The sequence below is a fragment of the Polaromonas sp. P1_F6 genome (assembly GCF_056405695.1).
The window spans coordinates 1,023,267-1,076,969 of record NZ_JBFUBQ010000001.1 but is presented as its reverse complement, the minus strand read 5'-3'; the positions used below and the strand labels follow the sequence as shown (position 1 = coordinate 1,076,969).

General features: G+C 62.4%; 56 protein-coding genes (2 of these 56 running past the window's edge). 29 read left to right on the top strand and 27 right to left on the bottom strand.

The window, feature by feature from the left end:
- Positions 1-907: the 3' portion of a CoA transferase gene (locus tag AC1DY9_RS04960; protein ID WP_477665936.1), read on the top strand. 47 nt of this gene lie to the left of the window's left edge; the window shows 907 of its 954 coding nt (coding positions 48-954); its start codon lies off the left edge, out of view; it ends in the stop codon at positions 905-907.
- Between the two features lie 25 nt (positions 908-932).
- Positions 933-1,613: a DUF1294 domain-containing protein gene (locus AC1DY9_RS04955; RefSeq protein ID WP_477665935.1), complete on the top strand. Its 681-nt coding sequence runs from the start codon at positions 933-935 to the stop codon at positions 1,611-1,613.
- A gap of 112 nt (positions 1,614-1,725) precedes the next feature.
- On the opposite strand, the gene AC1DY9_RS04950 is transcribed toward AC1DY9_RS04955, so the two are convergent.
- The 4 genes from AC1DY9_RS04950 to AC1DY9_RS04935 all read right to left on the bottom strand — a co-directional run bounded on the left by AC1DY9_RS04950 (position 1,726) and on the right by AC1DY9_RS04935 (position 6,158).
- Entirely contained in the window at positions 1,726-2,568 is an 843-nt protein-coding gene (locus tag AC1DY9_RS04950) for a hypothetical protein (protein WP_457306986.1), read from the bottom strand.
- A 152-nt stretch (positions 2,569-2,720) separates the two neighbouring features.
- Complete coding sequence (locus AC1DY9_RS04945) at positions 2,721-3,266, bottom strand: RNA polymerase sigma factor (RefSeq protein WP_477665934.1); 546 nt, start codon at positions 3,264-3,266, stop codon at positions 2,721-2,723.
- Entirely contained in the window at positions 3,266-3,481 is a 216-nt protein-coding gene (locus tag AC1DY9_RS04940; protein WP_477665933.1) for a YgaP family membrane protein, read from the bottom strand. Before AC1DY9_RS04940 ends, AC1DY9_RS04945 begins: the two co-directional genes overlap by 1 nt.
- A gap of 277 nt (positions 3,482-3,758) precedes the next feature.
- A complete protein-coding gene (locus AC1DY9_RS04935) occupies positions 3,759-6,158 on the bottom strand; it encodes a YgiQ family radical SAM protein (RefSeq protein WP_477665932.1) in 2,400 nt (799 codons plus the stop codon).
- Between the two features lie 168 nt (positions 6,159-6,326).
- Here AC1DY9_RS04935 and AC1DY9_RS04930 point away from each other — a divergent pair, with 168 nt between their 5' ends.
- Positions 6,327-6,743, top strand: coding sequence for a DUF2784 domain-containing protein (locus AC1DY9_RS04930; RefSeq protein ID WP_457280722.1), 417 nt, complete (start codon positions 6,327-6,329; stop codon positions 6,741-6,743).
- Here AC1DY9_RS04930 and AC1DY9_RS04925 read toward each other — a convergent pair.
- The 6 genes from AC1DY9_RS04925 to AC1DY9_RS04900 form a co-directional block, all read right to left on the bottom strand.
- On the bottom strand, positions 6,740-7,084 hold the full coding sequence (locus AC1DY9_RS04925) for an antibiotic biosynthesis monooxygenase family protein (RefSeq protein WP_477665931.1): 345 nt from the start codon (positions 7,082-7,084) through the stop codon (positions 6,740-6,742). The genes AC1DY9_RS04930 and AC1DY9_RS04925 overlap by 4 nt on opposite strands.
- The gene (locus tag AC1DY9_RS04920) at positions 7,081-8,268 is read right to left on the bottom strand and encodes a cytochrome P450 (RefSeq protein ID WP_477665930.1); all 1,188 of its coding nucleotides are present in this window, start codon (positions 8,266-8,268) and stop codon (positions 7,081-7,083) included. The genes AC1DY9_RS04925 and AC1DY9_RS04920 overlap by 4 nt, the downstream gene beginning before the upstream one ends.
- 270 nt (positions 8,269-8,538) lie before the next feature.
- Positions 8,539-9,819 (bottom strand): fumarylacetoacetase, encoded by a 1,281-nt coding sequence (fahA, locus tag AC1DY9_RS04915; RefSeq protein WP_477665929.1) that lies wholly within the window; start codon positions 9,817-9,819, stop codon positions 8,539-8,541.
- A 5-nt stretch (positions 9,820-9,824) separates the two neighbouring features.
- Positions 9,825-11,129 carry a homogentisate 1,2-dioxygenase gene (gene hmgA, locus AC1DY9_RS04910; RefSeq protein WP_477665928.1) on the bottom strand — a complete coding sequence of 435 codons (1,305 nt, stop codon included), beginning with the start codon at positions 11,127-11,129 and terminating at the stop codon, positions 9,825-9,827.
- A 50-nt stretch (positions 11,130-11,179) separates the two neighbouring features.
- Positions 11,180-11,638 (bottom strand): MarR family winged helix-turn-helix transcriptional regulator, encoded by a 459-nt coding sequence (locus AC1DY9_RS04905; protein ID WP_457280717.1) that lies wholly within the window; start codon positions 11,636-11,638, stop codon positions 11,180-11,182.
- 104 nt (positions 11,639-11,742) lie between these two features.
- Positions 11,743-12,204, bottom strand: coding sequence for a CHRD domain-containing protein (locus tag AC1DY9_RS04900; protein WP_477665927.1), 462 nt, complete (start codon positions 12,202-12,204; stop codon positions 11,743-11,745).
- A 216-nt stretch (positions 12,205-12,420) separates the two neighbouring features.
- On the opposite strand from AC1DY9_RS04900, the gene ku reads away from it, so the two are divergent.
- The 5 genes from ku to AC1DY9_RS04875 all read left to right on the top strand — a co-directional run bounded on the left by ku (position 12,421) and on the right by AC1DY9_RS04875 (position 17,010).
- A complete protein-coding gene (gene ku / locus AC1DY9_RS04895) occupies positions 12,421-13,344 on the top strand; it encodes a non-homologous end joining protein Ku (RefSeq protein WP_477665926.1) in 924 nt (307 codons plus the stop codon).
- Between the two features lie 24 nt (positions 13,345-13,368).
- Positions 13,369-16,011, top strand: a complete 2,643-nt coding sequence (gene ligD / locus AC1DY9_RS04890; RefSeq protein WP_477665925.1) for a DNA ligase D — start codon at positions 13,369-13,371, stop codon at positions 16,009-16,011.
- A gap of 154 nt (positions 16,012-16,165) precedes the next feature.
- On the top strand, positions 16,166-16,426 hold the full coding sequence (locus AC1DY9_RS04885) for a hypothetical protein (RefSeq protein WP_457280713.1): 261 nt from the start codon (positions 16,166-16,168) through the stop codon (positions 16,424-16,426).
- 93 nt (positions 16,427-16,519) lie between these two features.
- Entirely contained in the window at positions 16,520-16,693 is a 174-nt protein-coding gene (locus AC1DY9_RS04880; protein WP_477665924.1) for a hypothetical protein, read from the top strand.
- Positions 16,690-17,010 (top strand): hypothetical protein, encoded by a 321-nt coding sequence (locus AC1DY9_RS04875; protein ID WP_457280711.1) that lies wholly within the window; start codon positions 16,690-16,692, stop codon positions 17,008-17,010. The genes AC1DY9_RS04880 and AC1DY9_RS04875 overlap by 4 nt, the downstream gene beginning before the upstream one ends.
- A gap of 121 nt (positions 17,011-17,131) precedes the next feature.
- On the opposite strand, the gene AC1DY9_RS04870 is transcribed toward AC1DY9_RS04875, so the two are convergent.
- Positions 17,132-17,692: a ferritin-like domain-containing protein gene (locus tag AC1DY9_RS04870; RefSeq protein WP_457280710.1), complete on the bottom strand. Its 561-nt coding sequence runs from the start codon at positions 17,690-17,692 to the stop codon at positions 17,132-17,134.
- 491 nt (positions 17,693-18,183) lie between these two features.
- Here AC1DY9_RS04870 and AC1DY9_RS04865 point away from each other — a divergent pair, with 491 nt between their 5' ends.
- Positions 18,184-18,525, top strand: coding sequence for a MoaF N-terminal domain-containing protein (locus tag AC1DY9_RS04865; protein WP_457280709.1), 342 nt, complete (start codon positions 18,184-18,186; stop codon positions 18,523-18,525).
- On the opposite strand, the gene AC1DY9_RS04860 is transcribed toward AC1DY9_RS04865, so the two are convergent.
- Positions 18,522-19,190 (bottom strand): DsbA family oxidoreductase, encoded by a 669-nt coding sequence (locus AC1DY9_RS04860; protein WP_457280708.1) that lies wholly within the window; start codon positions 19,188-19,190, stop codon positions 18,522-18,524. The two genes, AC1DY9_RS04865 and AC1DY9_RS04860, sit on opposite strands and share 4 nt — an antisense overlap.
- A gap of 268 nt (positions 19,191-19,458) precedes the next feature.
- Here AC1DY9_RS04860 and AC1DY9_RS04855 point away from each other — a divergent pair, with 268 nt between their 5' ends.
- The 7 genes from AC1DY9_RS04855 (at position 19,459) to AC1DY9_RS04825 (ending at position 27,921) form a co-directional block, all read left to right on the top strand.
- Positions 19,459-21,414, top strand: coding sequence for a PhoX family protein (locus tag AC1DY9_RS04855; RefSeq protein WP_457280707.1), 1,956 nt, complete (start codon positions 19,459-19,461; stop codon positions 21,412-21,414).
- A gap of 305 nt (positions 21,415-21,719) precedes the next feature.
- Positions 21,720-22,769 carry an Ldh family oxidoreductase gene (locus tag AC1DY9_RS04850; protein WP_477665923.1) on the top strand — a complete coding sequence of 350 codons (1,050 nt, stop codon included), beginning with the start codon at positions 21,720-21,722 and terminating at the stop codon, positions 22,767-22,769.
- Between the two features lie 289 nt (positions 22,770-23,058).
- Positions 23,059-24,075 (top strand): D-xylose ABC transporter substrate-binding protein, encoded by a 1,017-nt coding sequence (xylF, locus tag AC1DY9_RS04845; protein ID WP_457280705.1) that lies wholly within the window; start codon positions 23,059-23,061, stop codon positions 24,073-24,075.
- Between the two features lie 162 nt (positions 24,076-24,237).
- Positions 24,238-25,368: a sugar ABC transporter permease gene (locus AC1DY9_RS04840; protein ID WP_457280987.1), complete on the top strand. Its 1,131-nt coding sequence runs from the start codon at positions 24,238-24,240 to the stop codon at positions 25,366-25,368.
- Between the two features lie 305 nt (positions 25,369-25,673).
- Positions 25,674-26,453 carry an ATP-binding cassette domain-containing protein gene (locus AC1DY9_RS04835; RefSeq protein ID WP_457280704.1) on the top strand — a complete coding sequence of 260 codons (780 nt, stop codon included), beginning with the start codon at positions 25,674-25,676 and terminating at the stop codon, positions 26,451-26,453.
- Between the two features lie 15 nt (positions 26,454-26,468).
- Positions 26,469-27,647 carry an ROK family protein gene (locus tag AC1DY9_RS04830; RefSeq protein ID WP_477665922.1) on the top strand — a complete coding sequence of 393 codons (1,179 nt, stop codon included), beginning with the start codon at positions 26,469-26,471 and terminating at the stop codon, positions 27,645-27,647.
- A 103-nt stretch (positions 27,648-27,750) separates the two neighbouring features.
- On the top strand, positions 27,751-27,921 hold the full coding sequence (locus AC1DY9_RS04825) for a hypothetical protein (RefSeq protein WP_457280702.1): 171 nt from the start codon (positions 27,751-27,753) through the stop codon (positions 27,919-27,921).
- Between the two features lie 35 nt (positions 27,922-27,956).
- Here the strand turns inward: AC1DY9_RS04825 and AC1DY9_RS04820 are convergent, their stop codons facing one another.
- Positions 27,957-28,472, bottom strand: a complete 516-nt coding sequence (locus AC1DY9_RS04820; RefSeq protein ID WP_477665921.1) for a MarR family winged helix-turn-helix transcriptional regulator — start codon at positions 28,470-28,472, stop codon at positions 27,957-27,959.
- 62 nt (positions 28,473-28,534) lie between these two features.
- On the opposite strand from AC1DY9_RS04820, the gene AC1DY9_RS04815 reads away from it, so the two are divergent.
- The 4 genes from AC1DY9_RS04815 to fabG all read left to right on the top strand — a co-directional run bounded on the left by AC1DY9_RS04815 (position 28,535) and on the right by fabG (position 33,306).
- Positions 28,535-28,939: a GFA family protein gene (locus tag AC1DY9_RS04815; protein ID WP_457280700.1), complete on the top strand. Its 405-nt coding sequence runs from the start codon at positions 28,535-28,537 to the stop codon at positions 28,937-28,939.
- A gap of 196 nt (positions 28,940-29,135) precedes the next feature.
- The gene (locus AC1DY9_RS04810) at positions 29,136-30,344 is read left to right on the top strand and encodes an acetyl-CoA C-acetyltransferase (protein ID WP_477665920.1); all 1,209 of its coding nucleotides are present in this window, start codon (positions 29,136-29,138) and stop codon (positions 30,342-30,344) included.
- A 5-nt stretch (positions 30,345-30,349) separates the two neighbouring features.
- A complete protein-coding gene (locus AC1DY9_RS04805) occupies positions 30,350-32,497 on the top strand; it encodes a 3-hydroxyacyl-CoA dehydrogenase NAD-binding domain-containing protein (RefSeq protein WP_477665919.1) in 2,148 nt (715 codons plus the stop codon).
- Between the two features lie 65 nt (positions 32,498-32,562).
- The gene (fabG, locus tag AC1DY9_RS04800) at positions 32,563-33,306 is read left to right on the top strand and encodes a 3-oxoacyl-ACP reductase FabG (protein ID WP_457280697.1); all 744 of its coding nucleotides are present in this window, start codon (positions 32,563-32,565) and stop codon (positions 33,304-33,306) included.
- A 64-nt stretch (positions 33,307-33,370) separates the two neighbouring features.
- On the opposite strand, the gene AC1DY9_RS04795 is transcribed toward fabG, so the two are convergent.
- Positions 33,371-33,976 carry a hypothetical protein gene (locus tag AC1DY9_RS04795; RefSeq protein WP_477665918.1) on the bottom strand — a complete coding sequence of 202 codons (606 nt, stop codon included), beginning with the start codon at positions 33,974-33,976 and terminating at the stop codon, positions 33,371-33,373.
- A 273-nt stretch (positions 33,977-34,249) separates the two neighbouring features.
- On the opposite strand from AC1DY9_RS04795, the gene AC1DY9_RS04790 reads away from it, so the two are divergent.
- Positions 34,250-34,600, top strand: coding sequence for a hypothetical protein (locus AC1DY9_RS04790; protein WP_477658772.1), 351 nt, complete (start codon positions 34,250-34,252; stop codon positions 34,598-34,600).
- A 2-nt stretch (positions 34,601-34,602) separates the two neighbouring features.
- Here the strand turns inward: AC1DY9_RS04790 and AC1DY9_RS04785 are convergent, their stop codons facing one another.
- Positions 34,603-35,460 carry an AraC family transcriptional regulator gene (locus tag AC1DY9_RS04785; RefSeq protein WP_477665917.1) on the bottom strand — a complete coding sequence of 286 codons (858 nt, stop codon included), beginning with the start codon at positions 35,458-35,460 and terminating at the stop codon, positions 34,603-34,605.
- A gap of 98 nt (positions 35,461-35,558) precedes the next feature.
- Between AC1DY9_RS04785 and AC1DY9_RS04780 the strand changes: the two genes are divergently transcribed.
- The 4 genes from AC1DY9_RS04780 (at position 35,559) to AC1DY9_RS04765 (ending at position 38,293) form a co-directional block, all read left to right on the top strand.
- Positions 35,559-35,915 (top strand): cupin domain-containing protein, encoded by a 357-nt coding sequence (locus AC1DY9_RS04780; protein WP_457280693.1) that lies wholly within the window; start codon positions 35,559-35,561, stop codon positions 35,913-35,915.
- 67 nt (positions 35,916-35,982) lie between these two features.
- The gene (locus tag AC1DY9_RS04775) at positions 35,983-36,972 is read left to right on the top strand and encodes a bifunctional helix-turn-helix transcriptional regulator/GNAT family N-acetyltransferase (RefSeq protein WP_477665916.1); all 990 of its coding nucleotides are present in this window, start codon (positions 35,983-35,985) and stop codon (positions 36,970-36,972) included.
- Between the two features lie 164 nt (positions 36,973-37,136).
- Positions 37,137-37,712, top strand: a complete 576-nt coding sequence (locus tag AC1DY9_RS04770; protein ID WP_457280691.1) for a chromate transporter — start codon at positions 37,137-37,139, stop codon at positions 37,710-37,712.
- Entirely contained in the window at positions 37,709-38,293 is a 585-nt protein-coding gene (locus tag AC1DY9_RS04765) for a chromate transporter (RefSeq protein ID WP_477649214.1), read from the top strand. Before AC1DY9_RS04770 ends, AC1DY9_RS04765 begins: the two co-directional genes overlap by 4 nt.
- An 18-nt stretch (positions 38,294-38,311) precedes the next feature.
- On the opposite strand, the gene AC1DY9_RS04760 is transcribed toward AC1DY9_RS04765, so the two are convergent.
- Together AC1DY9_RS04760 and rlmB are read right to left on the bottom strand one after the other, a co-directional pair.
- Positions 38,312-39,463 carry an NAD(P)/FAD-dependent oxidoreductase gene (locus AC1DY9_RS04760; RefSeq protein WP_457280689.1) on the bottom strand — a complete coding sequence of 384 codons (1,152 nt, stop codon included), beginning with the start codon at positions 39,461-39,463 and terminating at the stop codon, positions 38,312-38,314.
- Positions 39,460-40,212 (bottom strand): 23S rRNA (guanosine(2251)-2'-O)-methyltransferase RlmB, encoded by a 753-nt coding sequence (gene rlmB, locus AC1DY9_RS04755; RefSeq protein ID WP_477649216.1) that lies wholly within the window; start codon positions 40,210-40,212, stop codon positions 39,460-39,462. Before rlmB ends, AC1DY9_RS04760 begins: the two co-directional genes overlap by 4 nt.
- 159 nt (positions 40,213-40,371) lie before the next feature.
- Between rlmB and AC1DY9_RS04750 the strand changes: the two genes are divergently transcribed.
- Both AC1DY9_RS04750 and AC1DY9_RS04745 read left to right on the top strand, forming a co-directional pair.
- The gene (locus AC1DY9_RS04750) at positions 40,372-41,250 is read left to right on the top strand and encodes a c-type heme family protein (RefSeq protein WP_457280687.1); all 879 of its coding nucleotides are present in this window, start codon (positions 40,372-40,374) and stop codon (positions 41,248-41,250) included.
- A gap of 59 nt (positions 41,251-41,309) precedes the next feature.
- Entirely contained in the window at positions 41,310-43,589 is a 2,280-nt protein-coding gene (locus AC1DY9_RS04745) for a protein kinase domain-containing protein (protein WP_457280686.1), read from the top strand.
- A 112-nt stretch (positions 43,590-43,701) separates the two neighbouring features.
- Here AC1DY9_RS04745 and AC1DY9_RS04740 read toward each other — a convergent pair whose 3' ends face one another.
- Positions 43,702-44,448 (bottom strand): ABC transporter ATP-binding protein, encoded by a 747-nt coding sequence (locus AC1DY9_RS04740; RefSeq protein WP_477665915.1) that lies wholly within the window; start codon positions 44,446-44,448, stop codon positions 43,702-43,704.
- 103 nt (positions 44,449-44,551) lie between these two features.
- Here AC1DY9_RS04740 and AC1DY9_RS04735 point away from each other — a divergent pair, with 103 nt between their 5' ends.
- Together AC1DY9_RS04735 and mnmH are read left to right on the top strand one after the other, a co-directional pair.
- A complete protein-coding gene (locus tag AC1DY9_RS04735) occupies positions 44,552-45,157 on the top strand; it encodes an arylesterase (RefSeq protein ID WP_477666038.1) in 606 nt (201 codons plus the stop codon).
- On the top strand, positions 45,154-46,221 hold the full coding sequence (gene mnmH, locus AC1DY9_RS04730; RefSeq protein ID WP_457280684.1) for a tRNA 2-selenouridine(34) synthase MnmH: 1,068 nt from the start codon (positions 45,154-45,156) through the stop codon (positions 46,219-46,221). Before AC1DY9_RS04735 ends, mnmH begins: the two co-directional genes overlap by 4 nt.
- A 154-nt stretch (positions 46,222-46,375) precedes the next feature.
- On the opposite strand, the gene AC1DY9_RS04725 is transcribed toward mnmH, so the two are convergent.
- From AC1DY9_RS04725 to hflK, 9 genes are all read right to left on the bottom strand, one after another.
- Positions 46,376-46,561, bottom strand: coding sequence for a hypothetical protein (locus tag AC1DY9_RS04725; protein WP_457280683.1), 186 nt, complete (start codon positions 46,559-46,561; stop codon positions 46,376-46,378).
- Between the two features lie 67 nt (positions 46,562-46,628).
- Complete coding sequence (locus AC1DY9_RS04720; protein WP_477665914.1) at positions 46,629-47,822, bottom strand: PLP-dependent transferase; 1,194 nt, start codon at positions 47,820-47,822, stop codon at positions 46,629-46,631.
- 120 nt (positions 47,823-47,942) lie between these two features.
- The gene (locus tag AC1DY9_RS04715) at positions 47,943-48,560 is read right to left on the bottom strand and encodes a hypothetical protein (protein ID WP_477665913.1); all 618 of its coding nucleotides are present in this window, start codon (positions 48,558-48,560) and stop codon (positions 47,943-47,945) included.
- 39 nt (positions 48,561-48,599) lie between these two features.
- Complete coding sequence (locus tag AC1DY9_RS04710) at positions 48,600-49,124, bottom strand: phosphoribosyltransferase (protein ID WP_411877599.1); 525 nt, start codon at positions 49,122-49,124, stop codon at positions 48,600-48,602.
- A gap of 75 nt (positions 49,125-49,199) precedes the next feature.
- Entirely contained in the window at positions 49,200-50,540 is a 1,341-nt protein-coding gene (locus AC1DY9_RS04705) for an adenylosuccinate synthase (RefSeq protein WP_457280680.1), read from the bottom strand.
- 45 nt (positions 50,541-50,585) lie between these two features.
- The gene (locus AC1DY9_RS04700) at positions 50,586-51,776 is read right to left on the bottom strand and encodes an ATP phosphoribosyltransferase regulatory subunit (RefSeq protein ID WP_477665912.1); all 1,191 of its coding nucleotides are present in this window, start codon (positions 51,774-51,776) and stop codon (positions 50,586-50,588) included.
- A 129-nt stretch (positions 51,777-51,905) separates the two neighbouring features.
- Entirely contained in the window at positions 51,906-52,094 is a 189-nt protein-coding gene (locus tag AC1DY9_RS04695) for a DUF2065 domain-containing protein (RefSeq protein ID WP_457280678.1), read from the bottom strand.
- Between the two features lie 6 nt (positions 52,095-52,100).
- Positions 52,101-53,003 carry a protease modulator HflC gene (hflC, locus tag AC1DY9_RS04690; RefSeq protein ID WP_457280677.1) on the bottom strand — a complete coding sequence of 301 codons (903 nt, stop codon included), beginning with the start codon at positions 53,001-53,003 and terminating at the stop codon, positions 52,101-52,103.
- An 11-nt stretch (positions 53,004-53,014) separates the two neighbouring features.
- A protein-coding gene (gene hflK, locus AC1DY9_RS04685) for an FtsH protease activity modulator HflK (protein ID WP_477649226.1) crosses the window boundary here: on the bottom strand, positions 53,015-53,703 show its 3' end. It continues 736 nt past the right edge of the window; the window shows 689 of its 1,425 coding nt (coding positions 737-1,425); the start codon falls outside the window, past its right edge; its stop codon occupies positions 53,015-53,017.

Here is a 53,703-nt window from a genome sequence, read left to right as displayed (position 1 = left end):
CACTGCCAAGGCGGTCCAGCCAATGCAGTCACTCAAGGGCGTGCGCGTGCTGAGCCTGGCGCTCAACCTGCCGGGCCCGGCCGCCCTGATGCGCTGCCGCGAAATGGGCGCCCGCTGCGTGAAGCTGGAACCGCCACCGCCCGAGGGGGCTCCGGCCGGCGCATCGGGTGACCCGATGAAGCTCTATAACCCCACCGCCTATGCAACCCTGCATGCGGGTGTGCGCATCGCCACAGCCGACCTGAAAACCGAGCGCGGCCAGACGCTGCTGCACCGCGAACTCGCCAAAACCGATGTGCTGCTCACCTCCTTCAGGCCAGCCGCGCTGGCCAAGCTGGGACTGACATGGAAAGCACTGCACAAACAGCACCCGCACCTGAGCCAGGTCGCCATCGTCGGCAGCCCGGGGGAACGGGCTGACGAGCCGGGCCACGACCTCACCTATCTGGCGCAGAACGACCTGATCACCGGTGTGGACCTGCCTGCCACGCTGTACGCCGACATGGGCGGCTCATTGATGGCCAGCGCAGCCGTACTGCAGGCGGTGATGCACCAGCGGGCAAAAGGCAAAGGTGTCTTTCTTGAAGTGGCCCTTTCCGGCGCGGCGGCTTACCTGGCCCTGCCCCGCGCCTGGGGGCTGACCCAGCCCGGTGCTGCGGTGGGCGGCGGGCATGCGGGCTACCGCGTGTACCGCTGCAAGGACGGACGCGTAGCACTCGCCGCGCTGGAGCCGCACTTTGCCGCGAGCCTGTGCGCAGCGGCCGGCGTGACGGCCTCCAGCATGAAGGCCATGTTTGCGCCTGCCACGCACGCGGCTATTGAGGCCTGGCTTCTGGGCAAGACGCGCAAGGAGCTGGACAAGCTGGCCGTGGAAAAAGATATTCCGCTACACACGCTGGAACGGTAATGCACTTGCACCGAACCATATATTCATGAGGAAGCAAGGAACGATTGCACGCTGGGACGCGGCACGCGGATTCGGATTCATCCGCGGCGAAACCTCAGGTGCAGACGTCTTTTTCCATCTGCGAGATGTACGTGGCGGCATGCAGCCGCGCCAAGGGACGGTTGTCACCTTTGAAGAAATTCACGTCGGCGGTAAAGGCCCACGTGCGATGGCGATCGAAGCAATGAGTGCCGAACGGGGTCTCACCTCCAGCCCGGCTCGCTCTCACACTGAAAAGAGGGACACCCCTCAGCGGCGCCCACAAAAGCAAGCCGCCGCCTCGGCTGCAGGACCCGGTTTCGGGCTCATGCTGCTCATCAGCATGGCCTATGGCGGGTTGATGCTTTGGGCTGTCTGGCGCTCGCTGCTGCCCTGGTGGACATTGCCGGCGTCGTTTGTGCTCAACCTGCTGACGTTCTGGGTGTACTGGGCGGACAAACGCGCGGCGCAGACCGGTCAGTGGCGCACACCGGAAAACACGTTGCAACTCCTGGCGCTGGCGGGCGGCTGGCCCGGCGCATGGCTGGCACAGCAGGTCTTGCGGCACAAGTCGAGCAAGCAATCGTTTCGGGATATCTACTGGCTGATGGTCTTCTTGCACGCGCTGCTTGTTTGGGCCTGGCTGTTTTGGCCGCCGCTGAGAAAGTCGCTGACTGTCTGGCTGTAGTTTCAGGCTATCAGACTGCATTCGCTATCAAATCAGGAGCTGCTTGCGCTCGTCTTTATTGGGCAAACGGCCGATTTTATGCACGAACCAGATGCGCCGGCGCCTTTACGCATCAATACAGGATGGAGGCTGCCGGCAGCCTTTGCCAGCGCTGCCCCAGCAACACCTGCCTGACGAAGCCGTACAGGGCCCACAACAGCAGCAGCGGGATCACCAGCGTCTGCAGCACAAAGATCACGATGAGCCGGACGATGTGTTCGGTGGCCTGCTCGGCCGCCCGCTTGAGGCTCTCGAAGTGTTTTGTCACGTCACCGTTCTTTGCCAGCCAGTCTTTCAGGCTGTCCACCAGGCCGCGGTTGTCGGGGGCTGCGGCGGCCGGCGAATTGAGCTGGCCGGCCTTGCCGGTGGCGCTGTCGATCAATTGCTGGCTGGCGGCATAGTCGGCCGCGAGGAATTTTTGCCACAGCATGTCGGTGCCCAGCGTGACCACCGGAACCGCAAAGCGCAGCATCAGCAGGATCACCAGCAACCTTGACAGCCACAAAGGCACCTGCGGCCTGCGCAGGTAACACCACCACCAGCCCAGCACCGTGGCACTCAGCGCCAGCGATACCGGCCAGTAGCTGCCGATGCTGATCAAGGCTTTCTGAACGCCGAAAGCAACACTGGCCGCCAGCATCAAATGCGAAAACTGCTCCACCAGGTCGTTGACGGGATCCAGGATTTGCCCGGGCGCAAACGTGACGCCCACGCCAAAAGGCTGCACCGACGCTTCGGTCCCCTGCGCCACCGAAATCACGCCGTTGAGCAGCCTGGCCGTGGCAAAACTCAGCAGCGCCCTTTTCAGGCCGGCATCCACCTGCCGCATGGCGGGCGCATCCAGCGGCGCCAGCCATGCACAGGCCAGCACAGCGGCCATGGTGAAAGCAGCAAGTGCTTTGCGGGCAATGTCCATGGTGTCTCCAGAAGGTGTGAATGAAGCCAGGGTCAGTAGAAGGTCTGAGGCCTGGCGGCTTGCCTCTACTTATCTTGCCAGAGAACCCCATCACATGCGGCCGTAACTACCCTCTCCTGCTGATCGCAAGGAACCATGACGGTCAAGCGGCCTCATGCGTCGGCCTTCCCTCGGGCAGCTCCATCCGGCCGCAGGTATTCACGCACCATCGCACGCGCCCGGTGAATACGGCTTTTGGTGGCTTCGCGGGTGAGCTGCAGGCGCTGCGCGATTTCGGTGATGGTGAGCTGCTCCATGTCGCGCAACAGCACCACCTCACGGTACATCGGCGGCAAGGATTCCAGTGCCCGGACCAGGTCGATACGCAATTCGTCCTGCGGCATCTGCGCGAAGTACTGGTCCTTGTCGTAGTCGGTAAGCGCCTGGGTGCCGCGCATCAGCGCAAGCGCCGGCATCATGCACAGCCGCGCGATGATCTTGAACATCCAGCCGCCCAGGGCTGCGGCGTCACGCACGGTGCCGACGCGGCGGTAGATGATGATGAGCGCCTCCTGCACCACGTCTTCGATGGCGGAGCCGCGGTGGCACTGGTAGCGGGCGTAACGGCGGGCATCGGGCTGCAGCTGCCGCAGCAGCGAGGCCAGCGCGGCCGGGTCACCGGCCTGCGCTGCGGCAAAAAGGGCTATTTCAATGGCCATCACCAAGGGCCCGGCTTTTCCAGCTTGCGGCCCACCATGGCGCAAGCCGGGCAAAAACCCAACAGCCCTGTCAGCACCGTGACCACACCGGCGCAGGCCGCGAGCAAACCAGGCGGCGTTACACCCAGCACCAGCAGGCCGCAAACGGCCATCAAGGCGCCGGACACACCACGCGCCCAACGCTCTTTGGGCCCCACATTTTTGCGATAGAACATGAAATCTCCTTTGGCTGCCGTCAAAAATGCGGCATCGCTGCAAGGAGGGGTCATGCGGGCAAAAGGATTCACGTTGGGGGAAATATTGTTGGGATATTTTTGAGATGGAGCACCCGTCAAGCTTAGCCGGGCACACCGAAGCTGCCGGTACGTGCACGTAGTTGCTATCAATTCAATAGCTGCTTGCGCACGTTCCCATTGGGCTCAAAGCCAATTTCATTCATAAAAAAGGCTCCATCGGAGCCTTTTTACATCGAAATACCTGCGCTGGCAGCGCCTAGCGGCCCTTGCGGCCACCGGGCTTGCCACCGGCGCCCTGCGCCAGCGGCGGCAGGCCGGTGTGACGGGTCAGCAATCGGCCCTTTACCACCGGCGAAGCCTTGACTGTGGTGGCCGTGCCGGTCGAGTTCTTGCGCCGCGCGCTGGTGTAGCTGCCGTCGGTCATCGGCTGGAAGGTCGGGATCAGGTGGTGCTTGCCGTTGCCGATCAAATCAGCGCGGCCCATGGCCTTGAGCGCCTCGCGCAGCACCGGCCAGTTGTTGGGGTCGTGGTAACGCAAGAAGGCCTTGTGCAGCCGGCGGCGGCGCTCGCCGCGCACGATGTCCACCGTCTCGCTGTCGCGCGTGATCTTGCGCAGCGGGTTCTTGTTGGTGTGGTACATCGTCGTGGCCGTGGCCATCGGACTCGGGTAAAACGTCTGCACCTGGTCGGCCCTGAAGCCGTTTTTCTTGAGCCAGATCGCCAGGTTCATCATGTCTTCGTCGCTGGTGCCCGGGTGGGCGGCGATGAAGTACGGAATCAGGAACTGCTTCTTGCCGGCTTCCAGCGAATACTTGTCGAACATCTGCTTGAACTTGTCATAGCTGCCGATGCCGGGCTTCATCATCTTGGTGAGCGGGCCCTGCTCGGTGTGCTCGGGCGCGATCTTGAGGTAGCCACCCACGTGATGGCTGACAAGCTCTTTCACGTACTCGGGGCTTTGCACGGCCAGGTCGTAGCGCAGGCCGGAGCTGATGAGAATCTTCTTCACGCCCTTCAAGGCCCGCGCGCGGCGGTACATTTTGATCAGCGGGTTGTGGTCGGTATTGAGGTTGGAGCAGATGCCCGGGTACACGCAGCTCGGCTTGCGGCAGGCGGCCTCGATCTCGGGCGACTTGCAGCCGATACGGTACATGTTGGCGGTTGGCCCACCCAGGTCGGAGATCGCGCCGGTAAAACCCTTGACGGTGTCGCGGATCGCCTCGATCTCGCGGATGACAGAGTCTTCGGAGCGGCTCTGGATGATGCGGCCTTCATGCTCGGTGATGGAGCAGAAAGTGCAGCCGCCAAAGCAGCCGCGCATGATGTTGACGCTAAAGCGGATCATCTCCCACGCCGGGATCTTGGTGGCGCCGTCATGGCTGCCGTTTTCGTCGGCATAGCGCGGGTGCGGTGAGCGCGCGTAAGGCAGGTCGAAGACGTAGTCCATCTCGGCCGTGGTCAGCGGGATGGGCGGTGGCGTGATCCACACGTCGCGCGCGGTGGCACCCTCGCCGTGGGCCTGAACCAGGGCGCGTGCGTTGCCGGGGTTCGTCTCAAGGTGCAGCACGCGGTTGGCGTGGGCATACAGCACCGCATCGCTCTTGACCTGCTCGTAAGACGGCAGGCGGATCACGGATCGGTCGCGCGGGGGAACCTTGATCTTGCCCTGCGCAGTGTGCACTGTGGACGGCAGATTCGGGTTGGCGACGAAAGTCAGCGGCTTGATGGCCGGGTTGGCCGCGGCGGCGGGCTTGACGGCCTTGGCGAGCACAGGCGAGCCTTTTGCTTCCGCCTCAACCGCCACTTCAGCGGCTTCATCTTCCCGCGCGCAAGTCGCGCCCTGTTCCCGCGCCTGGTCGGAAATCATCAGATATGGGTTGACATGCGCTTCGACCCGGCCCGGTGCATCCACGCTGGTGGAATCGATTTCAAACCAGCCGTTGGCGGTTTCGTCGCCAGTGCGGCGGATAAAGGCGGTGCCGCGAACGTCGGTGATGCTGCCCACCGGCTCTTTAGCCGCCAGGCGATGGGCGATCTCGACTATCGCGCGTTCGGCATTGCCGTACAGCAACAGGTCGCATTTCGCATCGACCACCACGCTGCGGCGAACTTTGTCGGACCAGTAGTCGTAATGCGCGATGCGGCGCAGCGAACCTTCAATGCCGCCCAGGATGATAGGCACGTCTTTGTAGGCTTCGCGGCAGCGCTGTGAATACACCAGCGCCGCGCGGTCGGGGCGTTTGCCGCCGATGTCGCCGGGGGTGTAGGCGTCATCACTGCGGATCTTGTGGTCCGCCGTGTAACGATTGATCATCGAGTCCATGTTGCCGGCGGTCACGCCGAAGAACAGGTTGGGCTTGCCCAGCACGCGGAAGGGTTCGGCGCTTTGCCAGTCGGGCTGGGCGATGATGCCGACGCGAAAGCCTTGCGCCTCCAGCATGCGGCCAATGACGGCCATACCGAAGCTCGGGTGGTCTACATAGGCGTCGCCCGTGACGATGATGATGTCGCAGCTGTCCCAGCCGAGCGCGTCCATTTCGGCCCGGCTGGTGGGCAAAAATTTGGCCGTGCCAAAGCGGGCCGCCCAGTACTTGCGGTAACTGGTGAGCGGCTTGGCGGCGCGCGCAAAGAAGGAGACGTCGACGGGGGCGTTCATGGAGGGTTTGGGGTAACCCTCCATTGTAAGGTTTACCCTGAGTTTTGCCTCTTTATTCGGCATTTAAGCCCTACAAACACCTCTCAATGCACGATTGGCACGTTTAAAGTGGCCGCGTGGCCACGAACGGCCGCGAATAAACACGCTTTACTGACTCCTCACACACCCATGAGCCCTTTCACCGCTGCCCTGCTAGCAGACTCGATCCTGGTGTTGCACGTCGCTATCGTCGCCTTTGCCGTGCTCGGCCAACTACTGTTCATGGCCGGCGGCTGGTGCGGTTGGGTCTGGGTTCGCGCGCCGTGGGTCAGGCTCACGCATCTGGCGCTGATCGGCTTTGTGGTGGCGCAAAGCTGGCTGGGCGAGATCTGCCCGCTCACCATTTGGGAACAGGCCCTGAGGCAGCTGGCCGGGCAAGCCAGTTATGGCGGCTCCTTCATTGAGCACTGGCTGTCGCGGCTGATCTTCTTCAACGCGCCGGCGTGGGTGTTCATGGTGGCTTATACCGGATTCGGCCTGCTGGTGTTGCTGAGCTGGTGGTGGTGGCCGCCCCGCTGGAAGCGCGCCAGGCCCCGCAGCGCCTAGCCGTGCTGCTCGCGGCTGTCCGCCGGCGCCTCGTCCCGTTCGTTCAGCCCGTAGTCACGCAGCACATGGGCCACACGCAGGCGGTAGTTTTCAAACACGCCACCGCGCCCGCGGCTTTGCGCCTTGCGGTGGGATTCCAGACGGCGCCATTCCATCACGGCGGCTTCGTCCCTGAAGAATGAGAGCGATAGCAGCTTGCCCGGGTTGCTCAGGCTTTGAAAACGTTCGACGGAAATAAAGCCGTCTATTTGCTCGAGCTGCGGCTTGAGCGCAGCAGCAATATTGAGATAGGTCTGCATGTTGCCTTCAGCGGGCTGCACTTCAAAAATGATGGCGATCATGTGGAGCTTTCAGTCGCGGTATCCATCAGAAAAAACGGGATGCGGGCGTTCATGGAAGGCCGGTAGTGCCAGCTGCCCAGTGTCGATAGCTGCAGCTTGCCTGAATCCAGCAAGGACTGGATGGCTGCGGCTGCGACGGTGCAGGCCAGCGACTGACCGGGGCACTGGTGCGCGCCCCTGCCGAAGCCGGGCACCTCACGGCTCGCGCGGTCCAGCAAAAACCGGTCGGGCTCCGGGTTGCACAAAGGGTCACGGCCGGCGGCCGCCAGAACCACCAGGATGGCATCGCCCGCCTTCAGGGAAACCCCCGCCACCTCCGTTGCCTCTGCCACAAAACGGCGCGTGTTGTGGATGGACGGGTCGTGGCGGCTGACCTCGTTCACCATCTGAAGCAGCTTGCCCGGATCCTGCCCCACGGTTTCGGCCAGGCCCGGCTGCGTGGCCAGGGCCACCAGGCTGTTCCCGACAAGTCCGGCAGTCGCCTCGCAGGTCTGCGACAGCAGGCCGACCAGGTTGGCGAGCAACGCTGCGGCGTCATTCCAACCCGCCTTCTGCGCTTCCAGCCGGACACGGGCGACGGCGCTCTCCGGGCTTGCGTCCGCCTGCACCAGCGCCGAGAACCTTGCCAGCAAGGCCGCTGCAGCATCACCCGCCGCAGCTAACTGCTCCGGCGTGCTGAGCGGAGACAGGCACGCCACAAAGTCGCGCGTCCAGCCTGCAACAAGCGGCAGTTCGGCCTCCGCAAAACCCAGGGCATCAGCGACTGCCATCACCGGCACATCAAAAACCCACTGCGACAACGCCGCTCCGCGCAGGGGTTCGCCACCCATGGCCTTCGCCGCAATCAACCCGGTGTGCTCGCCAACACGGTCCAGATCCAGCGCGGCCAGGAAACGCTGCAAGGCCAGTTTGGGTGCGTCGTGCCGGAGGCCGTCGTTCATGCGAACCAGGTGGCCGAACACCTCACCCGCCGCCGACCCGACGATGGCCTGCGGCACGGGCTCAGCCGCCGGCCTCACACGGCATGCCGGGTTGCCCAGCACGGCATTGACCGCGGCCGCACTGGTCGCGACCCAGAGCTTGCGTGGTGCGTCAAACACCAGCGGTGGGCCGGCCACCAGCGCGGCGTAATAAGGATAGGGGTTAGGGTGGCTGGGCGCCGCAAGGACGTGTTCGGGATGCATGGGCGTCATTTTTGCCCAGATGGCTGGCGTGATGCTTCGTTGCCGGTCGAAGTATCAGCAGCAGCAGCAGCCCATTGGAAAGTCTTGCCAAGGGGCGAGGCAGAAGCCGGGCTGAAACGGGAGCTAAAAGTGATTCAAGGCCGCCTTTGCGCATTGAAACCCGCCTCACGGCCCCAAAACCGTGTTTTTACCTATGAAAAGAGCCTGTAGCCCTTATACATCGGGCGCAAGTTGCTATTAAATTAATAGCGAATCACTCTCCTTCAGGCTTCACTGCGGCCGCCTGGCCGGCAGCACCTGCCCACGGCATTCGCCAAAACCAATGCGGCGGAAGCCTTCGCGCACGCAGCTTGCACGCAGGATGACGGCGTCGCCGTCCTGCAGGAAGATGCGCTTTTCGCCATTGGCCAGGGTCAACGCATTCTTGCCGCCCATGCTCAGCTCCAGCAACGAGCCGGCCTGTTCCGGCGCCGGGCCTGACAGCGTGCCCGAGCCCAGCAAATCACCGGGCTGCAGGTTGCAGCCGTTGACGGTATGGTGCGTGAGCAGCTGTGCCACCGTCCAGTAGGCGTCGCGAAAGTTCGACTGCGACAGGCGCTCGGGGCCCCGGCCGGCTTCCCGCATGGCCTCGGTCTCTATCCACACTTCCAGCGCCACATCCATACCGCCCAGGCGGCGGTTGCCTTCCGAGTCCAGGTACGGCAAGGGCTGCGGGTCGCCTTCGGGCCGTACGAACGGTGCGCGAAACGGCGCCAGTGCCTCCATCGTGACGACCCACGGCGAGAGGGTGCTGGCGAAGTTTTTGGACAGGAACGGGCCGAGCGGCTGGTATTCCCAGGCCTGCACGTCACGCGCCGACCAGTCGTTAAGCAGCACCATGCCAAAGGCATGTGCTTCAGCCTGAGCCATGGCGATGGGCTCGCCCAGCGCGTTGCCCTGCCCCACCAGTACGCCGAGTTCCAGTTCGTAGTCGAGTCGCTGGGTGGGACGCAACGCGGGCGCCGCGTCGTCCGGGCCTTTGGTCTGGCCCAGCGGGCGGGGAAAGGCCTGGCCGCTCACGCCGATGGACGACGCGCGGCCGTGGTAGCCGATGGGAACCCACTTGTAATTGGGCAGCAGCGGCGCATCGGGCCGAAACAGCTTGCCGACGGTGGTGGCGTGGTGGATGCCGGTGTAAAAGTCGGTGTAGTCGCCGATGCGGCAAGGCAGGTGCAGGGTCACCGAATCCTGGGGGGACAAAAAGTTCTTCCACTCAGCCTGCTTTGAGCTGCCCTCTGCGAGGCCTCGCGAGATCGCCGCTCTCAGCGCGCTCGTTGTCGCCAGGCTTTGTGCCATCAACCCGTTCATATCACCGGTATCGAGCAGCCCGGCCGCCCGAACATCCAGCACCTGGTCGCCAATGGCCACGCCGATCTTGCGCGCGCCCTGCGGCCCCTGGCTGTAGGTGCCAAACGGCAGATTCTGGATGGGAAAGTCTGTTCCCGCGTCATTCGCAGATGCGACCCAGCTGCGCAGCCCAAGGTCGTGGGTGGCGTTGAGTGACTGGTTCATGCGCGTCAGCCCTTGAACTGGTCTTTGAGCCCGGCCCAGCAACTGCTGTAGCCGGCATCCAGCGCCCCACCCTCCAGCGCATAGGCCGTCGGGATGAAGCGGTAGCGGCTTTCAAACATGAAGGCCAGCGTGTTGTCCAGCTTGTGCGGCGCCAGTGCGGCCGTGCTGGCTTTCTCGAAGGCTTCGGTGTCCGGGCCGTGCGGCACCATGCAGTTGTGCAGCGACGCGCCGCCGGGCTTGAAGCCTTCGGGCTTGGCGTCGTACTGGCCATAGACCAGGCCCATGAATTCGCTCATGAGGTTGCGGTGGTACCAGGGCGGGCGGAAGGTGTTCTCGGCCACCAGCCAGCGTGGCGGAAAGATCACGAAGTCGCAGTTGGCCGTGCCCGCTGTGTCCGAGGGCGAGGTCAGCACGGTGAAGATGGATGGGTCCGGATGGTCATAGCTGATGGAGCCGATGGTCATGAAATGGGCCGTGTCGTACTTGTAAGGCACCAGGTTGCCGTGCCAGGCCACCACATTGAAGGGGCTGGCCGCTCGCCTGGCCGACCACAGGCGGCCGCCGAATTTCTTGACGATCTCAAAGCCGCCCTTGGGCGCAGGCGCGCTGTCGAACGCCGCCGTAGGCGCCAGGAAGTCACGCGCATTGGCCAGGCCGTTGGAGCCGATCGGACCGAGTTCCGGCAGGCGAAAGTGCGCGCCGTAGTTTTCGCAGACGTAGCCGCGCGATGCGCCGTCGGGCAGGCCCACGCTGAAGGCCATGCCACGCGGCACCACGGCGATTTCCCCGGGAGTGACATCCAGGATGCCGAGCTCGGTCGTGACCACCAGCCGGCCCTGCTGCGGCACCAGCAGCATCTCGCCGTCGGCATTGACCAGCGCGCGTTGCAACATGGAACGATTGGCGACATACACCTGCGCGGCCATGCCCGTCTGCGCTTCGGCGTCGCCGTTGGCGGCCACAGTGCGAATGCCGTCCACAAAATCCAGCGGCTCGGGGGGAATGGCGAATGGATTCCAGCGCAAGGGATCGGGCGGCACGGCGCAGCCACCCGCCGCGCCGGTCGTCCACTGCGGCTGTTCATACGGCTTGTAGCCACCTGTCATCACAGAAGGCTGGCGGCGGTACATCCAGGTGCGGCGGTTCTCGGCGCGGGGCGCGGTGAAAGCGGTGCCGGAAATCAGCTCGGTGTACAAATCGTGCGGCGCGCGCTGCGGGCTGTTGCGCCCTTGCGGCAGCGCGCCGGCAACGGCCTCGCTGGCAAATTCATTGCCGAAGCCGGACTGGTAATGCAAGGTGTTGGTGCTCATGGATGTTTCCCCCGGGAATCTGCAATGTTCAGTTCAACGAATCGACGCCATCATTCTTCAGCATCGCCGGGCTCACCACCGCCGGCCTTGGCCTTCTCGATCAGCCTGTCGAAAAAATCACTGAGCTGCGTGCGCTCGGCCGCGCTCAGCACGCCAAAAATATCCTGGTTGCGCTGCCCCACCACTTCCATGGTGCGCTGCCATGCCTTTTTGCCTTTGGGGGTGAGTGTCAGCACCACGCCGCGCCCATCCGTCGGGCTTGCGGCCTTGACGACCAGGCCCTGATCGACCAGCGACTGGGCCGCACGGCTGGCCTGGCCTTTGTTCAGATTGGCTTTTTGCGCGAGGTCGTTCACCGACAGCGGCGCGAAGGTGCCCACGGCCGTGAGGCAACGGGCATCACTCATCGACAGGCGCGCGTCCGCCACATAAGCACGCTGGCTTTCAATGTCCGTCAGCTTGTGCAGAAGGTGCAGGCGGTAGGTCAGGGTTCTGTCGAGCTTGATCATGTAGCGACCGGGTAAGTTTATGGTTGCGTCCGCAACTATAAACCGATCCGGTTGCGCCCGCAACCATTTATCAAGACGGGCCCGAGGGGCCTCTTCGGGAGGCCCTAGTTACGCACCATCGTCATCTGGCCGCGCACTTCCCCTGCGGGATAAGCAGCTGTGTGGATGTTGGCATACCAGCGGCCCGCCATCAGGTCGGCGGCCTGGGCGGCCGTCAGTGTGGCGCTGCCGTCCATGGGGGTGCGGAGGGGGCTGGCCCACCCCAAAGCAACACCGGCGTTGGCGCCGATGGCGGCCGGACCATGGAAGTGTCCCGCAGTCGCCGGGCCGGTCAGACGGGTGTAGTTGACCTTCCAGCGCAGCAGGTTGGTACTGGTATCGAAAACGGCATCGACCGAGCCGCTACCGGTGCTGGCATTGGCGGGCACCTCATTGGCGCCGCGAAGCTGCGTGGTGAATGCGACCAGGCTGGATTGCTTGTTCATCACGCCGCAGCCCGTGATGGCGGCAGCGGCTACGGTCATCGCGGCAAGGGAAACTCGGGTGGCGGCGCGGCGTGAAAGCATGGGTCGGCTCCTTGAAAAGTTGCAGCCGATTGTGCGTGCTGCACGCAGATCAAACCCGTAGGACAAACCCCATGCGAACAGTCGGTTCCGGACGACGCCCGTACCCCAACGCACACCGACACGCGCGCGTGCACGCGGGCCGGAGACTGGACTGATCGTTGTGGCCTGCATCCTCCCTCAGGCCAGCCCGCAATCATCAGCAGAAAGACTCACACCATGGCATCGCGCGTTTTATGGAAAGGGGCCATCAGTTTCGGCCTGGTTCACATCCCCGTAGCGCTGCATTCGGCCACCTCGGAAAGCGGCATTGACTTCGACTGGCTGGACAAGCGCAGCATGGACCCTGTGGGTTACAAGCGCGTCAACAAGCGCACGGGCAAAGAGATCACCCGGGAAAACATCGTCAAGGGCGTCGAATACGAAGACGGCCAGTACATCGTGCTGTCGGAAGAAGAGATCAAGTCCGCCTACCCCAAGACCACCCAGACCATTGAAATCGAAAGCTTTGTGCCCAACACGGAGATTCCTTTCGTTTACCTGGAGCGGCCCTACTACATCGCCCCCATCAACAAAGGGCAAAAAGTCTACGCACTGCTGCGCGACACCCTGCTGAAGACGCAGCGCGTGGGCATCGCCCGCGTCATCATCCAGACCAAGCAGCACCTGGCCGTGCTGGTGCCCTCGGGGCCTGCCTTGATATTGAACCTGTTGCGCTGGGGTGCAGACATACGGTCGCTGGAAGAGCTCAATCTGCCGCCCATAGGCGCCAAGGCCGCCGGCCTGACCGACAAGGAACTCGCCATGGCCAAACAGCTGGTGGACGACATGACCGGCAAGTGGAAGCCCGATCAGTTCACCGACTCCTTCAAGGACGACATCATGGCGCTGGTCAAGCGCAAGGCCAAAGCAGGCAAGTTGGAGAATGTGGTGCAGCCGGAGGAAGAAGAGACCGAAGGCCGCTCCAGCGCCAAGATCATCGATCTGACGGAATTGCTGCAGCGCAGCCTGCGTAAAGGCGGCGGCGACGGACCCAAAGCCAAGGCGGCAGCCACGACCAAGGCGTCCACCAAAACCCCGGCGCGCAAGAAAACCGCAGCCAAATCGCCCTCGCATGCGCCCGCAAGGCGGCGCGCCGCCTGAGTTCCGGCCGCATGAGCCGACGACATGGGCGCCCGCGACCTGCTGAAAAACTACCGCGCCAAGCGTGACTTCGCGCGTACGCCGGAGCCCGCTCACGGCGGCGCCCGCTCGGATAAAGCCCTCAGCTTCGTCATCCAGAAGCACGACGCGAGCCGGCTGCACTACGACTTCCGTCTGGAGTTGCAAGGCACCCTCAAAAGCTGGGCCGTCCCCAAGGGCCCCAGCCTGGACCCGGCCGTCAAGCGCATGGGCGTGCATGTAGAAGACCACCCGCTTTCCTACGCCGGTTTTGAGGGCAGCATCCCGGCCAGACAATACGGAGCGGGCGACGTGATCGTGTGGGACCGCGGCTTGTGGACGCCGATCGGCGACCCGGTGAAGGGGTTCAAAAGCGGCAAGCTCAAGTTTGAACTGCATGGCGAAAAGCTCAAGGGCGGCTGGACCTTGGTGCGCATGCACGGGCGAGGCGACGAATCCCATGAACCCTGGCTGCTGATCAAAGAGCACGACGAGCATGCCCGCGCCGAAAAAGAGTTTGACGTACTCAAGGCGCTGCCCAACAGCGTGCTCTCGGGCAAGCCTCTGCCGCGCGATGCCACAGCCAGCACCGCCGTAAAGAAAGCGCTGACGGCGCCTGTCAAAAAAACCCGGGCCAAGGCACGCCCAAAACAAGCTGATGCAAGCATTCCCGAAGGCGCCATCAAGGCGAAGCTGCCCGAAACGCTCGCGCCGCAACTGGCCACGCTGGTCACGCGCCCGCCTGCCAGCCCCGAAGGCTGGGTTTATGAAATCAAATACGACGGTTACCGGTTGCTGGCGCGTATCGACGGCTCATCAGTTCGCCTTTTCACACGCAAGGGCAACGACTGGACCGACAAGCTTTCCAGGCTTGCCAAGGCTGTGGCTGCGCTGGAACTGCCTTCAGGCTGGATCGATGGCGAGATCGTGGTGATGAACGAACGCGGCGTCCCCGACTTCGGCGCGCTGCAAAACGCTTTCGACCATGCGAGTACGGCGGACATTCTTTACTACGTGTTCGATCTCCCATTTTTTGACGGGCTGGACCTGCGGCAACTGCCACTGGCGCAGCGCCGTGAAATCCTCTGCGCGCTGGTCACCCGCAATCCGCAGGACACCATCCGTTTCAGCGATGCGTTTGATGAAGCACCGCAGGATCTGCTTGAGTCGGCCCGGCGTGTCGGGCTGGAAGGTGTGATCGGCAAACGCGTGGACTCGGCTTACGTGTCACGCCGCTCGCCGGACTGGATCAAGCTCAAAACCCAGTTGCGCCAGGAGTTCGTGATTGGGGGTTACACCGCACCCAAAGGCTCGCGCATCGGATTGGGCGCATTGATGCTGGGCGTCCACGATGAAGAAGGTGCGCTTCAATACGCCGGCAATGTCGGCACCGGCTTCAACGACGAGATGCTGGACACACTGAAAGCCCGGCTGGAAAAACTTCACACCGATCGCAGCCCGTTCGCAAAGCTGCCCGCCGGCGTCAAAGGCCAATGGGTCAAGCCGCGTTTGCTGGCCGAAGTGGCCTTTGGTGAATGGACCCATGGCGGCCATATCCGCCACTCCGTATTCCAGGGCCTGCGCACCGACAAACCCGCAACAAACATCCTCCGTGAAAAACCCGCCGTCCTGGAGCGCGGCAAGAAAGGCACTACCGTGAACCCCGCCCAAAAAACCTCCACCGAAAAACCTACCGCGAAGGGTGGCCTGAACGTCCCTGAAAAAAAGACCGCGAAGTCCGCCCCTGCAGCGCTGAAGTCCCTGCGTGTCACGCATGCTGACCGGGTGATCGACAGCAGCACCGGCTTCACCAAGCAAAACGTGGTCGAGCACTACGCACAGGTCGCGGCGCTGATGCTGCCGCACCTCAAGGCCCGGCCCACCGCGCTGGTGCGCGCGCCTTCGGGCATAGGTGGTGAGCTGTTCTTCCAGAAGCATGCCGAAGCTACGTCAATTCCCGGCATCAAATTGCTGGACCCCGCGCTGGACCCCGGCCATGGTCCGCTGCTGGAGATTCCCTCCACAGCCGCCCTGCTGGCGGCCGCGCAGATCAACGTGATCGAGTTCCATACCTGGAACGCCACCACGCGCGCCATCCACAAGCCCGACCGCATGACGTTCGACCTGGACCCGGGTGAAGGCGTTGCCTGGCCGCAGGTTCAGGAGGCCGCGCAGCTGGTGCGCGCTTTCCTTGACGAACTGAAGCTCGTGAATTTCCTGAAAACCAGCGGCGGCAAAGGCCTGCACGTGGTGGTGCCGCTCAAGCGGCAATACGATTTCGACACCGTGAAGGATTTCTCGCATGCCATCGTGATGCACCTGGCCACCGTGATCCCCCAGCGCTTTGCCGCCAAGAGCGGCCCTAAAAACCGCATCGGCAAGATTTTTCCGGACTACCTGCGCAATGGATTTGGCGCCACCACCGTCGCGGCGTGGTCCATGCGTGCCCGGCCGGGCCTCGGCGTGTCCGTCCCTGTCGATTGGGATGAACTGGCCTCGCTGACCGGCGGCGCACACTGGACGGCGCAAACCCTGGGCGGGCGCCTGGCCATCGGCAACCAGCCCTGGGAGACTTACGAGGCGTCACGCAACGGGCTCACCGCCGCCATGAAACAAGTGGGCTTCAAGGCGCCACCGGCCGCGAAATAGCCCTCACGGCGGCCCTGCCTGGGTTGTCGTTGCACTCCTACAGACCCAAGGCCGATGGCCTGACACGCGGGTGAAGGGCTTGAGCCTAGATTCGCCTGGATAAGGAGTTCTGTTTGCCCGGCCTTATTCAAGGGATGAACCAGAAATGCTCACCATGAAGCAGCTCGATGAAATGGATTTGACGCTTTACCTGCAGACTGAAGGTCGGCGAATGGCCGCAGAGCTCCGAGGCAAGACACTGCCGGACGCAGAAAACCAGTCGCCCACACCGCCTGACTCCTGTCCGCCCGCGGCTCGGCACCCCAGTGCCCACGGGCCCGCTCAACAGCAATGCGCGACCCCGGCCCCGGCACGCAGCCTGAGCGAGGCCTTGCAGCGCATGGGTGTGACGGGCTCACCTTCGCGCCGGGTGTAGGCATTCGCCGCGACTTGCGGCCCAAGGGCTGGCCCTGTTGCCGGCTGCGTCCTATTATTCAGACAGCGCCATAGAACGCACCTGGAGACACCCATGAAACCCTACCTGCCCTTTGTACTGGCGACCTTGTTTTTCCTGTCCGGCTGCCCCGACAACAAGGTTCCCAAAGCGCCACCCAAGGCGCCCGAGCCCAAAGCCGAAACTGTCGCCACGCCGATACCTTCCATGGTTGCAATCAAAAGCAGCCTGTCCGGCCCCCTTTCATGAAAAACCGTGGATGGCCATCCGGCATGTTTGCGGCCATCTGCCTGGCCGGATGTGCCGGCACAACAGCAGAGCCGCCCCCGCACCCCGTTAGCGTCGACGGGCAGACCTATCTCATCAGCCAGCTGACAGCCGGCACCTGGACAGCCATTGCTCCAGGGTCAAAAGGCGGCAGCGTCATATCGACCCCTGCGGGCCGCGCAGCGTTGCTGCAGGCGATTGAACTGCGCTCCGGCTGCAAGGTCACCGATGCTGACTATTCACGCAACGGCGTACAGCTCGACGCCCAGGTGGATTGCGCAAGCAGCTTGAAGAACTAACGGGGGCACTCCCGACATGGAGGAATAAAAAAAGGGGCGACAAATGCCGCCCCTTGGTTTGCCGAGCCTCGAGTGCCGACAAAAATCTTACCGATTCCTTGCGTGCGAAGGCCGACCCTTATCAGGCCTTCAGTGCATCGCGCAGGGCTTTCACCTGGTCATGGTTGCGCTGCGCGCCCTGGGCCTGGCGTTCCACCACGGCTCTGATACCGGCGGGGAAATTGCGCTTCAGGGCTTTGCGGTAGCGTGCCACTGCAGCGTCTTCCCCGCGCTCGCACTCATTGAGCATCGCCTGGTCACTCAACGCGCTCAGCGTGGCCCGCACGGAAACCCATCCGCGATGCAATGCACCGCTGACCGAGCCGCCTTCATCGGGCTTCCCGCCGAGCTGGCGAATCAGGGTTTGCAGCTCCAGGCCTGCAGCCCGGCATTCATCGGCATGGCGAAGCAGCAGTGTCTTGATGTCCTGCGCCTTGGTGTGCCCGGCGCATTCGCGGAAACCATACTCACCGTCACGGCAAGACTCGAGCAGGTCATTCAGGCTTTCGATGATGGCGTCATCGTCGTCCACTGCGTCATCGCCCGTTGCGACGGCGGTCTTCAATGCACCTGGGTACCGGTTCTCCCCCCTGGCCCAGGCCGCGCGGGGATCAGGATTCTGGTCGTGTTGTTCCTTTGCCATGGTGTGCTCCTTTGTCTCTTGTCGCTTTGTGAAAAGCTGCCCAGACGCCGCCTATAGGGCAACGTGGTGATTTCCAGACATCTGAATCGATGGTGCAACCCAGGGGAGTACCGCACGGTCAGGCAAGCACAGCCACTTTTGTAGGAGAACGCCGCGCACGCCCAGGCAAACTGCCGCGTCAAAAATTTACGCGATTTCGGCCACCAGGCCTTTCAGGGCCAGCGCAAGCAGCTATCAAAACAGGAGCAACGACAAGAAAGAGAATTTGGGCTTTGGAGTACCCAGACGATGGCAGCAGCACTGCCATTGAAAACCCGGCCCTGAATCCACGGCTGAATCCACAGCAAATGCCAGCGCGTCCGCTTGTCCTACATCCGACTAACACGCCTCCCACAAACATGTTCCTGTGCGGGAGCTAAGTTGAAACTGTCGGCAAGCGCATCCGCCTTCATTCAGTCGCGCTGACGTTACTTTTTACTTTTGGAGCTCCCATGACAGCCGCCCTCAACGAATCCCTGCACGGCAAGACCCTGCGCTGGAGCTTCAAGGACGGCCCGACGAAGGGCCTTAGCTTTGAGCATATTTTTTCGGCCGACGGAGGGGTGACCTGGCGCAGCACCGGTCCGGGTTCAAAAGACCACCACGAAAGCGCCAGCGCCGCCGTGAAAATTTCGGACGACGTGCATGTGGTGTCTTATCTTTCAGCCGAAAGCGGCTACACGATCACGGTAGCGCTCAATCTCAAGACCGGCACAGCCACAGGGTTTGCATCCAACGGCAAGGACTGGGTCCAGCAGTCGGGCACTTTTGAAGTGCTGGGCGCGAGCCGTTAGCCTGCGGCGGCAATCTGCCGCAAGGCCTGCTCAAACACTTCAGCGGGTTGCCCACCGGAGATCAGATGGCGGTCGTTAATGATGACGGCCGGCACCGAGTGGATGCCCTGGGTCAGGTAGAACTGTTCGCGTTCGCGCACCTCTGCCGCGTATTCGCCTGACGCCAGCACCTCCCGCGCCCGGGCTTCATCCAGCCCCACTTCGGCAGCCGCTTTCGCCAGCACCTCGTGTGAAGCCGGGCTCTGCCCGTCGGTGAAGTAGCGCTTGAAGAGCAGTTCCTTCAGCGCCTTCTGCTTGTCCACACCTTCCAGTTCGGCCCAGTGCAGCAGGCGGTGCGCATCAAAGGTGTTGTAGATGCGGCTGCGCCCGCCGCCGGGCTCGTCGGCCATGCTGAACTTGAAGCCGACCTGCGCGCCGCGCGCGCGGATGTTCTCACGGTTGGCCTGGGCCTGCGCGGGCGTGATGCCGTATTTCTCGGTGATGTGCTCGGTGATTTCCTGGCCTTCGGGCGACATCTTCGGGTTGAGCTCAAAGGGCTGAAAGTGCAGCTCGGCCTGGATGTCGCCGTGCACGCGCTCCAGCGCCTGGTCCAGCGACTTCAGGCCAATCACGCACCAGGGGCAGGAAACGTCGGACACGAAATCGATTTTGAGTTGGGTGGTCATGGGGGGCCTTGAGGGTTGCTGTTCTGGCAGACCGATTTTGGCCCGCAGCAAACCAGCTTGCGGTTCCCCCGGGGATATTCAAGTACCCGGCGCGAGGTTAATCAGCGGGAGCCACCCCTGCCTGGGGCCGTCTGTGGCAGCCCTTTTCAAGAAACTGTCACACAAGCTTCCTAAGATTCCCGCAGCGCAGCCCGACTTGCCCCGCCGGAGTGCGCGGCCAGGGCTGCGGCTTCGCGATCACCCACCTGAAACACTGGAAACCATAACAATGTCCGACCTGGCCACCCCTTCCCTTCCCTCCCGCCGCACGGCCCTGAAATTCCTGGCGACTGCGCCCATGCTGCCGCTGGGGGCCCTGGCCTCCAGCACCCTGCTGTCGGGCTGCGCCACCGGCAGCGGCCCCGCCGCTGCGGGCAATTACTTGTCTTCCAGCTTCACCTCCATGGCCGCCCCAACGCTTGCCAACGCGGCCGCCATGGCCACCACCACCGTGGGCTCCAGCCTCCAGGTGCGCCTCAAAGACAACAGCACGCAGAGCTACAAGCTCGCCTACCAGCCCTTCTTCGTGACCGGCGACATGGTGCCGGACGGCAAGGGCGGCACCATCCTCGCCGGCGGCTATGTGGACATCAGCAACCGGCCCATCATTGACCGCTCGGTGCCCGGCAAGGAACGCCAGATATTCTCGGACGGACCTGACGGCACCTCGCTGCTCGGCCTGCCCAATGCCAACGTACCCGGAGTCAAAGGCAAAGCAGTTTTTGCCGTAGTTCAGTTTGAATACACCACGCGAGACCTGGCTGGCGCCGACGCTTACGGCAACCTGCCCTCACCCATCGCCGTGCTGACGCTGGACCAGGACCAGGCCACCGGCAAGCTCAGCCTCGTGAAATACCACAACGTGGACATGTCCAAAGCGCATGGCCTGTGGATCACCTGTGGCGCCAGCCTCTCGCCCTGGAACACCCACTTGTCCAGCGAAGAGTACGAGCCCGATGCCCCCTTCGCCGCGGAAAGCGCGCAATTCAAGAAGTTCAGCAAGAACGTCTATGGCGACGAAACCAAAGCGAACCCTTATCACTACGGCCACCTGCCGGAAGTCACCGTGCATCCCGACGGCACCGGCACGGTCAAGAAACACTACAACATGGGCCGCATCTCGCATGAGCTGGTGCAGGTCATGCCGGACAACCGCACCGTGCTGATGGGCGACGACGCCACCAACAGCGGCCTCTTCGTCTTTGTGGCGGACCGTGAAAAAGACCTGTCTTCCGGCACGCTGTATGTGGGCAAGCTGGGCACCGGCTTCTCGGTCAACCCTGCCGACCAGGGCGCGAAGATCTCCTGGATCAAGCTGGGCCACGCCACCAGCGCCGAGATCGAAAAGATGGCCGACACGCTCAAGCCCGCCGACATCATGGCGGTATCGAAAACAGACCCCGGTGATGCGAGCTTCACCAAGGTGTTTTATGGCGGCAACGCCAACTGGATCAAGATCAAGCCCGGCATGGAAAAAGCCGCAGCCTTCCTGGAAACCCACCGCTATGCCTACCTTATGGGCGGGAGCATGGGATTTTCCAAAATGGAAGGCACCACCGTCAACATCAAGGACAAGGTCGCCTACTCGGCGCTGCAGAATATCCAGGACTCCATGGTCAAGACCGGCAAGGGCTGGAACGCGGCCAGCGGCATCGCGCTCGACAAGGCCCTGATCGCCGGCGGCGTGATGGCGCACAAGCTGGACGGCGGCCAGAAAGACCTGGGTGGCAACGCCATCGACAGCGAATGGATGCCGGTGCACACCAGGGCCCTGCTGGTCGGCGAAGACATTGCCGCCGACGCGCTGGGCAACAAGGCCGACCCCAACCAGATCGCCAACCCCGACAACCTGAAGTTCTCGGAAAAAATGCGCACCCTCTTCATTGGTGAGGACAGCGGCTCGCACATCAACAACTTCATCTGGGCCTACAACGTCGACACCCGACAGCTGTCGCGCCTGATGTCCATGCCCGCGGGCGCCGAAGCCACCGGCCTGCATGTGGTGGACGACCTCAACGGCTGGACCTACATCATGAGCAACTTCCAGCATGCGGGAGACTGGAACTCGCTGCATGGCAAGGTGCAAGCCACGCTGGATCCGCTGGTGCGCGCGAACTACAAGGACCGCTTCGGCGCGGCTGTCGGCTACCTCACCGCGGACCCCAGCAGCATCAAGCTGGGCTGATTGGCGACGTAACCATAAACATGTTCGCCTGCACCGCCTTCGGTGCCTCAGGCGGAAAGCGGGCTCATGGCCTGCTTTCCGCTTTTTTTATGGCACCGGATTAAATGCCGCGATGGATTGTGCGGTGTGCGCCCCTACCCGCTCGTCCCTAGAATGTTCAAAATAACGATGGCCGGCCTGACGTGACCTGCTGCGCTGGAAGATACGCATCAAAACGCCCTCTAACCCATACAGGACGAGCGCAAGCAGCTATCAAAAACAGAGCATCTACAGCGACAACATTGAGACAACCCCGAGACAAATCCATGCGATACGCCCAGACCGATCTGATCAACTACGCCCAAACCCTGCTGACCACCGCCGGGCTGGAGCACGACAAAGCCGCTGCCGTGGCCGACATCCTGGTCCAGGGCGACCTGATGGGCCACAACACCCACGGGCTCGCCCTGCTGCCGGGCTACCTGGCTGAGCTGGAATCTGGCGCGATGGAAAAACTCGGCACCCCAACGGTGCTGGCCGACCATCCGGCCGCCGTGACCTGGGACGGCCGCCGCTTGCCCGGCCCCTGGCTGGTTCTGCAAGCGATGGCATTGGCCACTGAGCGTGCCGCAGCCCAGGGCACCTGCACCGTGGTGATTCGCCGCAGCCACCACATCGCCTGCCTGGCCGCCTATCTCAAGCGCGCCACCGATCAGGGCCTGATGATGTTGCTGACCTGCTCGGACCCGAACACGGCCAGCGTTGCCCCCTTTGGCGGGCTGGACCCGGTGTTCACACCCAACCCGGTTTCTGCCGGCATTCCCACCAACGGCGTTCCGGTGCTGATGGATGTGTCCACCTCGGCCACGACGAACGGCATGACCAACCGGCTGCACAAGGAAGGCCAGCGGCTGCCTGCTGCCTGGGTGATGGACGGCCACGGCGTGGCCAGCGACAACCCTTCGGTGCTGTTCGACGAACCCAAGGGCACCATCCTGCCGCTGGGTGGCATGGACTCGGGCCACAAGGGTTATGGCCTCACCTTGCTGGTAGAGGCATTAACCGGAGGCCTCGCAGGCCACGGCCGCGCCGATCCGAAAGAGGGATGGGGCGCGACGGTGTTCCTGCAGGTGATTGACCCGCGCACTTTTGCCGGCCTGGATGCCTTCATACGCCAGACTGGCCATGTCGCCGATGCCTGCCGCGCATCACGACCCGCGCGAGCAGGGTCTGCCGTGCGCACCCCGGGGGAAAAAGGCATTGCGCTGGCAGCCAGGCAAATGGAATCGGGCGTGGAGCTCTACCCCTCCATCCTGCCCGCACTGTCAAGCTGGGCCATCAAGCTTGGGGTGACAGAGCCGTCTGCCGCCCACTGAAGCGCAGCCTTTCCAGGGGAAAACCGATCCAGCCAGCCGTTGCCGCTGACGGGTTTTCTGCTTGCAGCGCCTGCTGCTCAGCCTTTGGTATTACAGAAACCATCAAAAATTTAAAGCGACCCCCGCACACCCGGGGTTTGTCCCTAGGCGGGGAATTTTTCAGGTCCACATAATTAGTGCGTCGTTCAAACTAATTCTGAAGTGCTGCGTTTGCAGCGGAACGATTACCGGGATTCAGCTGGGTTTTCAAAACTACACGCCCGACTGGGCAGAACTATCGGAGACATTCATGAAACTAAAAAATTCCCTCACCGCAATGGCACTCAGCCTGGCCGCTGCCGGCGCATTTGCGCAGGTCACTGTCGGCGTCAGCTGGTCCAACTTCCAGGAGGAACGCTGGAAAACCGATGAGGCCGCCATCAAGACGCAGCTTGAAAAGCTGGGCGCCAAGTACATCAGCGCAGACGCCGCGGGCTCCCCCGAAAAACAACTGGCGGACATTGACGGCCTGATGGCCAAGGGCGCCAAGGTCCTGATCGTGCTGGCCATGGACAAGGACGCCATCCTGCCCGCCGTGAACAAGGCCACCAAACAAAAAGTGCCGGTTATTGCCTACGACCGCCTGATCGAGGCACCCGGCGTGTTCTACATCACCTTCGACAACAAGGAAGTCGGCCGCATGCAGGCCCGTGCGGTGTTCCAGGCCAAGCCCAAGGGCAACTACGTGATGATCAAGGGCTCCCCCACCGATCCGAATGCCAACTTCCTGCGCGAAGGCCAGCAGGAAATCATTGACGCCGCCGTCAAGAAAGGCGACATCAAGATCGTGGGCGAGGAATACACCGAGGGCTGGAAGCCTGAAGTCGCGCAGAAAAACATGGAACAGATCCTGACCAAGAACGGCGGCAAGGTCGATGCTGTGGTGGCCTCCAATGACGGCACCGCTGGCGGTGTCGTGGCGGCGCTGAGTTCCAAAGGCCTCAAGGGCGTACCGGTGTCCGGCCAGGACGGTGACTTTGCCGCCCTGAACCGCGTGGCCATGGGCACCCAGACCGTGTCGGTGTGGAAAGATGCGCGCGACCTCGGTAAACAGGCGGCCAGCGCAGCTGTCAATCTGGGTGCCGGCAAAAAAGTCGACGGCGCGACCTCCTGGAATGGTGGCGAGAAAAAGATCGCCCTGCAGGCCCAGTTCCTCAAGCCCGTGCCTATTACCCGCGACAACCTCGATGTGGTGGTGAAAGCCGGCTGGATCAAGAAAGACGAACTCTGCAAGGGTGTCACGGGCAACGTCGCGGCCTGCAAGTAATACAGGCTTTAATACAGGCGTTCAACCACCTGCTCCCCGTTCTGCGCAAGCAGGCAAGGCAACCGGCCTGTAGGTTGCCTTGGGGAGTGCTGCATCCTCAAAACCATGCAATTTCCCGTTCGGTTCCTGCGCAACGCTGCTGTCGACTGGCGGCTGGTGTTCATGGGGGGCGTGCTCGCCGTCCTGGCGGGCGTATTCCAGGTCCTGTCGGGCGGCATTTTCCTGTCGCCTGAGAACCTCTACAACATCGCCCAGCAAACCGCGGTGGTGGGCATCGTGTCCACTGTCATGGTGCTGATCATTGTGGCCCGGCATATTGACCTGTCGGTCGGTTCGGTGATCGGTTTTGTCGGCGTGCTCATCGCCTATCTTCAATACACCCTGGGATGGTCCTGGCCGGCGGCCTCACTCGCCGGGCTGGCTGCGGCGCTGGTGGTGTCGGTATACCAGGGATGGCTGACCGCCATGCTCGGCGTCCCGTCTTTTGTGGTCACGCTGGGAGGGCTGATGTCCTTGCGCGGCGCGGCTTTTCTGGTGGCCGACGGCAAGACCCAGCCCGTCAGCGACGAGACTTTTCTGCAACTCGGTGGCGGCTATGACGGTGGCATCGGCGTGACCGCCACCTGGGTCCTGACCGTCTGTGTGAGCCTGGTTCTGGTGATTCGCATGCTGTTGCGCCGCCGTGCCTCTACGCGCCATGAGATGCCCAACCAGCCCGTGTGGGTGGATGTACTGCTGGTGGCGGCACCGGTGGCCCTGCTGGCCGCGTTCGCTGCCACCATGAACAGCTATCTGGTCACCAACAAGGACGCTCCCCAGGGCATCCCGATCCCGGTGCTCATCTGGGCGGCCGTGGCGGTGGTGATGTCCTTCATCTCCCAGCGCACCCGTTTTGGCCGCTATGTTTACGCCATGGGCGGCAACCCCGACGCTGCTGTACTGGTCGGCATACCGGTCAAGCGGGTGACGCTCATGTTGTTTGCCCTGCTCGCCGTGCTCATCACCATCGCGGCGATCGTGTCGGTGGCCCGCCTGAACGCAGGCACCAACTCGCTAGGCACCGGCATGGAGTTGTTCGTGATTGCCGCCGCGGTGATCGGCGGTACTGCACTGGCCGGAGGCAGTGGCACCATCATCGGCTCGGTGTTAGGCGCCCTCATCATGCAGTCGCTGGACAGCGGCATGCTGCTGCTGGACGTCTCCATCGGAAAACGCATGATCATCATCGGGCAGGTGCTGATTGTGGCGGTGGTATTTGACGTGCTCTACCGCAAGTGGGCGCAGGAAAACTAGGATGAAACACCCCCGAAGCGCCTTCGGCGCCCGGCACCTCCGCCAGAGGCGGAGGCCCTTCGAAGCCGTCCAAGCCTGCGCAGGCAGGCTTGGAGCCGCGGCTCTCAGCCCCTCAAGGGGGGCGAGACCCGCGGCTCCAGACCGACCTGCGTCGGTCTGGACGGGTCGAGCGGTGGCTGCCTCCGGCAGCCACGCGGCCTGCAAGGCACACCAGCGGCCCGGCGAAGCCGGTTCCGCGGTGTCCCTGGCCTTTGCCGTGCGGTTTCATGTGTCGCGGGTGGCGCGCAGCGCAATGGATCACTGAAATGCAAATCACTACCGAACCCCTGGTCGAATTCAAGGACATCCGCAAGGCCTTTGGCGGCGTTCATGCCGTGGACGGCGTGAACCTGAACCTGTACCCAGGCGAAGTTGTCGCCGTCTTGGGCCACAACGGCGCGGGCAAATCAACCCTCATGAAAATGCTGGCCGGCGCTTTCCCTATCGATTCGGGCGAGATCCATGTGATGGGGCAGAAAGTGAATCTCCGGACCCCGGCCGATGCACAGCACCAGGGCATCGAGACCATCTACCAGACGCTGGCGCTCGCCGACAACCTGGACGCCGTGGCCAACCTTTTTCTGGGCCGTGAAAAAATGACGGCCTGGAATACGCTGGACGACTACTTCATGGAGGCGCAGGCACGCAAGGTATTTGGGCGCCTGAATAAAAACTTCACCAACATCCACACCCCGGTGCGGCGCCTCTCGGGCGGGCAGCGCCAGGTGGTGGCCATCTCGCGCGCCATCTACTTCAATGCCCGCATCCTGATCATGGACGAACCCTGCGCCGCCTTGGGCCCGGAGGAGTCCGCCATGGTGGCCAACCTGGTTCTGCAGCTCAAGGCCGAAGGCGTGGGCATTTTCCTGATCACGCATGACATGCAGGATGTTTTTTCGCTCAGCGACCGTCTCTCGGTGATGAAAAACGGCCGCCTGATCGGCACCTACCGCACGGCCGACCTGAACGAAGACCAGATTCTCGGCATGATCATCGCCGGCAAGCAGCCGGAAGGGAAAACACAGGCGCCGCACCGCATTGCCTGAACCATGCCATCGGCCATGAAAACCACAGGTGACCAGCAACTCGTCAAACGCATCAACCGCAGTGTGCTGATGCGCTTGCTGCGCAACCAGCCTGGGCGCTCGCGCGCGCAGCTGGCCAACCATAGCGGGTTGACCAAGTCGACAGTCAGCCTGCTGGTGCGAGAACTCATTGATGAAGGCTGGCTCAGTGAAATCAGCATGGCCGCCGCCAACGGTGTGGGGCGGCCCTCCACGCCCCTGCAAATCGACTGCCGGTCGCGCGGCCTGATTGGTGTGGAAGTGGCAGTCGACACCTTGCGTGTGGTGAGCGTGTCCCTGTTGGGGCAAGTGCTGTGGTCAACGCAAGAACCTTTGCGTGGTACCCGGCCGCAAGACGTCTGCAGCCAGATTGCCGACCTGACAGTAGTGGCCCAGGCGCAGCTGGTATTGCGCGGCGCGCAACTTTCAGGTGTGGGCATCGGCCTGCCCGGCGCATTTGACGAAACCACCGGTGTGGTCCGATTTGCCCCCAACCTTGGTTGGCGCAACGTGGACTTCTTGCCGCAGATCACCCAGGCACTGATTCATGCAGGCCTGCCCCCGGTACCGGTACACGTGCAAAACGAAGCCGACACGGCCGCGCTGAGCGAATACGAATTCTCTGAGAACGACGGCAAGGACTCGCTGATTTTTGTGACCTGCGATGTTGGCGTGGGCGCGGGCATCGTGCTCAACGACCGGCTGTTCACCGGCATGCGGGGCATGGCCGGCGAGATCGGCCACAGCATTCTGGAGCTCGACGGACCCGCGTGCTCCTGCGGACGGCGTGGGTGCGCGGAGGCCTTCATCGGTTCGGGTGCTCTGGGCCAGCTGGCGGACACTCGCCGGTCAGGACACTACCTGGGTGTGCTGCTGCAGAACCTGTGGACCACCTTCGATCCCAGCGTGCTGGTGGTGGGCGGCGCATCCTGTCAGCATTTTCCGGAATTGGTGGAGGTTGCCAGGCAGACGCTGCAAAACTACGCCACCCATGCCGGCGTAACAGCTCCCATGGTGCGCGTGGCGCGTTACGGCCTGCTGGCTTCAGCGGTAGGTGCTGCCGCCCTGGTGCTGCACCAATATCTGCGTCCCATGCATCCCCGCGGCCGCCTCGTGAGCAATGGCCTCCCGGAGGGCTTCAAGCCCCGGGTGACGGAATTGGCCACAGCCTCCTGAAACCATTCGTAGGCCCTCGCTGACACCCATCAGCGCATCTACCCGATAAAGCGCCGGCACCAAGGCATGCAAAGTGGAGCCACAACATTTCGTGGAGAAGAAAATGTCTTTTGCGCTTTACATGATCGGTTTCGTGATTTTCCTGGCCGGTGTCATCTGGGGCGCCGTGGTGGCCGGTGTGCCGCATCTGTACATCGGCATAGGTGCGCTGATCTTCCTGGGGATAGGAATCTTCAGCGCCGTGAGCCGCACGCGCAGCAAAGACCCGTCTTAAGCGGCACGCGCCGGCAATCTCACACCAATCTCCCACTATTCCTGCGGCGCTTCCTGCGCCATCAAGGCCTGCTGCAACTGCGCCAGCACGGTGCTCGCGGCGCGTAGCTGGGCCTCATTCATCCCATCAGCCAACGCATTGGCCCATACTTTTTGCCCTGCCTGTATGGTTTGCAAGGCCTTGCGACCTTTGGCAGTGAGCCGCAGCAGCTTGGCGCGTGCATGAGCCGGATTGCTTTCATAAACGCTGAGCCCCTCTTCCACCAGTAAATCCGCCACCCGCTGCACGCTTTGCCGCGTCAGGTTCATGGCGCGTGCGATCTGTGCCACCGACAGCGGCGCATCCTCCACCGTGGCCAGCACCTGCCAGCGCGCCGAAGTCTGCCCGGCCGGCGCCGCCAGCGCATCGCCGGCCGCCGTCAACAAGCCGTTGAGCTGCATCACCTGCACCACCAGCCAACTCAGGGAATTGGCGGCCGGCGTGCGCTTGACCTCTTCGTTGGCAATTTCTAATTTGACAGCATGCTGTCGTTTAACTATACTTTCAGACATGACAACATTCTGTCATATCCGGATATTCCCAACAACCTGCAACCATCAAGGAGTTCGCCCCCATGCAAAAGACCTATACCGGAAGCTGCCACTGCGGCGCCGTCCGCTTTGAAGCCGACATCGACCTCAGCAAAGGCACGGGCCGCTGCAATTGCTCCATCTGCACCAAAACCCGCAACTGGGGCGCCATCATCAAACCCGACGCATTTCGGCTGCTGGCCGGCGAGAACGAACTGAACGACTACCAGTTCGGCACCAAAAGCGGCCACCACTTGTTTTGCAGGCACTGCGGCGTGCGGCCTTTCGGTCGGGGTTACGTGGAGCAGATAGGCGGCGACTATGTATCCATCAACATCGCCGCGCTGGACAACGCCGAACCGGCTGAACTGATCAGCGCACCGGTCAACTACGCGGACGGGCGCAACAACGCCTGGTGGAACACCCCTGCCGAGACACGGCACCTCTGATTCATCGCGGGCATCCACCTCCCCTGAACGATGTCGGTCAGGAATTGAGGAAGGTCAGGTCCGGCCTCAGCCCACTACAACGCAACGCGGCTTTCCGTTCGTCTATTTATGCAAAGCGACTGCTTGGCGAAATGCATATACTTCAACGGCCCCTTCCCGCCAGCCCTGCGTTCCCGCCTTCCCGAGGAAAGCCATCATGAGCATCGAAGCCTTTATCTACGACGCCATCCGCACGCCGCGCGGCAAAGGCAAAAAAGACGGCAGCCTGCATGAGGTCAAGCCCGTCAACCTGCTGGCCGGCGTGCTGACCGACCTGCAACGGCGCAGCGGCTTCGACACTGCGGCCATCGACGACGTAGTGATGGGCGTGGTTTCACCGGTGGGTGAACAGGGTGCGGTGATTGCCAAGGTGGCCGCGCTCAAGGCAGGCTGGGATTTCCGCGCCTCGGGCGTGCAAGTCAACCGCTTTTGCGCCTCGGGCCTGGAAGCCGTGAACATGGCCGCGCAAAAAGTGCGCTCCGGCTGGGAAGACCTGGTGGTGGCCGGTGGCGTCGAGAGCATGAGCCGTGTACCGATTGGCGCCGACGGCGGCGCCTGGGCGCAAGACCCGGAAACCAACAGCGCCACCCTGTTTGTGCCGCAAGGTATAGGCGCCGACCTGATCGCCACGATGGAAGGTTTCAGCCGCGCCGACGTGGACGCCTTTGCGCTCGAAAGCCAGCAGCGCGCTGCCCAAGCCCGCGCCGCCGGCCACTTCGCCAACTCCGTTGTACCAGTCATGGATTTTCTCGGCCAGACGATTCTGGCCGAAGACGAATTCATCAAACCGCACACCACGCTGGAAGGCCTCGCCTCGCTCAAGCCTGCCTTCGACCAGCTGGGCAGCATGGGCTTTGATGCGGTGGCGCTGCAGCGCTATCCGCAGGTCGAGCGCATCCACCACGTGCACCACGCCGGCAATTCGTCGGGCATCGTGGACGGCGCGGCCGCCGTACTGGTGGGCTCGGAGGCCGCCGGAAAAATCCATGGCCTCAAGCCGCGCGCCCGCATCGTGGCCGCCGCACTGAGCGGCGCCGACCCGACCATCATGCTGACCGGCCCCATGCCCGCCACGCGCAAGGCACTTGCCAGGGCCGGCATGACGGTAGAGCAGATCGACCTGTTCGAAGTCAACGAGGCCTTTGCCGCCGTGGTGATGCGCTTCATGAAAGAGATGAAGGTGCCGCACGACAAGGTCAACGTGAACGGCGGCGCCATTGCCATGGGCCACCCGTTGGGCGCCACCGGCGCGATGATCCTCGGCACGCTGGTCGACGAGCTGCACAGGCGCAAGTTGCGCTACGGCCTGGCCACGCTGTGCGTGGGCGGTGGCATGGGCATCGCAACGATTGTTGAAAGAGTCTGAATGCCATGAAGACCATCCAGTACCAAATCGAGGGCGGCATTGCCACCATCACGTTTGACGAACCAGACTCCCCCGTCAACACCATGTGCCTGCAGTGGCAGGACGATCTCACTGAAGTCACCGCGCAGGTGGTGAAAGACAAAGACGCCCTCAAAGGCATCATCCTCGCCTCCGCCAAAAGCACTTTTTTTGCCGGCGCTGACTTGAAGGCCGTGATGCGCCTCACACCGGCCGACGCGCCCAAGGCCTACGCAGAGATCGAACGCGTCAAGAAAAACTTCCGTACCCTCGAAACGCTGGGCATCCCCGTGGCTAGTTGCCTTAACGGGACGGCATTGGGCGGAGGCTGGGAAGTCGCATTGGTCGGCCATTACCGCGTGGCGGTGGACGACCGCAAAACACAGTTTGGCCTGCCCGAGGTCACGCTGGGCCTGCTGCCGGGCGCCAGCGGCGTGAGCAAGATGACGCGCCACCTTGGCTTGATGGGCGCGCAACCCTATCTGGTCGAAGGTAAAACCTTTAACCCGCGTGAGGCGCTTGAGCTGGGACTGGTGCACGAGCTGGTGGCCGATGCCGATGAGCTGCGCGGCAAAGCACTTGCCTGGATAGCCACCAACCCCACGGCCCAGCACCCCTGGGAAGCCCGGGACTACAAAATCCCGGGCGGCACGCCGGCCAACCCGAAGATCGCCGCGGCGCTCAGCGCCGCGCCCGCCATGCTCAAAAAGCAGACGCGCGGCCTCTACCCCGCGCCTGAAGCCATCCTGGCCTGCATGGTGGAAGGCACACAGGTGGACCTGGAAACCGCCTTTCGCATCGAAAGCCGCTACCTCGCCAAACTCATGACGGGCACCAATGCCAAGGCCATGATCAACACCTTTTTCTTCGACATGAACGCTATCAAGAGCGGGCAGTCGCGGCCCAAAGGCGTAGGGCGTTTCAGGCCTGCCAAGGTCGGCCTGCTGGGCGCCGGCATGATGGGTGCGGGCATCGCTTACGCACAGGCCAGCAAAGGCATTGCCACCGTGCTCAAGGACGTGAGCCAGGACAAGGCCGAAGCCGGCAAGGCTTACAGCAGCAAGATCACCGCGCCGCGTGTGGAGAAAGGCCGTATGACGGCCGCCGAGCAAAGCGCCCTGCTCTCACGCATCACCGCGACCGACCAGGTGACGGAACTGGCCGGCTGCGACCTCATCATCGAGGCCGTCTTCGAGCGGCGCGACCTCAAGGCCAAAGTGACGCAGGAGGCCGAGCCTTTGCTGGCGTCCGGCGGTTTCTTCGCATCCAATACCTCGACCCTGCCCATCAGCAGCCTGGCCACGGCAAGCGACAGGCCCGAAAAATTCATCGGTATCCACTTCTTCAGCCCGGTCGACAAGATGAAGCTGGTCGAGATCATTCGCGGCCGGCAGAGCGACGATGAAACCGTGGCCAGCGCTTTTGACTATGTGCAGGCCCTGGGCAAGATCCCCATCGTGGTAAACGACGCGCGCGGTTTTTACACCAGCCGCACCTTCGGCACCTTTGTGATGGAAGGCGCGGCCATGCTGGGCGAAGGCATTCCCGCCGCCGCGATTGAAAACGCCGGCATTCAGGCAGGCATGCCCGTCGGCCCGTTGGCCGTGCTCGACGAAACCGCGTTGTCATTAAGCGTGCATGTGCTGGACCAGACACGCACCGACCTCACCGCAGAAGGCAAGACCTACACCGCCACGCCCGGTGAACTGCTGGTCGAACGCATGGTAAAAGAGTTGAAGCGCCCCGGCCGCGCGGCCGGCGGCGGCTTTTACGACTACCCCACCGGGCCCGGCGCGAAAAAGCACCTGTGGCCCGAACTCAAGCCCCTGTTTGAAAAACCCGGCGCCGCCTGGGACATCAACGAACTCAAAGACCGGCTGCTTTACCGCCAGGCGGTGGAAACCGCCCGCTGCCTCAGCGAAGGCGTGCTGACCACCGTGCACGACGCCAACATCGGCTCCATCTTCGGCATAGGCTTTCCGGCCTGGACCGGCGGCGCGATGCAGTTTATCTACGGCATGGGGATTGACGCCTTTGTCTCTCGCTGCGGCGAACTGGCCAAAAAATTCGGGCCCGGCTTTACGCTCACGGGTGCGGTCAAAGATGCGATCCGCCAGCATCAGCCGGTTTACTGAGCTGCTTCGTTTAACTCACCCATCCTCCCATTCATCTCATCGATCCATATCCAAATATCCACTTCATGCCAAGACTCCAAAACAAGATCAGCATCATCACCGGCGCCGCCCAGGGCATAGGCCTCGCCACTGCACTCAAGTTTGCCCAGGAAGGCGCCACCGTCATCGTCTGCGACGTGAAACAAGCCGGGGTGGATGATGCCGTCAAGCAGTGCCAGGCCCTGGGCGCGCAGGCCGTCGGTTATGTGATGGATGTGACCCAGCGCGCCATGGTGGATGCGGTGGTCGGCAAGGTCAAAGACCAGTTCGGCCGCGTCGACGTGCTGGTCAACAACGCCGGCATCACCCAGGACGCACGCCTGCAGAAAATGACGCTCGAACAGTTCGACAAGGTAATCGACGTGAACCTGCGCGGCGTCTTTCACTGCGCACAAGCCGTGGCCGACACCATGACAACGCAAGGCAGCGGCGTGATCCTCAATGCGAGTTCAGTCGTCGGCATCTACGGCAACTTCGGCCAGACGAATTACGCCGCCAGCAAGTTCGGTGTAATCGGTTTCACCAAAACCTGGAGCCGCGAGCTAGGCCCCAAGGGCGTGCGCGTGAATGCCGTGGCCCCCGGTTTTATTTCAACGCCCATCCTCAGCACTATCCCCGACAAGGTACTGAAGGAGATGGAGGCCCATGTGCCGCTCAGGCGCCTCGGACGGCCCGAGGAGATTGCCAATGTCTATGCCTTCCTCGCGAGCGATGAGGCGAGTTATATCAATGGGGCAGTGATTGAGGTTTCTGGTGGGATGTCGGTCTAGGGTGGTATCGGGTGGTATCGCGAAAATGACTTCCTGCTGTCGGGAACCATGCTTGACCGAACAATCAGGCCCTGCGCTCACGGATAGCTTTTGATTTTCTAAGCTCGCTCATCAACTCTTCAACAAAAGTGGTAGCTCGTGCTTCCGGGTTCTCATCACCAAGAAACCATTTCGCGTGGTTGCTCACTGAAGTAGTGGCCCAGACAGTTTGATTGGTCTTTAGATCGACTAAAGACCATCGGATACTAAAACTTGCTCCGGTATTAGATTGCATGACCGAGGCAGGAAACACAATCAAACGATGCGAAGCGCCAAAAAGTCTTTCTTCGTCCTGTGTGGCMTTGATTACCTCTTCAACTGGAACACGTGTACTGGTGTTGGAAGGGTTTGGGCCTTTTTCTTCCAGGGAGAACTGGGTGGCAAATGGGGAATCGTTAAACCAAAGTTGCTTGGACGAGATATTTTCCTTGCTCAATGAATCATTTAGCTGACGCTTTACTTCTGCCAGGAATTTCCTTCCCAGAGCTCCTTCACGCAAGTCAAGAAATGAGTAGACGTAAACCGAACTTACACGATTCTCTCCCGCGAATTCAGGCGCGTTCGAGCGAAAAGATGTAGTCGCGCAAGCTGAAAGAAGAGCAATGGCGAGAAGTAGCAATACTTTTTTCAAGGGATCCTCTGGAATGATTGATGACTCAACATGGTGACGCCCGTTCCGTGCTCTCGGGGGGCCGACCTTGAAGCAAACAAGACGCGCCCATGCTTGCTGGTGATTCTATGCGTGCAACTTGCGAGCTGTATTCTTCAAAAACAGGCTGGTGCGGGGCAAATAGCCAATCCTGTTGCCTATTCACGGCTTCCACGATTCAACATGCCACTCATGACAATCTGCAATATCGATATAGCTTTTTAGTTCTTTGGGAGATGCAGGAGAATCCCCAAAATGCATCCACAGATGGTCACAAATCCGAACTCGGTAGTTGACGACCTCATCGATCGCATCACTGCGATCGTGCTGCGGACCTATGAGGTTGACCAACTCTTGCCTCACGAAAGCGCCGAGCGCCTCTCCCTTGCCGGCCATGAACTCGTGAGCGCCATTTCGACGGACACTGGGCAAATCGAGTTCTCCTGTGAGCTGACCCTTGCCGCTCACGAGAGGAAAAGCGCGTTCCTGGTGAAGGTACAGGGCCAGGCCGCCTATGAAACCCCGATCTGGCGCATCAACGAGATCTATAACGTGGTTGTGGACCCGCTTGACCGCGGGGAATCCTTATTTGCCGACCTGCAATAGATTCACCCGATTGTGGCCGCGGAAGGTTTCATCTGCCGCAGCCAAGCGCCAGGCGACAAACCCACACTGCCCTTGAAGCGCCGGCTGAAATGGCTCTGGTCGGCAAAACCGCAGGCGGCGGCCACCTCGGCCAGGCCCTGCCCGGCCAGCATGGCTGACTGGGCGCGTTCGATGCGAACGGCGTTGAGGTAGATATGCGGTGGTACGCCAAACTGCCGGGCGAAGGCGCGGGTCAGGTGAACACGCGACAAGCCGGCCTCGCCTGCGAGGGCATCGACGGTGATGTCCTGGTCGAAGTGGCTGCGCAGGTAGTCGCGAATGCGGGCCATGCGTGCAACGCCAGCCGGCTTCACATCATCGCCTGAGCGCCGCTCTCCATAGCGCTGCAGCAAGCGCACCAGCACATTGCGCGTGAGCTCTTCAGCGCGCAGCGACTCTTGCGCCTGTCCGCCGGCGCCTATGGCACGCGCCAGCGCACGACCCATGGCGGCGTCGCGCACCACAGGTTGGCAAAAGTAGGCCGCCATGTCGAGGCCAGCTTCCTTGTCGCGGCATTCGTTCACCACCTGCTGCGACACATACAGCATGCTGTAGCCAAAGCCTTCCTGCGTGCCGCGCTGGCCGTCATGCGGCTCGTCGGGATTAAAAAGAATCACATCGCCGCGCAGGCTGGCGTGCAGCGTGCCGCCGCAGTGAAAGGTCTGCACGCCGGAGGCGGTGACGCCGATGGAATAGGTTTCGTGGCTGTGGCGCTCGAAGGTGTGCTCAGTGAAGTGGGCGTTCATCTGCGTCACACCGGCCAGTGCGCCGGGACGAAAGCGGGCCCAGTCTTTGGGCGTGGGGGCCTGGGCGTCGTGCATGAAACAATCGTAAAGGAAACAATCGTACAAGACGCGGTAGCCCTGGACAAGGAGACTCCCCTTCAACCGCATTCAACCGCCATGAAAGAGGAGTTCACATGAAAGAAGCCGTAGACCTGCAGACCAAGCTCGCGACCTTTGAAGGCCACTGGCAACCGCGCACCGTGAGCGAATTCAACGGGCACGACGTGATGGTCGTCAAGGTCCAGGGGGAATTCAGCTGGCATTCGCACCCGGAGAGCGACGATTTCTTCCTGGTGCTCAAGGGCGAGCTGCACATCGACATCGACGGCCAGCCCACCGTTACGCTCAAGCCCGGCCAGCTGTACGTGGTGCCTCGCGGGGTGCGTCATCGTCCGCGGGCACCGCAAGAGGCGCACCTGCTGCTGATTGAGCCGACCGGCGCGCCCAACAGCGGCGATGCGGCCACAGCGGCGCCGCGCCGGGTGATCTGAGGCCGGTTGAGACCGGGCAAATGCCAGATACTTGACTTTGTCAACTAATTGATTGACGATATCAGCCATGGCCTCGTCAATTAATACCACCGCCTCAAGCACGCCTGCCCCGCCCCAGACTGGAGCGCCCTCCGCTTCTACAGCCCACGTCAAGGCCGTGCGAAGCTTTAACCGCTTCTACACCCAGCGCATCGGCGTGCTGGACCCTTATCTGGACAGCGAGTTTTCGCTGACGGAGGTGCGGGTGTTGTATGAACTGGCCCACCGCGACCAGCCCACGGCCACTGAGCTGGGGCGCGACCTGGCGCTGGACGCGGGTTACCTGAGCCGCATCCTGCGCCGCTTCGAAAGCCAGGGCTGGCTGGCGCGCGCGCCTTCGCCAGCGGACGCGCGGCAAAGCCTGCTGAAGCTGACCAAGGCCGGCCACGCTACATTTGCGCCGCTGCAGCAGCGCTCCCGTGACGAAGCCGCCGCCCTGCTGGCCGCGCTGGCGCCGGACCACCAGCAAAAGGTGGTGACGGCCATGACCACGGTGCAGCGGCTTTTGGCCAGCAGCACGGAACCTGCCGCGACACGAACCGTGCTGTTGCGCGACCCCGGGCCCGGCGACATCGGCTGGGTGGTGCAGCAACACGGTGAAATTTACGCGCGTGAATACGGCTGGAACAGCGAATTCGAGGCCTTGGTGGCCGATATTGCCGGCAAGTACCTCAAGAACCACCAGCCGGAGTGGGAGAAGTGCTGGATAGCCGAAGTCGACGGTGAGCGGGCGGGCGCGGTGTTTGTGGCGCGTAAATCAGCCACCGTGGCCCAGCTGCGCATGTTGATCCTCACGCCGCAGGCGCGCGGACTTGGCTTGGGCGGGCGCCTGGCCGACGAGTGCATCACATTTGCGCGCAGCAAGAGCTACAAAAAAATGGTGCTCTGGACCAACAGCTGCCTGGACGCAGCGCGCGCCATTTACGCCAGGCGTGGTTTCAAGCTGACCAGGAGCGAGCCCTACCATGGCTTTGGGAAAGAAAACCTGGTGGGCGAAACCTGGGAGCTGCGGCTGTAGCCGCCATGCAGGGCATGTCGGGCGCTGGCTCAAAAATTTACGCCATTTTGGCCTCCAGCCCATATCCAACGAGCGCAAGCAGCTATCTTATTAATAGCAAACGGCGGCCCTTGGTCTCCTGTGTACGGGCTGTGGTGCATCAATGAAGCGGCGATAATTGGTGCATGAGCACCCCTCCCGCCGAAGACCACCCGAAACCCCGATCCCTCTCCGACCTTTTCATCTCATTCACCTTGCTGGCGCTTCAGGGCTTTGGCGGTGTACTGGCTGTCGTGCAACGCGAGCTGGTCGAAAAAAAGCGCTGGATGACGCGCGAGGAATTCATTGAAGACTGGGCCGTCGCGCAAATCATGCCCGGGCCCAATGTAGTCAACATCTCACTGATGATAGGTGGCCGCTACTTCGGCCTCAAGGGCGCCCTGGCCGCGCTGGCCGGCATGCTGACCGTGCCGCTGGTGCTCGTGCTGCTGCTGGCGGTGGTCTATGCCCAGTTTGCCGGGCATCCCGGCGTGGCTGGCGCGCTGCGCGGCATGGGCGCCGTGGCAGCCGGGCTGATCGGCGCGACCGGCCTGAAACTGTTCGGCGCGCTCAAGAAAAACGTGCTGGGCCTGCAGCTGTGCGCCGCGTTCGGTGTGGCATGTTTCGTGGCCATCGCCCTGCTGCGCTTTCCCCTGGCCTATGTGCTGCTGGGGCTGGGCGGCGTGGCCTGTGTGCTCGCTTACCGCAGGCTGGCACCATGACCGAATCGCTGCACCTCGTCTTCGGCGCGCGGGAGTGGTTTGACCTCTTCCTGCATTACCTCTCGCTGTCGCTGCTGTCGATAGGCGGGGCCATCACCACCGCTCCCGACATGCACCGTTTCCTGGTCGACAAACAGCACTGGTTGACCGACGCGCAGTTCAACGCGTCCATTGCCATTGCGCAATCAGCCCCCGGGCCGAATGTGCTGTTCATCGCTTTGCTGGGCTGGAATGTGGGGCTGAACGCAGGGGGCATGCTGACCGGGCTGCTGGGCGTTTTCCTGGCGATGCTGGGCATCCTGATTCCGAGCACCACCCTCACCTACCTGGCTGCGCAGTGGGGGCACCGCAACCGCGAGCTGCGCGCGGTGCGGGCTTTCAAGCAGGGCATGGGGCCCATCGTGGTGGCCTTGCTGATCGCGACAAGCTGGATATTGGCCACCGCCAACGGCAGTTCGCTGAAAGACTGGCCGGTGTGGTTGCTGGCAGCCACCACCGCCGTGATTGTCTGGCGCAGCAAGATCCATCTGCTGTGGCTGCTGGGCGCCGGCGCATTGCTGGGCTGGTATGGGCTGGTCTAGAGGCCCGTTCCGGGGCGGCTACTCTGGTTTGCCGCGCCGGTGAAAGTACACCATGCGCGCAGCCTGCCGCATGGGTTCGGTGTCCAGGGCCATATTGAAGATCCAGTCTGCCTGAAAGCGGTCAAACAGCCAGCGTAAGGTGCGCTTGGCGCGGAACTTCGGATAGTGCCGCACCAGCCCTTGCGCCGGATCGGCCGGGTCGCTGCCGTCGACCGCGCCCTCCTGCAAAAAGGCGGCTACCGCGCTGCCCACCGCATCGCCATGCTGCAGGGCCGTATGGATGCCACCGGCCGTCACGGGCGACACCATGCCGGCAGCGTCACCGACCAGCATGACGCGTGCATCGGACACCCGCTTCAGCACCCCGCCGCAAGGAATCATGCCGGCGCGCGTCGCCAGCGGACTTGCGTTGCCGACATCCACATGCGGCGCGATTTTTTCCATGAAAGCACCCATCCATGCCTGTTTGGCAGGCACGGACGCGCCTGAAGGCGACATCCGCCTGGCCAGCCCGATCTGGTGAATGCCGGCACCCGCAACGGCCCAGCCGATGTAGCCGGGCGCGAGCTGGCGGTCTATGAAGCAGTGCAGCAGGTTGGCATCCAGCCGGGCCTGGCCGTATTCATGCTCGATGCCAAAGAGAAACTGGGTATTGAGCGACAGGCCCAAAGCCTTGGCCACACGTGAATGGGGGCCGTCGGCGCCGACCAGGTAGCGGGCCTGCAGCACCATCGGCTCCTGCGAGGTGACCGACTTGACCGACACGGCCCAACCGCCGCTGTCTCGCGCAGCCTGCTCGAACAGCGTGCCGGCCAGCAAGGTGACACCGTCCGCCACGACGGACGCACACATCCAGTCCAGCAGGGCCGGCGTGTCGGTTGCCCAGAAGTAATACCCGGGCGCGTGCAGATCGACATGGCGAAGATTGGGCGAATAAAGCCTCACACCGTCCACCTGCCGCACCAGCGCCGCGGGCACTTGCCGCAACCACGGGATGGTGTCTATGGCATCTTTCACGATGATGCCGGTGGTGTGCAGCTTGTCGCCGGAAGAAGTCTTCTTTTCGACAATGGCGACCTGCAGGCCCGCCCTGGCCGCGGCGCGCGCGCAGGCCAGCCCGGCAAAACTGGCGCCTATGACGACCAGGTCGAAGTGCTGCGGCGTCGTCATGCCCTGCGCTGGCGCAGGGCTTCGTACAGGCACACACCGCTGGCTACGGACACATTCAGGCTTTCCACCGCGCCATGCATCGGGATGCTGACCAGTTCATCGCAAGTCTTGCGCGTGAGCTGGCGCATGCCCTCACCTTCAGCGCCGAGCACCAGCGCCACGGGGCCTTTCAGGTCCACGTCGTAAATTGTTTTTTCCGCATCGTCGCTGGTGCCTATGCACCAGATGTTGCGTTCCTTGAGCTCGCCGAGGGTGCGGGCCAGGTTGGTCACCATGAAATAAGGCATGGTTTCGGCGGCGCCACTGGCGACCTTGGCGACGGTCGCGTTGATGCCGGCCGCGTGGTCCTTGGGCGCGATGACAGCATGGGCGCCGGCGCCATCGGCCACACGCAGGCAGGCGCCGAGGTTGTGCGGGTCGGTCACGCCGTCGAGCACCAGCAGCAGCGGCTGGGCCACACCGGCTTCTTCGAGTTGCTCCAGCAATTCGTCGAGCGATTTGACCTGCGCCAGTGCGTCGACCCGGGCCACAACGCCCTGGTGGCCGTGGCTGCCGCACATCTTTGCCAGGCGCAAACCGTCGGATTCGATCAATCGCACACCCGCCTCCCGGGCCCGGTCCGTGAACTGGCGCATGCGCGCATCGCGGCGGGACACATCGAAAAACACTTCCAGGACGGACTGGGGCGCTGTTTTGATACGAACGCCGACGGCATGGAAGCCAAAAAGCACTTTGGGAGAAGAAGACATGGCTGCGATTATCACTGTTGGCCGTAATTGGCATTACTACCGGTGTATCGGGTGCGACGAGCGGGGCACAATGACCTCCGGGCAGGACTAAAATAGTAACAATTTGTTGAACCTGTTGAATAATCCCGCTCTGCTGACTGCAGGGCACCTGGAGGCGCTATGGGCTTGAGACTGAAATTCAATTTGGTGCTGGTCGTGGTTTTTTTGGCCGGCTTTGCCGCGGCCGGCTACATCTCGCGCCAGCTGCTGCAGGACAATGCGCGCGAAGAGGTTCTGCGCAACGCCCGCCTCATGATGGACACCGCGCTTTCCGTACGGGCCTACACCGTCGAGCAGATCAAGCCGCACCTGGACAAACAACTCGAGGAAGTGTTCCTGCCCCAGACCGTTCCGGCCTACGCCGCCACCGAAACGCTGGGCCACATCCAGAAAAAGTACCGTGACTACGGCTACAAGGAAGCCACGCTGAACCCGACCAACCCGCGCGACCGCGCCACCGACTGGGAAGCGGACATCGTCCAGCAATTCCGCCAGAACGCCGAATCGAAAGAACTGATTTCCGAGCGTGCCGCCGCCACCGGCCGCCTGCTTTATATAGCCAAGCCCATTCAGATCACCAACGCGGCGTGCCTGCAGTGCCACAGCGTGCCGGCCAATGCGCCCGCCAGCATGATCAAGATCTACGGCGAGGCCAACGGCTTCGGCTGGAAACACAACGAAATCATCGGCGCGCAGGTTGTCACCGTTCCCATGGACATTCCCATCCGCAACGCAGACCGCACCTTCAAGACCTTCATGGTCTCGCTGGCAACTGTCTTCGCCGTGGTTTTTGTCGTACTTAACCTGATGCTGAGCTGGCTCATCGTGCGGCCTATCCGCCGCATGTCCCAGGCCGCCGACAAGGTGAGCACCGGTGACTTTGATGTACCGGAATTCGCTGACGGCGGAAAAGACGAAGTGTCCGTGCTCGGCGGCGCGTTCAACCGCATGAGGCGCAGCCTCGAAAAAGCCATGCAGATGATCGACCACGGCGCCTGATGTCCGGCCGGGCTCAATAATTCACAGGCACCCTCAGCCCCCACGAATCGATCCCACGAATGGAAGAACCGGAAGAAACAACGCAAGCCCTGCCCGTGCGTCCCACAGGCGGCGAAGGCAAGGACGCGGCTGCGCTTCTGCCGGGGCAAACCGTTTTTGAATATCGCATCGACAAGATGCTGGGCGGTGGCGGCTTCGGCATCACCTATCTGGCGCAGGACATCAACCTGCAGCTGCCGGTAGCCATCAAGGAGTACTTTCCCGGCGACCTGGCCGTGCGTTCGGAAGACCTGTCAGTGCACGTGCGCTCAAGCGCGAACAACGGCCAGTTCAATTGGGGGCTGGAGCGTTTCCTCGACGAAGCGCGGGCGCTGGCGTCCTTTCGCCACCCAAACATCGTGCGGGTGCTGCGTTACTTCAAGCAAAACGGGACCGCCTACATCGTCATGGAATACGAGTCCGGCGACCCGCTCAAGCGCTGGCTGGCCAGGCAGCCGGCGCTGGACCAGCAGGGCCTGCTGAAGATCATCTACCCGTTGATGGACGGGCTGGAAGCGGTGCACAAGGTGAATTTCCTGCACCGCGACATCAAGCCGGACAACATCTACATCCGCGCCGACGGCACGCCGGTGCTGCTCGACTTCGGTGCCGCCCGGCGCGTGACCGGCAACCACGACATGACCAACATCGTGAGCCCGGGCTTCGCACCGTTTGAGCAGTACCACAGCAAGGGCCACCAGGGGCCTTGGACGGACGTCTATTCGCTGGGTGCGGTGATGTACTGGATGACGACGGGCCACAAGCCCATGGAGTCGGCCTCGCGGGTGCGCGAGGACACCATGCCCAAGGCGGCCGACACGGCCAGCGCGGTGGTCTTCGGTGCGCCCCTGCTGCGCGCCATCGACTGGGCCATGATGCCCAACGAAACACAGCGCCCGCAGGACGTCGGAGCCCTGCGCCAGGCCCTGATCAGCTCGGACTTTCTCAAGACGCAGACCATCCGCGCCGCCAACCCGTCGTCCAACACAGCCGCCATTGCCCCGGTAGCGACGGTAGCGCCGCAGACCGATACGTCAACCACAAAGACAAGCAAGCTGCTGTCCGAAAGCGCCGTGCTCGCCTACGCGGCCAATTCCCAGTCCATTCCGCTCAACAGTGCCGAAAACCTGCGCAAGAACGTACTGGGCACGATCATGTTCCTGGACCTGGTGTCCTACTCCACCTATTCGGTTGACCAACAGGTGGCACTGAAGACCCTGTTCAACGAACTCATCACCAAGGCCATCGGCGGCGTGAAGGAGTCGTCGCGCATCATGATCGACACCGGCGACGGCGCGGCGATCTGCTTTCTGGGCGACCCCGAAGAGGCCCTGCAGTCGGCCCTGCTGCTGCGCGACCTGCTGGTACAAAAGTACGGCCGCAAGCTGTCCCTGAGGGTGGGCCTGCACCTGGGGCCAATCCGCATGGTGTTTGACATCAACAACCGCGTCAATGTGGTGGGCGACGGCATCAATGTGGCTCAGCGCATCATGGACTTTTCCAGGCCCAACCAGATCGTGGTCTCGCGTGCCTATTACGACGTGATTTCACGCATCACCGACAGCGCCGCCAGCCTCTTCGACTACCTCGGCCCGCACATGGACAAGCATCTGCGCTCGCACGAGATCTATGCGGTGCTGGACCCGAACGCCGCACCGGCCGCGCCGATGTCCCGCAACATGGAGTTCGAACACACCGCCTCTTTTGCCGCGCTGGCGTCGCTCACCCCGGAAATCGCGCTGGAAATTGAAAACGAGCTGGCCAAGGCCATCGGGCCGCTGGCCAAGGTGCTGGTCAAGAAAGCCATTCCGCGCACGGTCAGCGCCCAGGGGCTGCGCGACCTGCTGGCCATTTCCATTCCCGATGCGACGGCCCGCGAAGCCTTCCTGAAGCCGCGCCACGCCAGCGCGACGGTGAATTCGGGGTTGCATGGCGCCAGTGGCCCATTGCGGTCTACCGGCGGCAGCAGCAGCTACAGCCGGCCCATTTCCTCGACGTTTTCCCGCCCCTTGCGCAGCGACATGAGCCGGCCCCTGTCCACGTCGGCAACGACATCCGGAACGACCTCGGCATCCTCCACATCAATCAATGTGCAGAATTTCAATGCGGAGCTGCAGGCGCAGCTGGAACGCGCGCTCAGCCAGCATATCGGCCCGCTCGCCAAAACCCTGGTGCGCAAGGAAGCAGCCCGGCAGCTTACCTTTCTGGCACTGATCCACGCTTTGGCGCAGCAGATTGACCGGCCTGATGATCGCGCGAAATTTCTGGCCATCGCGCAGAAAATGCACGGCGGGCGCTGAGGGCGGCTTTTACGCCCCGCAATACGCTATGCTTTTGATAGCTGCTTGCGCCCGATGACAAAGGCCTTCAGGCCATTTCCCCTTACGCTTTTCCGCTGGGGAACTCTCGGCATCACGCCGGGCTGACACGCCCCGCATCAATGGTGATGCGACGCTCACAGCGCGACGCGATGGCCTGGTCATGCGTCACCAGTACCAGGGTCGTGCCGAGTTCGCGGTTGAGCTCAAACATCAGCGACATCACCGTCTCGCCGGTGGCAAAGTCCAGGCTGCCTGTCGGCTCATCGGCCAGCAGCACCGCCGGCTGCACCACAAAAGCACGGGCCAGCGCCACACGCTGCTGTTCGCCACCCGACAACACTTTCGGGTAGTGGCCCAGCCGCTCCCCCAGGCCGACACGCTTGAGCATGTCGGTGGCCAGCGAGCGTGCGTTTTTGGCGCCCGACAGCTCCAGCGGCAGCATGACGTTCTCAAGCGCCGTCAAATTGCCCATGAGCTGAAAGCTCTGGAAGACAAACCCGACCTTCTGCGCACGCAGGGCGGCCCGGTCGTCTTCGCTGATTGCAAAGATGTCCTGCCCCGCCAGCCTGACCGTGCCCTGCGTGGGCGTGTCCAGCCCTGCGATGATGGACAGCAAGGTGCTTTTGCCGGAACCCGACGCACCGACAATGGCAGCGGTTTCCCGGGGAGCCAGGGCGAAGTCAATATCGCGCAAAATGGCCAATGTGCCGGTGGAGTCGGTGACCGACTTGAAAACATGCTCAACGGAAATAATTGAAGACGTCGGGGACGGTGCGGGCACAGCGGAAGCCGCAGCCCTGGAACCATCATTCACGCCACTCACCACGGGTTCAAACATGTCGGCCTTGTCAGGAAATATGAATTCAGACTTTACCAAGCTTGCCCTTGCGGCGGCAAAGCGTTTGCTAAAACCTTTCGGGGCGCTGCTTGTGGCCGCCGTGATGGGTGGCGGCGCTCCGGCGGCAATAGCGCAAACGCCGGCGCCCAAAGGGGAAACCATTCTGGTGGTCGGTGATTCACTCAGCGCCGAATACGGCCTGAAACGCGGAACCGGCTGGGTGCCGCTGCTTGAAAAACAGCTTGCCAGCGAAAAAAAGACTGCCAAAGTCGTCAACGCCAGCATCAGCGGTGACACCACTTCGGGCGGCAGTTCCCGCCTGCCGGCGCTGCTGGCACAGCACAAGCCTGCCGTGGTGGTCATTGAGCTGGGCGGCAACGATGCCCTGCGGGGATTGCCGCTGAACATGACCGAAAAGAATCTTGTCACGATGACGCAGGCGTCCAAAAAAACAGGGGCCCGGGTGCTGCTGGTGGGCATGCAGGTACCGCCCAACTACGGCAGTGCCTACGCGGCCACGTTTTCAGGGCTGTTCGGCAAGGTTGCCAAGGCGGAAAAAGTGGCCCTGGTGCCCTTCTTTCTCAAGGGCATTGCCGACGCGGCCGACCCGGTGGCCAACTTCCAGGCTGACCGGATCCACCCGAACGAGCAGTCGCAGGCGAAGATGCTTGCCAATGTGTGGCCCGAGCTGAAGAAACTGGTCAAGTGAGCCTGGACCGCATTTCCGCCGAAGAAGCGCTCGAAACGCTCGGACGTTATTCCGGGGTGATTGACGCCCGCAGCGAAGGCGAATACGCCGAAGACCACCTCCCGGGCGCGGTGAACTGGCCCAGCCTGCACGACGAGGAACGCAAAATCGTCGGCACCAAATACAAGCAGATCAGCCAGTTCGAAGCCAAAAAACTGGGCGCGGCGCTGGTGGCCAAAAACATTGCCGAGCACATCCAGCGTGATGTACTGGACAAACCCCGCGAATGGCAACCGCTGCTGTACTGCTGGCGCGGCGGCAAGCGCAGCGGCTCGCTGGCGCTGGTGCTGGACCAGATCGGCTTCAAGGTGACGCTGGTGGACGGCGGTTACAAGGCATTTCGCGCCGCGCTGGTGGCGGATTTGCCGCAGCTGGCCGGCCGCTTTAACTACCGGGTGGTGTGCGGCCCCACAGGTTCGGGCAAGACCCGGCTGCTGCAGGCCCTGGCGGCCGAAGGCGCGCAGGTGTTGGACCTGGAAGCGCTGGCCAACCACCGCAGCTCGGTGCTGGGCGCCATCCCCGGCGTGCAGCAGCCCAGCCAGAAGGCGTTTGACAGCAGCATCTGGGCTGCGCTGAAACGTTTTGATCCGGCTCAACCGGTCTATATTGAAAGTGAAAGCAAGAAAGTCGGCAATGTGGCCGTGCCGGAAGGCCTGATCACCGCCATGCGGGCCAGCCCTTGCCTGCAGCTGGACCTGCCGGAGGATGAACGCGTAGCGCTGCTGCTGGAAGACTATGACTTTTTCGTGAAAGACATCGCTTTCTTCTGCGAGCGCCTGGGTGCGCTGACGGAAGCACGCGGCAAGGCCACAGTGCAGGACTGGCAGGCCCGCGCCCGCAGCGGCGACGTGGCTTCGGTGGTGCGTGAGCTGCTGGTCAAGCACTACGACCCGGGTTACCTGCAGTCGATGCAGCGCAACTTTTCCGGGCACGCCACGGCCCGAGTGCTCTCGCCGCAGGATCACAGCACCGCAGCCATGACCGCGCTGGCGCAAGCCCTACAGGCTGAAAATTCCGCCCCCTGAAACGACAAACCCGGCTGACCTTCACAGGTGTTGCCGGGTTTTTGATTGCCTGCCGTTTTTTTGGCTTTTTTGCGTTTTGTTGCTATCAGATCAATAGCTGCTTGCGCTTGTCCATCAAGGGCTACAGCCTTTTTTCATCAAGAATCTGGGAGGCTCAGGGGGCCGGGTCTACAGGTGGAAGGCCACCGGGCGCCTCACCGTCGACATCGGGCGTATCGGTCCCGTCGTCAGCGGCATCGTCCGGCTTGCCCTCTGCCTTGCGCTTGAGCTTTTCTTCTTTTTTGCGTTTTTTCGCAAGCTCTTTCTGGCGCTTTTCGTAAGAGTAATTGGGAGTTGCCACTGCGTGCTTTCGTGAATAGGTAACCCTTACTGTACTGCATTGCCGTCACGGTATGCCAAGCCTTTGGTCAGGCTTTTTCCAGCGCCTGGGCAATGTCCGCCTGCAGGTCTGCAACGGCCTCCAGGCCCACCGAAAAGCGCACCAGGCCCCCCTTGTATGGCCATGGCGTGGTGGTGCGCAGGGCCGGTATGTCGTACGGCGCGCACAGGCTCATGGGGCCCGCCCAGCTGTAGCCCAGTTTGAAGAGCTTGAGACTGTCACAAAAGCGGTCCACCCGGTCCTGCGTGAACTCCGGCTTGAAAACGGCACTCATCAGGCAGGCGGCGCCCCTGCTGTCGCGTTTCCAGGTTTCATGGCCAGGCGAGCCGGGCAACGCTGGATGCAGCATGGCTGCGATTTGCGGCCGGGTTTGCAGCCAGCCGGCCAGCTCCCGCGTCGCAGCATCCTGGGCGGCATAACGCAAGGCCATGCTGTTAAGGCCGCGCAACACCAGTTCGGCATCGTTGCCGCCCACGCCATAACCCACGCGCATGTGGCAAAAATGGACCAGGTGGTGCAGCGCCTCGTCGCGAGTGACGACGGAGCCCATCAGCACGTCAGCGCCGCCGCTGGGGTATTTGGTCAGCGCCTGGACCGAGATGTCGAGGCCGAGATCAAAGGCGTTGAAAGCCAGGCCAGCGCCCCAGGTGTTGTCGAGCGCGGTCACAATGCCGGCGGGGTGGGCATTCTTGTGCGCCTTGACGGCCGCGACCAGCGCGGGCATGTCGGGGAACTCCAGCGTGATGGAGCCCGGTGCCTCAATCCACACCAACCGGGTTTTCGGGCCCAGCTTGGCAGCCAGATCGGCAGGGTTCATCGCATCGTAGAAGCGGTGGGTGATGCCCCAGGCGGCCAGCTCGCCCTGCGCGAAGCTCTTGTTGGGGCCATACGCGTTGTCGGGAATCAGCAGCTCGTCGCCTGCTTTGAGCAACGCCATGCCAACCAGCACGACCGCCGCCAGGCCGCTGGGCACCAGCGTGCAGTATTTGCCGCCTTCCAGGGTGGCGATGCGCTCTTCCAGCGTGAAAGTGGTCGGCGTGCCATGCAGACCGTAGGTATAGCCGGTCTTGTGCTTCCAGTCGCGGCTGCGCAGCGCGGCGACGGTCGGGAATGCAATGGTGGAGGCCTTGTAGACCCCGGGCGGGATGGCGTCAAACCCGGCAGGCGGCTTGTACGGATGGTGGATCAGGGTGGTGGAAATGTCGGATGGAGAATCACTCATGCAGCGATATTACGGCAGTTTTCCAGCGCTACTCAACCCTCGTTCGGGGTAATTCGGCCATCCAGGGAGCATGGAATTGGCAAGCTGAAAAAAGCCCTCCGGGCAGCATTGGCAAGGACCTTATCGCTCCTTGTCGAAATAGCCCGCGTCCGCGATGCCCATCAACTTCACCAACTCGTGGCGCAAGGCCGCACTCTCAGGGCCTTCGGTGCGTAACCCGCGAAATGTGTTGGCACATCTTTGCCAGCGGGATTCGCCACGGGCCACCGCACCAAAGCGTCCTACTTCAAGCGCTGGTTTTGTCGTTTTGAAAAGTAGCTCAACCACCACCCAATATATATCGTCGTCCCCGAATCTTTGCACCGACCGAATCGCACGAAATTCATCGAAATCGTATTCGTCGAAGCTTCTCCCGAGAAAGAGAGATGTTTTCCAATCGCGAATACGCTTTGTCTTTTGATTGACGTCAAAATTGAAACTGCCATGCTGGGAAGTCCATAGCATCCACCATACGGTGCCAACCATCATGAATGTGCCGCTGCAAAGGAGAAGCCATGACAGCCACGGCTCTGGTGCCCGGCGACCCAGAAACGCGATGAAACCGCCGCTGCAAATCATCAACGGGACCGCCAAAATGAGGAATATCCAAGCAGCCAAACCAGCAGACGCTTCAGTTTGAAGCGACTTCCAGTTGTGCGGTCCGTCAGCGGACGGCAAGACCGGCGGACTTTGCATCATGCGGCGCTGACCAGTGTCAAACCGACGTATCCGACTCTGCTAAATCTTCCACTTCGCCATCAGCTGGGCCGGTGACAGCGAGTCATAGCCTTCAAACGGCTGGTGGATCCACGGATTGGTGGGCAGCAGTTCGACCGAATAATCAGGCTGGAAGGTTGAGACGCCCTTGGTCCAGATCACGGCGCTGCGGAGTTCGGTGATGGGCTTGTAGTTGTTCTTGAGCTGGTGGATCACGGCGTTGAGCGTGTGGCCGGAATCGGCCAGGTCATCGACCAGCAACACCTTGCCTGCAATCTCGCCCTTGGGCGTGGTGATGAAGCGGGCGATGTCGAGATTGCCCTGCGTCATGCCGGCGTCGGCGCGGTAGGAGCTGGTGGACATGATGGCCAGCGGTTTGTCGAAAATGCGCGAAAGAATGTCGCCGGGACGCATGCCGCCTCGGGCCAGGCACAGGATGGTGTCGAACTGCCAGCCGGATTGATGGATCTTGATGGCCAGTTTTTCAATCAGGTTGTGGTACTCGTCATAGCTCACATAGAGATGCTTGCCGTCTTCTGTCAACATGAAATGCTCCTGATTTGATAGCTGCTTGCGCGCGACCCTATTGGGCCAGACGGTTATTTTGCTAAAGGTTTGTGGCTAGGCAGCGTAGGGGTTGCGCAGCAAAATGGTGTGGTCCCGGTCCGGACTGGTGGAAATCATGTGGATTGGCACGCCGGTGACTTCCTCGATCCGGTGCAGGTATTTCTGCGCGGCAGCCGGCAGCTTGTCGTATTGCGTGACGCCAACGGTGCTCTGGCTCCAGCCCGGCAAGGTCTCATAAATCGGCTTGCAGCGCTCGATCTCTTCAGCGCCCATCGGCAGGATGTCGGTGATATGGCCGTCAAGCTCGTAGCCGGTGCACAGCTTGAGCTCGTCGATGCCGTCCAGCACGTCGAGTTTGGTGATGCATAGACCCGAGAGGCCGTTGACCTGGGCCGAGCGCTTGAGCAGCGCGGCGTCAAACCAGCCACAGCGGCGGCTGCGCCCCGTGGTCACGCCTTTTTCGGCGCCCACGGTACTGAGGTGGTAGCCCACCGTGCCGGGCTTTTCCCAATCAAGTTCGGTCGGAAAAGGCCCGCCGCCCACGCGGGTGCAGTAAGCCTTGGTGATACCGAGGATGTAATGCAGCATGCCCGGGCCCACGCCCGCGCCCGCGGCGGCATTGCCGGCCACACAGTTGCTGGAAGTGACATAGGGATAGGTGCCGTGATCGACGTCGAGCAAGGTGCCTTGGGCGCCTTCAAACAGCAGGTTGGCACCGGCCTCGTTGGCATCGTTGAGCTCGCGCGAGACGTCGGCCATCATGGGCTTGAGCAACTCGGCGTGGCGCATGGCTTCGGCGTAGACGGTGTCGAAGTCGACTGCCGGCGCATGCAGGTAGCCGGTCAGCACGAAATTGTGCAGGTCCAGCAGCTCGCGCAGCTTGGCGGCAAAACGGTCTGGGTACTTGAGGTCCTGCACGCGCAAGGCCCGGCGGGCAATCTTGTCTTCATACGCGGGGCCGATGCCGCGGCCAGTGGTGCCGATCTTCGTCGTGCCACCCTTCTCGCGGTAAGCCTCGCGCGCGACATCCAGCGCAACGTGAAAAGGCAGGATCAGCGGGCAGGCTTCGCTGACGCGCAGGCGCGAGCGCACTTCGACGCCGGCTTTTTCGAGACCTTCAATTTCTTCGAACAATTTGGCGGCCGACAGCACCACACCGTTACCGATATAACACTTCACGCCGGGGCGCATGATGCCACTGGGAATCAGGTGCAGCGCCGTTTTCACACCATTGATGACCAGCGTGTGGCCGGCATTGTGGCCGCCCTGGAAGCGCACCACGCCTTGCGACATCTCGGTCAGCCAGTCGACCAGCTTGCCCTTGCCTTCGTCGCCCCACTGGGTGCCCACGACCACGACATTACGGCCCGCGGCTGCGGTTTGTTTGTTTGTCATCTTCAATTCTCGTTAAGGTTTCGGGATAAAGCCGGGCGCAGGCCCTCAAGCGGCTTTTTTAAGGGGCTGGACCACCCATTGACCGGCAGTGTTTGCCAGTTCGCGGTCGCAATCAAACTCGTTGACTTCATGTTCGTGGCCGGGCAGCACGCAGGCCACAGTTTCGCCGCCCGCACGCAGGCGGGCGATGGCGGCACGCAGGCCGGCATCTTCGCCCCAAGGCGCACGGATGGCGGCCTTGAGGGCCCGGGGTGGCAGCACACTGACCAGCTCTTTGAGGTCAAGGCTGAAGCCCGCTGCAGGCCGGTTGCGGCCGAACACGGCACCGACTTCGTCATAGCGGCCGCCGCGCACCAGCTCGGCGCCCTGCCCGTAAATGGCAAAACGGGTGCCGCTGTAATAGGCGTAGCCGCGCAGGTCGGCCAGGTCAAAACTGACCTTGACATCGCCTTTTTCACCCCTGGTGTGTGCGGCCAGCCATTTCAGGTTTTGCAGCGCTGCTTTCAGGCCCGTTGAAGGCGGCAGGATTTTTTCCGCTTCGGCCAGCACTTTTTCGTCGCCATAAAGCTGCAGCAACGCCTTGAGGCCTTCTCGCGCCGCAGCCGAAATACCGTCCTTGAGGCTGGCGATCAGGCTGCCGAGTTCGCTCGCGTCCTTGGCCGCCAGCGCGGCATGGATGAGCGCCAGGGTTTTGCCGTTGACGGTAGCGCCAGCCAGCAGGCTGTTGACGATGCGGACATCCGCCATGTCCACGCTCAGTTCAGTGACGCCGGCCGCCTTGAGGCCCTCAAGCGCCAGCTGCTGGGCTTCCAGGTCGGCCTCCAGGCCGGCATGGCCGTAGATTTCGGCGCCAAACTGGAGCGGTTCACGGGTGGCATGAGGCCGGTCGGCACGGGTGTGCAGCACCGGGCCGCAATAGCAAAGGCGGGCAACACCGCTGCGGTTGAGCAAATGCGCATCAATGCGGGCTACCTGGGGCGTGGTGTCGGCACGCAGGCCCAGGGTGCGGCCGGAGAGCTGGTCCACCAGCTTGAAAGTCTGCAGATCTAGGGCCTCGCCGGTACCGGTCAGGAGCGACTCGAGGTGCTCCAGCAGCGGCGGCATGACAAGCTCATAGCCATAGCTGCGGGCGGTGTCGAGGAACAGACGGCGCAGCTCTTCGATGTGGCGCGCCTCGGAGGGCAGGACATCGGCAATTTGATCGGGCAATTGCCATGATGACGACCAGGCGGGCATTGTGATTTTCGTGGGCTGTTAAAAACAGCATTTTACCGGGCTTGAAGCGGGTTTTCGGCCTGCTGAAGGCCCAATGACGCACTCTGGCGGAAATACCTGCCGGTGTCCGGTTTGCCGGGGGAGGCGAAATCAGGCCAGCACAGCCAGCAGGATCAGGCCCGCCGCAATGCTGCACAAGCCGAAGAAGCGGATCTGACCGTTGCCCAGAGTGAGAATCTGCTCGAACATGCGGCGCCAGCCGCCGGGAGAGATGAAAGGCAACAGGCCCTCGATGACCAGCATCAGGGCCAGCGCCATCCAGAAGGTGTTGCCGTCCACGCCGGCTTATTTTTTGGCGGGTGCGGCGTTGCCGGAGCCTGGGCCGCGCATCGCCTTGAAAAAGTCGGATGAAGGGTCCAGAACCATCACGTCGCTCTTCTTGTTGAAGCTGGCTTTGTAGGCATCCAGGCTGCGATAGAACTGGGCGAACTGCGGGTCGCGGCCGAAGGATTCGGCATAGGTGCGGGCCGCTTCGGCATCGCCTTCGCCTTTGACTTTTTGCGCATCGCGGTAGGCGTTGGCGATGGTGACTTCTCGCTGGCGGTCGGCGTCGGCGCGGATTTTTTCGCCCTCTGCCAAACCGGTAGAACGCAGTTCATTGGCCACGCGTTGGCGCTCCGCAACCATGCGCTTGTAGACGGAATCGGTGATGGCTTCCACATAGTCCACGCGCGTGATACGCACGTCGACCACGTCCACGCCCCACGGCTGGGCGCCCTGTACGGCCTGCAGCACTTCGCGCTTGACGTCGGCCATCAGGGCTTCGCGCTTGAGCGAAAGCAGGTCCTTGACGGTACGTTTGTTGATCTCTTCCTGGAAGGCATTGCGCACCACGCGGTTGAGCTGGTTGGCGCCGGTTTTTTCGTCCAGGCCGACGTTGCGAATGTAGTCGGTGGGCTGGATGATGCGCCAGCGCACGTACCAGTCGATCACGACACGCTGCTTTTCTGCCGTCAGCATGGGTTCGGCGTCGACGCTGTCGAGCACCAGCAGGCGCTTGTCGATGTAGGAGACGTTCTGGAACGGCGGCGGCATCTTGAAATGCAGGCCCGGTTCAGTGACCACATCCTTGATCTGCCCCAGCGCATAAACCACGCCGAACTGCCGCTGGTCCACCACAAAAAGCGTGGAACTGAGCAATGCCAGGATCACCAGCAACGAAGAAATGATAAATCCAACTCTATTCACGATCGTCTTCCTTAGCGTGTTTCACGATCGCGCGTGCGGGAAGCATCGCGGGAGCGGGCATCGAGGGGCAAGCTGGAAACCGGCGCGGCAGGTACCGTCGGCGAAGACGCTGCGCCGGGAACCAGCGCGGGCTCTGCGGCACTGCCAGCATCACCCTGCGCCGTCATCTGCATGATTTTGTCCAGCGGCAGGTATAGCAGGTTGGAGCCCTGACGGGATTCGACCATCACCTTGGTCACACTGGAATAAACCTGCTGCATGGCGTCGGTGTACATGCGGTCGCGGGTCACCTGGGGCGCCTTCTGGTATTCGGTCAGCACCGAACGAAAACGCTGGGCATCACCCTGTGCCTGGGCCACGATTTTGGCTTTGTAGGCTTCAGACTCTTCCTTGAGGCGGGACGCGGAACCCACGGCACGCGGGATCACATTGTTGGCGTATGCCTGGGCTTCGTTCTTGGCGCGTTCGCGCTCCTGGCCTGCCTTGAGCACATCGTCAAACGCTGCCTGCACCTGCTCGGGGGGACGCACACCGCTCTGCTGAAGGTTGATGCCGACAACTTCAACGCCGACCTTGTAACGATCGAGGATGGTCTGCATCAGGGCGCGCACGCGTGGCCCGATCTGGTCACGCTCTTCCGCCAGGGCGAGATCCATCTTCATTTTCCCGACCACTTCACGGACGGCTGTTTCGGCAGCTT

What these genes read in the sequence shown, in the direction of transcription:
- AC1DY9_RS04955 (WP_477665935.1), top strand. Translation starts at nt 933, where the DNA reads ATGAGGAAGCAAGGAACGATTGCACGCTGGGACGCGGCACGCGGATTC.
- AC1DY9_RS04950 (WP_457306986.1), bottom strand. Translation starts at nt 2,568, where the DNA reads ATGGACATTGCCCGCAAAGCACTTGCTGCTTTCACCATGGCCGCTGTG.
- AC1DY9_RS04945 (WP_477665934.1), bottom strand. Translation starts at nt 3,266, where the DNA reads ATGGCCATTGAAATAGCCCTTTTTGCCGCAGCGCAGGCCGGTGACCCG.
- AC1DY9_RS04940 (WP_477665933.1), bottom strand. Translation starts at nt 3,481, where the DNA reads ATGTTCTATCGCAAAAATGTGGGGCCCAAAGAGCGTTGGGCGCGTGGT.
- AC1DY9_RS04935 (WP_477665932.1), bottom strand. Translation starts at nt 6,158, where the DNA reads ATGAACGCCCCCGTCGACGTCTCCTTCTTTGCGCGCGCCGCCAAGCCG.
- AC1DY9_RS04930 (WP_457280722.1), top strand. Translation starts at nt 6,327, where the DNA reads ATGAGCCCTTTCACCGCTGCCCTGCTAGCAGACTCGATCCTGGTGTTG.
- AC1DY9_RS04925 (WP_477665931.1), bottom strand. Translation starts at nt 7,084, where the DNA reads ATGATCGCCATCATTTTTGAAGTGCAGCCCGCTGAAGGCAACATGCAG.
- AC1DY9_RS04920 (WP_477665930.1), bottom strand. Translation starts at nt 8,268, where the DNA reads ATGCATCCCGAACACGTCCTTGCGGCGCCCAGCCACCCTAACCCCTAT.
- fahA (WP_477665929.1), bottom strand. Translation starts at nt 9,819, where the DNA reads ATGAACCAGTCACTCAACGCCACCCACGACCTTGGGCTGCGCAGCTGG.
- hmgA (WP_477665928.1), bottom strand. Translation starts at nt 11,129, where the DNA reads ATGAGCACCAACACCTTGCATTACCAGTCCGGCTTCGGCAATGAATTT.
- AC1DY9_RS04905 (WP_457280717.1), bottom strand. Translation starts at nt 11,638, where the DNA reads ATGATCAAGCTCGACAGAACCCTGACCTACCGCCTGCACCTTCTGCAC.
- AC1DY9_RS04900 (WP_477665927.1), bottom strand. Translation starts at nt 12,204, where the DNA reads ATGCTTTCACGCCGCGCCGCCACCCGAGTTTCCCTTGCCGCGATGACC.
- ku (WP_477665926.1), top strand. Translation starts at nt 12,421, where the DNA reads ATGGCATCGCGCGTTTTATGGAAAGGGGCCATCAGTTTCGGCCTGGTT.
- ligD (WP_477665925.1), top strand. Translation starts at nt 13,369, where the DNA reads ATGGGCGCCCGCGACCTGCTGAAAAACTACCGCGCCAAGCGTGACTTC.
- AC1DY9_RS04885 (WP_457280713.1), top strand. Translation starts at nt 16,166, where the DNA reads ATGAAGCAGCTCGATGAAATGGATTTGACGCTTTACCTGCAGACTGAA.
- AC1DY9_RS04880 (WP_477665924.1), top strand. Translation starts at nt 16,520, where the DNA reads ATGAAACCCTACCTGCCCTTTGTACTGGCGACCTTGTTTTTCCTGTCC.
- AC1DY9_RS04875 (WP_457280711.1), top strand. Translation starts at nt 16,690, where the DNA reads ATGAAAAACCGTGGATGGCCATCCGGCATGTTTGCGGCCATCTGCCTG.
- AC1DY9_RS04870 (WP_457280710.1), bottom strand. Translation starts at nt 17,692, where the DNA reads ATGGCAAAGGAACAACACGACCAGAATCCTGATCCCCGCGCGGCCTGG.
- AC1DY9_RS04865 (WP_457280709.1), top strand. Translation starts at nt 18,184, where the DNA reads ATGACAGCCGCCCTCAACGAATCCCTGCACGGCAAGACCCTGCGCTGG.
- AC1DY9_RS04860 (WP_457280708.1), bottom strand. Translation starts at nt 19,190, where the DNA reads ATGACCACCCAACTCAAAATCGATTTCGTGTCCGACGTTTCCTGCCCC.
- AC1DY9_RS04855 (WP_457280707.1), top strand. Translation starts at nt 19,459, where the DNA reads ATGTCCGACCTGGCCACCCCTTCCCTTCCCTCCCGCCGCACGGCCCTG.
- AC1DY9_RS04850 (WP_477665923.1), top strand. Translation starts at nt 21,720, where the DNA reads ATGCGATACGCCCAGACCGATCTGATCAACTACGCCCAAACCCTGCTG.
- xylF (WP_457280705.1), top strand. Translation starts at nt 23,059, where the DNA reads ATGAAACTAAAAAATTCCCTCACCGCAATGGCACTCAGCCTGGCCGCT.
- AC1DY9_RS04840 (WP_457280987.1), top strand. Translation starts at nt 24,238, where the DNA reads ATGGGGGGCGTGCTCGCCGTCCTGGCGGGCGTATTCCAGGTCCTGTCG.
- AC1DY9_RS04835 (WP_457280704.1), top strand. Translation starts at nt 25,674, where the DNA reads ATGCAAATCACTACCGAACCCCTGGTCGAATTCAAGGACATCCGCAAG.
- AC1DY9_RS04830 (WP_477665922.1), top strand. Translation starts at nt 26,469, where the DNA reads ATGAAAACCACAGGTGACCAGCAACTCGTCAAACGCATCAACCGCAGT.
- AC1DY9_RS04825 (WP_457280702.1), top strand. Translation starts at nt 27,751, where the DNA reads ATGTCTTTTGCGCTTTACATGATCGGTTTCGTGATTTTCCTGGCCGGT.
- AC1DY9_RS04820 (WP_477665921.1), bottom strand. Translation starts at nt 28,472, where the DNA reads ATGTCTGAAAGTATAGTTAAACGACAGCATGCTGTCAAATTAGAAATT.
- AC1DY9_RS04815 (WP_457280700.1), top strand. Translation starts at nt 28,535, where the DNA reads ATGCAAAAGACCTATACCGGAAGCTGCCACTGCGGCGCCGTCCGCTTT.
- AC1DY9_RS04810 (WP_477665920.1), top strand. Translation starts at nt 29,136, where the DNA reads ATGAGCATCGAAGCCTTTATCTACGACGCCATCCGCACGCCGCGCGGC.
- AC1DY9_RS04805 (WP_477665919.1), top strand. Translation starts at nt 30,350, where the DNA reads ATGAAGACCATCCAGTACCAAATCGAGGGCGGCATTGCCACCATCACG.
- fabG (WP_457280697.1), top strand. Translation starts at nt 32,563, where the DNA reads ATGCCAAGACTCCAAAACAAGATCAGCATCATCACCGGCGCCGCCCAG.
- AC1DY9_RS04790 (WP_477658772.1), top strand. Translation starts at nt 34,250, where the DNA reads ATGCATCCACAGATGGTCACAAATCCGAACTCGGTAGTTGACGACCTC.
- AC1DY9_RS04785 (WP_477665917.1), bottom strand. Translation starts at nt 35,460, where the DNA reads ATGCACGACGCCCAGGCCCCCACGCCCAAAGACTGGGCCCGCTTTCGT.
- AC1DY9_RS04780 (WP_457280693.1), top strand. Translation starts at nt 35,559, where the DNA reads ATGAAAGAAGCCGTAGACCTGCAGACCAAGCTCGCGACCTTTGAAGGC.
- AC1DY9_RS04775 (WP_477665916.1), top strand. Translation starts at nt 35,983, where the DNA reads ATGGCCTCGTCAATTAATACCACCGCCTCAAGCACGCCTGCCCCGCCC.
- AC1DY9_RS04770 (WP_457280691.1), top strand. Translation starts at nt 37,137, where the DNA reads ATGAGCACCCCTCCCGCCGAAGACCACCCGAAACCCCGATCCCTCTCC.
- AC1DY9_RS04765 (WP_477649214.1), top strand. Translation starts at nt 37,709, where the DNA reads ATGACCGAATCGCTGCACCTCGTCTTCGGCGCGCGGGAGTGGTTTGAC.
- AC1DY9_RS04760 (WP_457280689.1), bottom strand. Translation starts at nt 39,463, where the DNA reads ATGACGACGCCGCAGCACTTCGACCTGGTCGTCATAGGCGCCAGTTTT.
- rlmB (WP_477649216.1), bottom strand. Translation starts at nt 40,212, where the DNA reads ATGTCTTCTTCTCCCAAAGTGCTTTTTGGCTTCCATGCCGTCGGCGTT.
- AC1DY9_RS04750 (WP_457280687.1), top strand. Translation starts at nt 40,372, where the DNA reads ATGGGCTTGAGACTGAAATTCAATTTGGTGCTGGTCGTGGTTTTTTTG.
- AC1DY9_RS04745 (WP_457280686.1), top strand. Translation starts at nt 41,310, where the DNA reads ATGGAAGAACCGGAAGAAACAACGCAAGCCCTGCCCGTGCGTCCCACA.
- AC1DY9_RS04740 (WP_477665915.1), bottom strand. Translation starts at nt 44,448, where the DNA reads ATGTTTGAACCCGTGGTGAGTGGCGTGAATGATGGTTCCAGGGCTGCG.
- AC1DY9_RS04735 (WP_477666038.1), top strand. Translation starts at nt 44,552, where the DNA reads ATGGGTGGCGGCGCTCCGGCGGCAATAGCGCAAACGCCGGCGCCCAAA.
- AC1DY9_RS04720 (WP_477665914.1), bottom strand. Translation starts at nt 47,822, where the DNA reads ATGAGTGATTCTCCATCCGACATTTCCACCACCCTGATCCACCATCCG.
- AC1DY9_RS04715 (WP_477665913.1), bottom strand. Translation starts at nt 48,560, where the DNA reads ATGATGCAAAGTCCGCCGGTCTTGCCGTCCGCTGACGGACCGCACAAC.
- AC1DY9_RS04710 (WP_411877599.1), bottom strand. Translation starts at nt 49,124, where the DNA reads ATGTTGACAGAAGACGGCAAGCATCTCTATGTGAGCTATGACGAGTAC.
- AC1DY9_RS04705 (WP_457280680.1), bottom strand. Translation starts at nt 50,540, where the DNA reads ATGACAAACAAACAAACCGCAGCCGCGGGCCGTAATGTCGTGGTCGTG.
- AC1DY9_RS04700 (WP_477665912.1), bottom strand. Translation starts at nt 51,776, where the DNA reads ATGCCCGCCTGGTCGTCATCATGGCAATTGCCCGATCAAATTGCCGAT.